The sequence below is a fragment of the Nonomuraea basaltis genome, assembly GCF_005893125.1.
GTDB classification, from domain to species: Bacteria; Actinomycetota; Actinomycetes; order Streptosporangiales; family Streptosporangiaceae; genus Nonomuraea; species Nonomuraea basaltis.
Map to the genome: position 1 here is coordinate 1 of NZ_VCJS01000108.1, position 41,840 is coordinate 41,840.

Annotated in this window: 40 protein-coding genes and 1 pseudogene; 22 read left to right on the top strand and 19 right to left on the bottom strand. The window is 69.6% G+C overall.

Annotated elements, in window-relative coordinates:
* A pseudogene (locus tag EJK15_RS38575) lies at positions 1 to 441 on the top strand (peptide chain release factor 3); the annotation flags it as partial.
* 69 nt (positions 442 to 510) lie between these two features.
* Here EJK15_RS38575 and EJK15_RS38580 read toward each other — a convergent pair.
* The 4 genes from EJK15_RS38580 to EJK15_RS38595 all read right to left on the bottom strand — a co-directional run bounded on the left by EJK15_RS38580 (position 511) and on the right by EJK15_RS38595 (position 4,885).
* Positions 511 to 1,488: a sugar-binding transcriptional regulator gene (locus EJK15_RS38580; RefSeq protein ID WP_240777478.1), complete on the bottom strand. Its 978-nt coding sequence runs from the start codon at positions 1,486 to 1,488 to the stop codon at positions 511 to 513.
* A gap of 109 nt (positions 1,489 to 1,597) precedes the next feature.
* A complete protein-coding gene (locus EJK15_RS38585; RefSeq protein ID WP_138715420.1) occupies positions 1,598 to 3,055 on the bottom strand; it encodes an FGGY-family carbohydrate kinase in 1,458 nt (485 codons plus the stop codon).
* Complete coding sequence (locus tag EJK15_RS38590; protein WP_138715421.1) at positions 3,048 to 4,001, bottom strand: transketolase family protein; 954 nt, start codon at positions 3,999 to 4,001, stop codon at positions 3,048 to 3,050. Before EJK15_RS38590 ends, EJK15_RS38585 begins: the two co-directional genes overlap by 8 nt.
* The gene (locus EJK15_RS38595; RefSeq protein WP_138715422.1) at positions 3,998 to 4,885 is read right to left on the bottom strand and encodes a transketolase; all 888 of its coding nucleotides are present in this window, start codon (positions 4,883 to 4,885) and stop codon (positions 3,998 to 4,000) included. The genes EJK15_RS38590 and EJK15_RS38595 overlap by 4 nt, the downstream gene beginning before the upstream one ends.
* A gap of 281 nt (positions 4,886 to 5,166) precedes the next feature.
* On the opposite strand from EJK15_RS38595, the gene EJK15_RS38600 reads away from it, so the two are divergent.
* Complete coding sequence (locus EJK15_RS38600; RefSeq protein WP_138715423.1) at positions 5,167 to 6,168, top strand: sugar phosphate isomerase/epimerase family protein; 1,002 nt, start codon at positions 5,167 to 5,169, stop codon at positions 6,166 to 6,168.
* A 284-nt stretch (positions 6,169 to 6,452) separates the two neighbouring features.
* A complete protein-coding gene (locus EJK15_RS38605; RefSeq protein ID WP_138715424.1) occupies positions 6,453 to 7,304 on the top strand; it encodes a PaaX family transcriptional regulator in 852 nt (283 codons plus the stop codon).
* A gap of 15 nt (positions 7,305 to 7,319) precedes the next feature.
* Here EJK15_RS38605 and EJK15_RS38610 read toward each other — a convergent pair whose 3' ends face one another.
* Both EJK15_RS38610 and EJK15_RS38615 read right to left on the bottom strand, forming a co-directional pair.
* Positions 7,320 to 8,489: an FAD-dependent monooxygenase gene (locus EJK15_RS38610; protein WP_138715425.1), complete on the bottom strand. Its 1,170-nt coding sequence runs from the start codon at positions 8,487 to 8,489 to the stop codon at positions 7,320 to 7,322.
* A complete protein-coding gene (locus tag EJK15_RS38615; RefSeq protein ID WP_138715426.1) occupies positions 8,489 to 9,064 on the bottom strand; it encodes a TetR/AcrR family transcriptional regulator in 576 nt (191 codons plus the stop codon). The genes EJK15_RS38610 and EJK15_RS38615 overlap by 1 nt, the downstream gene beginning before the upstream one ends.
* Before the next feature lie 321 nt (positions 9,065 to 9,385).
* On the opposite strand from EJK15_RS38615, the gene EJK15_RS38620 reads away from it, so the two are divergent.
* Together EJK15_RS38620 and EJK15_RS38625 are read left to right on the top strand one after the other, a co-directional pair.
* The gene (locus EJK15_RS38620) at positions 9,386 to 9,757 is read left to right on the top strand and encodes an STAS domain-containing protein (protein ID WP_171074769.1); all 372 of its coding nucleotides are present in this window, start codon (positions 9,386 to 9,388) and stop codon (positions 9,755 to 9,757) included.
* A 56-nt stretch (positions 9,758 to 9,813) separates the two neighbouring features.
* Complete coding sequence (locus EJK15_RS38625) at positions 9,814 to 10,314, top strand: MarR family winged helix-turn-helix transcriptional regulator (protein WP_138715428.1); 501 nt, start codon at positions 9,814 to 9,816, stop codon at positions 10,312 to 10,314.
* Between the two features lie 13 nt (positions 10,315 to 10,327).
* Here EJK15_RS38625 and EJK15_RS38630 read toward each other — a convergent pair whose 3' ends face one another.
* Positions 10,328 to 11,626, bottom strand: coding sequence for a KamA family radical SAM protein (locus EJK15_RS38630; protein WP_138715429.1), 1,299 nt, complete (start codon positions 11,624 to 11,626; stop codon positions 10,328 to 10,330).
* Positions 11,627 to 11,842: 216 nt separating this feature from the next.
* On the opposite strand from EJK15_RS38630, the gene EJK15_RS38635 reads away from it, so the two are divergent.
* Positions 11,843 to 12,568, top strand: a complete 726-nt coding sequence (locus EJK15_RS38635; protein WP_138715430.1) for a tyrosine-protein phosphatase — start codon at positions 11,843 to 11,845, stop codon at positions 12,566 to 12,568.
* Positions 12,569 to 12,662: 94 nt separating this feature from the next.
* A complete protein-coding gene (locus EJK15_RS38640; RefSeq protein ID WP_138715431.1) occupies positions 12,663 to 13,040 on the top strand; it encodes a hypothetical protein in 378 nt (125 codons plus the stop codon).
* Between the two features lie 157 nt (positions 13,041 to 13,197).
* Here the strand turns inward: EJK15_RS38640 and EJK15_RS38645 are convergent, their stop codons facing one another.
* Entirely contained in the window at positions 13,198 to 14,055 is an 858-nt protein-coding gene (locus tag EJK15_RS38645; protein ID WP_138715432.1) for an aldo/keto reductase, read from the bottom strand.
* A 746-nt stretch (positions 14,056 to 14,801) separates the two neighbouring features.
* On the opposite strand from EJK15_RS38645, the gene EJK15_RS38650 reads away from it, so the two are divergent.
* Positions 14,802 to 15,362, top strand: coding sequence for a TOPRIM nucleotidyl transferase/hydrolase domain-containing protein (locus EJK15_RS38650; protein ID WP_138715433.1), 561 nt, complete (start codon positions 14,802 to 14,804; stop codon positions 15,360 to 15,362).
* Between the two features lie 557 nt (positions 15,363 to 15,919).
* Here EJK15_RS38650 and EJK15_RS38655 read toward each other — a convergent pair.
* On the bottom strand, positions 15,920 to 16,786 hold the full coding sequence (locus tag EJK15_RS38655) for a TetR/AcrR family transcriptional regulator (RefSeq protein WP_206061367.1): 867 nt from the start codon (positions 16,784 to 16,786) through the stop codon (positions 15,920 to 15,922).
* 356 nt (positions 16,787 to 17,142) lie between these two features.
* Between EJK15_RS38655 and EJK15_RS38660 the strand changes: the two genes are divergently transcribed.
* The 8 genes from EJK15_RS38660 (at position 17,143) to EJK15_RS38695 (ending at position 28,347) form a co-directional block, all read left to right on the top strand.
* Positions 17,143 to 18,903 carry an ABC transporter ATP-binding protein gene (locus tag EJK15_RS38660; RefSeq protein WP_138715434.1) on the top strand — a complete coding sequence of 587 codons (1,761 nt, stop codon included), beginning with the start codon at positions 17,143 to 17,145 and terminating at the stop codon, positions 18,901 to 18,903.
* 5 nt (positions 18,904 to 18,908) lie between these two features.
* Positions 18,909 to 20,615 (top strand): ABC transporter ATP-binding protein, encoded by a 1,707-nt coding sequence (locus EJK15_RS38665; protein WP_240777479.1) that lies wholly within the window; start codon positions 18,909 to 18,911, stop codon positions 20,613 to 20,615.
* Between the two features lie 274 nt (positions 20,616 to 20,889).
* Positions 20,890 to 21,951 carry a methyltransferase gene (locus EJK15_RS38670; protein ID WP_138715436.1) on the top strand — a complete coding sequence of 354 codons (1,062 nt, stop codon included), beginning with the start codon at positions 20,890 to 20,892 and terminating at the stop codon, positions 21,949 to 21,951.
* 475 nt (positions 21,952 to 22,426) lie between these two features.
* Positions 22,427 to 24,049: an ABC transporter substrate-binding protein gene (locus EJK15_RS38675; RefSeq protein ID WP_138715437.1), complete on the top strand. Its 1,623-nt coding sequence runs from the start codon at positions 22,427 to 22,429 to the stop codon at positions 24,047 to 24,049.
* Positions 24,046 to 25,017: an ABC transporter permease gene (locus EJK15_RS38680; protein WP_138715438.1), complete on the top strand. Its 972-nt coding sequence runs from the start codon at positions 24,046 to 24,048 to the stop codon at positions 25,015 to 25,017. Before EJK15_RS38675 ends, EJK15_RS38680 begins: the two co-directional genes overlap by 4 nt.
* Positions 25,014 to 25,865, top strand: a complete 852-nt coding sequence (locus EJK15_RS38685) for an ABC transporter permease (protein WP_138715439.1) — start codon at positions 25,014 to 25,016, stop codon at positions 25,863 to 25,865. Before EJK15_RS38680 ends, EJK15_RS38685 begins: the two co-directional genes overlap by 4 nt.
* On the top strand, positions 25,862 to 27,571 hold the full coding sequence (locus EJK15_RS38690; protein WP_138715440.1) for an ABC transporter ATP-binding protein: 1,710 nt from the start codon (positions 25,862 to 25,864) through the stop codon (positions 27,569 to 27,571). The genes EJK15_RS38685 and EJK15_RS38690 overlap by 4 nt, the downstream gene beginning before the upstream one ends.
* A 20-nt stretch (positions 27,572 to 27,591) precedes the next feature.
* Positions 27,592 to 28,347 carry a (2Fe-2S)-binding protein gene (locus EJK15_RS38695; protein WP_138715441.1) on the top strand — a complete coding sequence of 252 codons (756 nt, stop codon included), beginning with the start codon at positions 27,592 to 27,594 and terminating at the stop codon, positions 28,345 to 28,347.
* Between the two features lie 122 nt (positions 28,348 to 28,469).
* Here the strand turns inward: EJK15_RS38695 and EJK15_RS38700 are convergent, their stop codons facing one another.
* The 9 genes from EJK15_RS38700 to EJK15_RS38740 form a co-directional block, all read right to left on the bottom strand.
* Positions 28,470 to 29,846: an NADH-quinone oxidoreductase subunit N gene (locus EJK15_RS38700; RefSeq protein ID WP_206061369.1), complete on the bottom strand. Its 1,377-nt coding sequence runs from the start codon at positions 29,844 to 29,846 to the stop codon at positions 28,470 to 28,472.
* Positions 29,847 to 29,851: 5 nt separating this feature from the next.
* Positions 29,852 to 31,315, bottom strand: coding sequence for a complex I subunit 4 family protein (locus EJK15_RS38705; RefSeq protein ID WP_240777480.1), 1,464 nt, complete (start codon positions 31,313 to 31,315; stop codon positions 29,852 to 29,854).
* The gene (locus EJK15_RS38710) at positions 31,312 to 33,123 is read right to left on the bottom strand and encodes an NADH-quinone oxidoreductase subunit 5 family protein (protein WP_138715443.1); all 1,812 of its coding nucleotides are present in this window, start codon (positions 33,121 to 33,123) and stop codon (positions 31,312 to 31,314) included. Before EJK15_RS38710 ends, EJK15_RS38705 begins: the two co-directional genes overlap by 4 nt.
* Positions 33,120 to 33,425 carry an NADH-quinone oxidoreductase subunit NuoK gene (nuoK, locus tag EJK15_RS38715; RefSeq protein WP_138715444.1) on the bottom strand — a complete coding sequence of 102 codons (306 nt, stop codon included), beginning with the start codon at positions 33,423 to 33,425 and terminating at the stop codon, positions 33,120 to 33,122. The genes EJK15_RS38710 and nuoK overlap by 4 nt, the downstream gene beginning before the upstream one ends.
* Positions 33,422 to 34,060 (bottom strand): NADH-quinone oxidoreductase subunit J, encoded by a 639-nt coding sequence (locus EJK15_RS38720; RefSeq protein ID WP_138715445.1) that lies wholly within the window; start codon positions 34,058 to 34,060, stop codon positions 33,422 to 33,424. Before EJK15_RS38720 ends, nuoK begins: the two co-directional genes overlap by 4 nt.
* A complete protein-coding gene (locus EJK15_RS38725; RefSeq protein WP_240777481.1) occupies positions 34,060 to 34,905 on the bottom strand; it encodes a complex I subunit 1 family protein in 846 nt (281 codons plus the stop codon). Before EJK15_RS38725 ends, EJK15_RS38720 begins: the two co-directional genes overlap by 1 nt.
* 31 nt (positions 34,906 to 34,936) lie before the next feature.
* Positions 34,937 to 35,605: a hypothetical protein gene (locus tag EJK15_RS75105; protein WP_240777482.1), complete on the bottom strand. Its 669-nt coding sequence runs from the start codon at positions 35,603 to 35,605 to the stop codon at positions 34,937 to 34,939.
* A 470-nt stretch (positions 35,606 to 36,075) separates the two neighbouring features.
* Entirely contained in the window at positions 36,076 to 36,423 is a 348-nt protein-coding gene (locus tag EJK15_RS38735; protein ID WP_138715448.1) for an NADH-quinone oxidoreductase subunit A, read from the bottom strand.
* Positions 36,424 to 36,645: 222 nt separating this feature from the next.
* Entirely contained in the window at positions 36,646 to 37,251 is a 606-nt protein-coding gene (locus EJK15_RS38740) for a DUF305 domain-containing protein (RefSeq protein ID WP_138715449.1), read from the bottom strand.
* A gap of 335 nt (positions 37,252 to 37,586) precedes the next feature.
* Between EJK15_RS38740 and EJK15_RS71185 the strand changes: the two genes are divergently transcribed.
* The gene (locus EJK15_RS71185) at positions 37,587 to 37,790 is read left to right on the top strand and encodes a hypothetical protein (protein ID WP_171074770.1); all 204 of its coding nucleotides are present in this window, start codon (positions 37,587 to 37,589) and stop codon (positions 37,788 to 37,790) included.
* A 118-nt stretch (positions 37,791 to 37,908) separates the two neighbouring features.
* Here the strand turns inward: EJK15_RS71185 and EJK15_RS38750 are convergent, their stop codons facing one another.
* On the bottom strand, positions 37,909 to 38,118 hold the full coding sequence (locus EJK15_RS38750) for a heavy-metal-associated domain-containing protein (RefSeq protein ID WP_138715451.1): 210 nt from the start codon (positions 38,116 to 38,118) through the stop codon (positions 37,909 to 37,911).
* A 151-nt stretch (positions 38,119 to 38,269) separates the two neighbouring features.
* Between EJK15_RS38750 and EJK15_RS38755 the strand changes: the two genes are divergently transcribed.
* The 5 genes from EJK15_RS38755 to EJK15_RS38770 all read left to right on the top strand — a co-directional run bounded on the left by EJK15_RS38755 (position 38,270) and on the right by EJK15_RS38770 (position 41,596).
* On the top strand, positions 38,270 to 39,448 hold the full coding sequence (locus EJK15_RS38755; RefSeq protein ID WP_138715452.1) for an NAD(P)/FAD-dependent oxidoreductase: 1,179 nt from the start codon (positions 38,270 to 38,272) through the stop codon (positions 39,446 to 39,448).
* A gap of 74 nt (positions 39,449 to 39,522) precedes the next feature.
* Entirely contained in the window at positions 39,523 to 39,897 is a 375-nt protein-coding gene (locus EJK15_RS38760) for a BlaI/MecI/CopY family transcriptional regulator (RefSeq protein ID WP_138715453.1), read from the top strand.
* On the top strand, positions 39,894 to 40,526 hold the full coding sequence (locus tag EJK15_RS38765; RefSeq protein WP_138715454.1) for a M48 family metalloprotease: 633 nt from the start codon (positions 39,894 to 39,896) through the stop codon (positions 40,524 to 40,526). Before EJK15_RS38760 ends, EJK15_RS38765 begins: the two co-directional genes overlap by 4 nt.
* On the top strand, positions 40,520 to 40,675 hold the full coding sequence (locus EJK15_RS71190) for a hypothetical protein (protein WP_171074771.1): 156 nt from the start codon (positions 40,520 to 40,522) through the stop codon (positions 40,673 to 40,675). The genes EJK15_RS38765 and EJK15_RS71190 overlap by 7 nt, the downstream gene beginning before the upstream one ends.
* 42 nt (positions 40,676 to 40,717) lie before the next feature.
* Entirely contained in the window at positions 40,718 to 41,596 is an 879-nt protein-coding gene (locus tag EJK15_RS38770) for a F510_1955 family glycosylhydrolase (protein ID WP_138715455.1), read from the top strand.
* Positions 41,597 to 41,840 lie beyond the last annotated feature (244 nt).

The window sequence follows — 41,840 nt, forward strand, 5'->3', positions numbered from 1 at the left end:
ATCCCCAGCTTCGCCCCCGAGCACTTCGCCGTCGCCCGTGCCCGCAGCAGCGGCAAGTCCAAGCAGTTCCGCCGGGGCATCGACCAGCTGGACGCCGAGGGCGTCATCCAGGTGCTCCGCTCCGAGCTGCGCGGCGACCAGGCGCCGGTGCTGGCCGCGGTCGGGCCGATGCAGTTCGAGGTGGTCCAGCACCGCATGACCACCGAATTCGGCGCCGAGATCGGGCTGGACCGGCTCGACTACACCCTGGCCCGCCGCACCGACCCGGCCTCCGCACCCGCCCTCGACCGCCAGCGCGGCTGCGAGGTCCTCATCCGCGGCCGCGACGACGCCCTGCTGGCCCTGTTCACCGACCGCTGGCGCATGCGCTCCATCCAGACCGACCATCCCGGCGTGACCCTCGAACCGCTGATCGCCGACGCCGGCCAGGAGGCACGGTGATTTCCCTCGCCTGACCTGATCCGGCGGCGTTTCGCCCGCGACCGATGAGGCTCTGCTGCGCCGAGCCGCTCACTCAGAGCAGAGGAGGCGGGCGACGCGTAGGTCGGTGACGAGGATGTTCACCCAGCCGCCCTCGATGGCGGCCTTGATCGCGGAGTACTTGCGCATCCCTCCGGCGACGCCCACCCGGCGTTCGACGGCGCGGAACGTTTGCGCGTCGATGCCGATGACGCGCTGGTCGAATCCCGAGTCGATGGGCTTTCCCGTGGAGTCGAAGAAGTGCAGGCAGACGTCGCCGACCGCGCCGAGAGCCCGTAGTTCTTCCTGGTCGGCCTCGCTGACCGCGTTGCCGCTGCTGAGCAACAGGGGCGAGGGCTCCAGGCTGCCGATGCCGACCAGCACCACCGTCAGATCCCGCCACTGGGCCTGGACGTCGGCCACGCTGGGATCCTGCAGCAGCGCGTCGCGGATCGCGGTGGTCGCGACCACGCCGGGCAAGGGCACGAAGACGGGCCGGGCGTAGGTGAGGTTGGCCAGGCGGGCCACGAGCCGGGTGGCGTGCACCTGGGCCTCCGGGCTGCCGACACCGCCGACGAGCTGGATCACGCGGTCGGCGACCTGGATGTTCTTCTGCGGCATGCGTTCCACCATGGCCAGGAGCGTTTCACTCCAGGAGGAGATGCCGATCACGTCGCCGCCGGTGAAGGTGACGCCCAGGTAGGCGGCGGCCGCCGAGGCGAGTGGCGGGATCACGTCGTCCTGGAACTCCTCGACGTCCACCACGACGGCGTCGCGCAGCCCGTAGCGGCGCTGCAGCTCCTCCTCCAGCTCGGTGTGCACCCCTTCCGGCAGGGTGACCACCGTGCGGACGAGGCCGCGGGTGACCGCCTCCTTGAGCAGGCGGGACACGCGCGGCTGGGAGATGTTGAGCGTGGCGGCGATCTCCGGCTGGCGCATGTTCTGCTCGTGGTACATGCGAGCCACCCGGGCCAGGAGTCGCAGGTGATCCTTGGTCGTGTCGCGCCTCCGTTCCGCGTTAGGGACCACCGCGCACCGCCTTTCCTCGCCGCCGACTTTCTATTCACACCTTGATGGTTGATTCAGCCTATTGTCTGAGCCGCCGCGTCAGCGACGCGCCGGGGTCGTTTCCCGGGCGTCATCGGCTCGGGCGGGACCTGCGCACAGCCTCGTGCCAGGCGGCCTTCCTGGCCGCGCGATCCGCCCCGTCCGAGGCCGGCTTGAACTCGTCGGCGGGCCGCGGCCGGCTTTCCAGATCTTCGAGCGTCCACATTCCGGCCGTGAGCCCGGCGGCGTCGGCCACGCCGAGGCACGACAGGTCGTGCTCGCCGGAGCGGGCGACGGTGCGGCCGCTGAGGTCGGCCTGCAGCCGCATCAGCCGGGCGCTGCGGGTGAGACCGCCGTCGGCCATGAGCACCCGTACCTCGCCGACGGCCTGCTCGATCGCCGCCACGACGTCTTCGACCTGGAACGCCACGGCCTCCAGAGCTGCGGCGACGAGCTGCCCCCGCCTGGTGCCCAGCGACAGGCCGGTCACCACGGGAGTGGCGTCCGGCTCCCACCAGGGGGCGCCGAGTCCGCCGAAGGCGGGCACGAAATGCACGCCGTCCGGTTCGGTGTCCTCGGCCTCCGCCAGGAGGGCGTCGGCGCGCACGCCGAACAGCTCGCTCAGCCAGCCGATCGTACGGCCGGTCGCGCGGATGTTGCCCTCGACGCCGAGCACCGGCCCGTCTCCCATGTCCCAGGCGATGCTGCGGCACAGCCCGGGAGCCTGGCCGCCGTCGCCGATGGCCATCACCGACGAGCCGGTGCCGTACGTGGCCTTCACCACGCCGGGACGCCAACCGGCGTGGGCGAACATGGCGGCGTGCGAGTCCCCCATGACCGCCAGGACCGGCACCCCGTCCGGCAGCGGCGCCAGGTCGTGGACGGCGGGGAAGGGGCCGCGGGAGGCGACCACCCGGGGCAGCACCTCGGGCGGCACCGCGAACAACTCCAGCAGCCGCGGGTCCCAATCCCGGGTCTCGATGTCGAGCAGCTGGGTGCGCGAGGCGTTGCCGGCCTCGATGACGTGCTCTCCGCCCAGGCGGCTGAGCAGCCAGGAGTCGACGGTGCCCAGGCACAGCTCGCCGGCGCGGCCGCGGCGCCGGTCCGGGTCGTACGCGTCCAGCAGCCAGCGCGCCTTCAACGCGGAGAACATCGGGTCCAGCGGCATCCCGCTCACCGACCGCACCAGCCCGGCGGCTCCGGTGGCGGCCAGCTCGCGGCACTGGGCGGCGGTGCGCCGGTCCTGCCAGCTGATCAGCGGGCCGGCGGGCTCGCCGGTACGGCGTTCCCACAGCACCAGCGACTCGCGCTGGTTGCTGAAGCCCACGCCGGCGACCCGATCGGCGTTGGCGGGATCGACGCAGTCCCGGACCGCCTGCCGCACGCTGTGCCACAGCTCGCCGGCGGACTGCTCCACCCACCCGGGGCGCGGCTGGGTCTCGGCGACCGGGGCGACCGCGCGGGAGACGATGCGGCCCGCCTCGTCGACGAGGAGCGCCTTGGTGGAGCTCGTGCCCTGGTCGATCGCCAGGATGAGGGGACTAGCCATGGCGCAGCAGATCCTTCACCGCCGAGACGATGCCGCCGGCGGACAGGCCGAAGTGGTCGAGCAGGAAGGCGGTGTCGCCGGTGGGGGCGAACACGCCGGGGACGCCGAGGATCCGCATCGGGACGGGGTGGCGGGTGACGACGACGGCGGCGACGGCCGCGCCGAGCCCGCCGCTGATCGTGGCCTCCTCCGCGGTGACGATGCCGCGGGTCTCCCGTGCGGCCGCGACGACGGCGTCCTCGTCGAGCGGGTCGAGGAAGGGCATGTTCAGAACGCGCGGGTGGATGCCCTCCTCGCGGAGCCGGGCCGCCGCCTGCAGCGCGCGGGAGGTCAGCGAGCCGATGGCGATCACCGTGACGTCGTCGCCGTCCTGGAGCAGGACCGCCCGGCGCGGCTCGAAGGGCGCGTCCTCGGGCGTGACCACGGGCACTTTGAAGCGCGGGATGCGTACGTACGAGGGCCTGCCGGAGCCGGCCGCCCAGCGTACGGCGGCGCGCGTCTGCACGGGATCGGCCGGGACGATCACGTCGAGCCCGGCGACCGCCCGCATCCACGACAGGTCCTCGATCGAGTGGTGCGTCGGGCCCAGCTCGCCGTATGCCATGCCGGGGCTCTGCCCGCAGAGCACCACGTGCGCCTCGCTGTAGGCGACGTCCACCTTGATCTGCTCCAGGGCGCGGCCGGTGAGGAACGGCGCCGCCGCGCACACGAACGGGATCTTGCCCGCGTTCGCGAGGCCCGCGGCCACCCCGACGAGGTCCTGCTCGGCGATGCCGACGTTGACGAGCCGGTGCGGGAACCGCTCCCGGAACCCGGCGAGGTTGCTGGAGCCCACCGAGTCGTTGCACACGGCCACGATCCGCTCGTCCCGCTCGGCCAGGGAGAGGAGCTCCTCGGCGAAGTCCCGCCGGCAGTCGAACGCCGCCTGCTGCTCGGTCAGGGTCATCGCGCCAGCTCCGCGAGCGCCGCTTCGACCTGGTCGGGACTGGGCACCTTGTGGTGCCACTCCACCCGGTCCTCCATGAACGACACGCCCTTTCCCTTGATCGTGTTGGCGATGACGGCGACGGGCCTGCCGGTGGACGAGCCGCTCATCGCCTGGAGGAGCGCGAGATGATCGTGGCCGTCGATTTCGCGGACCTCCCAGCCGAAGCTGCGCCACTTGTCGTCGAGCGCGCCCAGGGCGTTGGTGTCCTCCGTCCTGGCGCCCTGCTGCAGCCGGTTGCGGTCGACGACCGCGGTCAGCGACGACAGGCCGTGGTGGGCGGCGGCCATGGCCGCCTCCCAGTTGCTGCCCTCCTGCAGCTCGCCGTCACCCAGGACCACGAACGTACGCCAGCTCGCGCCGTCGAGTCCGGCGGCCAGCGCACATCCCGTGGCCACCGGCAGCCCGTGCCCGAGGGCACCGGTGTTGGTCTCGACGCCCGGGACCTTGATCCGGTTGGGGTGGCCGTTGAGCGCGGACAGCGGCGCCATGAACGTGTCCAGCTCCGCCGCGGGGAAGAAGCCGCAGCGGGCGAGGGTGGCGTACAGGGCGGCCGCGCAGTGCCCCTTGCTCAGGACGAACCGGTCGCGCCCGGCCCAGCGCGGGCGTTCGGGGTCGACGGACAGGACCCCGTAGAAGCAGGCGACCAGGATGTCGGTGACGGAGAGGTCGCCGCCGATGTGCCCCATGCGGGCACGGTCGATCATGCGGATGACGCTCCGGCGGACCTCGGTGGCCAGGCGGGCGAGCTCCGCCGCGGCCGTCTGCTGATCGGCCTGGCGGATCCGGGCGGCCGCCTGACGGTAGGCGGCCGCCCGCGCCGGATCGGCGGGCAGCAGGGACATCACCGCTCCGCCACAATGAGGTGAATATCTATTCGGCGCTGATTAGGCATATTTCGACGCTACGGCCAGCCTGTGTCTCGTGTCAATGAGGCACGGGAGCGCCACAAGGGGCCAGCTCTTGACGGCCGCATGTCGCCGACGTTACATTCCGCTCGAATAAGTAGGCGTAGCTGAATAGATATTCAAATGAGTGGCGAGGACGCGCTCAGCGGTCCCGTCACGCAGAGCGCCCTTGCCGGCGCCATCAAGGGGTAGCCACTCCATGGGAAGGCAGGTTTCACATGACAGCAGAACCGCTCTACGGCGCTGGACTCTGGCACTTCGGGCAGTTCCGCGACCGTTACGCCACCGACGGATACGGTCCGCCCGTCTCCACGCTGGAGGCGATCGACCGCGCGGGCCAGGTCGGCAGCCTGTCCGTCGTCGACATCAACTACCCGTTCAACCCCGCCGACGTCGACGTGGACCTGCTTGAGGAGCGGCTGAAGGCCAACGGGCTGCGCGCCATCGCCCTGACGCCCGAGATCTACACCAGGAGGTTCAGCCGCGGCGGCTTCACCAATCCCGACCCCGGCATCCGGCGCGAGGCGATCGAGCTGGTCAGCGAGGCCGCCGACCTGGCGCGCCGGCTCGGCTGCGACTACGTCAAGCTGTGGCCGGGACAGGACGGGTGGGACTATCCGTTCCAGGCCGACTACAAGGCCCTGTGGCAGATGTCCGTCGACGCCGTGCGCGAGCTCGCCCAGCGGCATCCGGACCTGCGCTTCGCCATCGAGTACAAGCCCCGCGAGCCGCGCAACCGCATGACCTTCTCCTCGGCCGCCCGCACGCTGCTGGCCATCGAGAAGATGGATGTGCCCAACGTCGGCATCCTGCTCGACTTCGGTCACTCCCTCTACGGGCTCGAATCCCCCGCCGACGCCGCGCAACTGATCCTCGACCACGACCGCCTGTACGCCATCGACGTCAACGACAACTTCCGCGGCTGGGACGACGACATGGTCGTCGGCTCGGTCCACCTCGTGGAGACGTTCGAGTTCTTCCACACCCTGCGCCAGGCGAACTGGCAGGGCGTCTGGCAGCTCGACCAGTTCCCCTTCCGCGAGGACTCCGTCGATGCCGCCCGCGCCGGCGTCGAGGTCATGCGCATGATCTGGCGGGCGCTGCAGGTGCTCGACGTCGACGCGCTCGCCGGGGCCCAGGCCCGGCAGGACGCCCTGGCCGCGCAACGCATCGCACGCAAGGCGCTGCTCAGCGCCCAGCACGACACCTTGGAGCTCTAGACCGCATGGGCGACATCGCACGCGCCGGCGGCGCCTGGCGCGAGGTTGGGGATCACGCTCACCGCCTCGGCCGGCATCCCGGACGCCTGCACCGCCATCGACGTGAACCCCCGCACGGGAATGAGCTGGGCGAAGCGCGGCCATTCGACACTGTGTTGATGTAGCGTCAATAGTCTGTAGCCTTTCCTGTGTGCTCGTTCCTCGTTGGGGGCGAGCTGCGCGAGAGCCTGTCCGGGCTGGCAGAATGCGCGTCGCGAGGGGTGTCGAACGACAGGAGTGCAGACGTGACGGCCGAGTCCTCAGAACGCCAGCGGGAGAAGGCGTCCTCCGCAAGCGCGCGGTCGATCCTGCTGACCGTCCTGGGCGAGTTCGTGCTCCCCCGCCGGGGTGAGGTCTGGACGGGCACCCTGGTGGAGGCGCTCGGCGCGCTCGGCATCGAGGAGAAATCCGCCCGCCAGGCCCTGGCCCGCACCGCCGCCGAGGGCCTGCTCGACTCCACCCGGCACGGCCGCCGCGTGCGCTGGACCCTCACCGACGCCGCCGACCGGCTGCTTCGCGAAGGCACCGAACGCATCTACGCCTTCATGCGCCGCCCCCACGATTGGGACGGCCGCTGGCTCGTCCTCACCGCCGGCGTCCCCGAAACCCAACGCCGGCTCCGCCACCGGCTCCGCACCAAACTCACCTGGCTCGGACTCGGCTCCCCCGCCCCCGGCCTCTGGATCGTCCCTGACGCCTCGAAGGAGAGCGCCGTCCGCGACGTCATCCGCGAACTCGACCTCGGCGACCGGGCCTATGCCTGGACCGGCCCTGCGGCGGGCATCGGCGACACCGCCAAGCTCATCACCGCCGCCTGGGACCTCGACGACGTGGAAAAGCGCTACCTCGGCTTCATCGAACGCTTCGACGGCGTCACGGTCGCCTCGGACCGAGAGGCGTTCGTCCAGCAGGTGCTGCTCATCCAGGAATGGCGGCGCTTCCCGTTCCTCGACCCCGACCTGCCCTCCGAGCTGCTCGGCCACGACTGGCCCGGACCCCGGGCGGCGACCCTCTTCCACGACCTGCGCAGCCGCTGGCACCGGCGCGCCCAGGCCGAGTGGGACCACATGGGCGACGAGGCCGCCGCCCGGAACTGATGGGCGGCCATGCGGTTACCGGGTGAGCTGTTCGGTCCGGCTGGTGATGAGGTCGTGACCGCCGGGGGTGAGGGAGTTGAGTAACAGGCGGTCGGCGCCGGGCAGGGAGGCCAGGCGGAGCATCCAGTCGCGGGCGGCGATGCGCAGGCGACTGGAGGGGGCCATCCACTCGATGAAGCGGCGGCCGAACGCCTGCACGTCCACGATGGTGAGGCGCATGCGCTCCTCGTAACGCGTCAGGGCCGCCGGGAGGTCGCCGTCGCCGGTGGTCAGCTCGTCGGCCAGGACCCAGGCGGCGGCCATGGCCATGGAGGCGCCGTGTCCGGCGAACAGCGACACCGCCTGGCAGGCGTCGCCCAGCAGCGCCACCCGGCCGCGGCTCCAGGAGTCCATCTCGACCTGGGTGACCTGGTCGTAGTAGAGGTCGGCGGGCAGCCGGGGCAGGGCCTCCGGCAGGATCCAGCCGAGGTCGCCGTAGTGGCGGCGTAGCGTCCCGGCCGGGTCGGCGGGCAGCGCGGGGTCGGGCTCCCGGTGCAGGAACAGCATGGCCAGCCGGTCGTGGCGCAGCGCGTAGGCGCCGGCCATCAGGCCCGGCACGGTGAGCATCCGGTAGCGCACGCCGACCCGCTCACTGAGCTCGCGGTCGGTGATGACGCAGGCGGCGACGTGGTGGCCCAGGTAGCGCACGTAGCGGTCCTCGGGACCGCCGAAGGCGAGCTCGCGCACCCGTGAGTGCGCGCCGTCCGCGCCGACCAGCAGGTCCACCTGGTGGCGGGTGCCGTCGCTCAGGCCGACGGTGACGGCGCCGGGACCGTCCTGGTGGACGGTCTCGACGGTGGTGGCGTAGCGGACGGGTGCGGCGGTGGCCTCGGCGATGGTACGGGCCAGGTCGCCGCGGAGCAGGCTGACCACCTGATCGAAGCCGGACAGCTTGAACCGGCTGGTCTGGCGGCCGTCGCGGTCGACGTAGCCGAGCTCGGTGACCGGGTAGCGCAGCTGTCTCAGGCGGGCGGTCAGGCCCATGCGCTCGGCCACCTCGTAGCCCGCTCCGTAGAAGTCGATCATGTAGCCGCCCTCCCGGAACGCCCCGGCCCGCTCGACGAGCTCGACCTGCCAGCCCGCCCGTTCGAGATGCCAGGCCAGCGTCAGGCCCGCGATCCCGGCTCCGCTGATGAGCGCTTTCATCACTTTTGCTCCCTTCGCAGCATCGCCCGTACCGGACCGGCCAGAGCGGCGACGTCCAGGCCGGGGTCGAGGTGGTGGTGCAGCACCAGGCCGTCGATCACGGCGCCCAGCAGCGCGGCCACCGCCTCGACGTCGGCGGTGCAGCCGCGTTCGGCCAGCCAGCCGGCCAGGGTCCGGCGCAGGTCGAGGACCAGCGCGGCGAGCTCGTCACGCAGGTGCGGGATCCGGGTGGAGGCCAGGTACATCTCCAGCATCACCAGCGAGGCGGGATCGTGGCCGCTGTATCCGGCCGTCTCCGCCAGCAGCCAGTCGATGCCGCCGTCGAGGTCCGGCTGCTCGGCCAACTGCTCGCCCAGCCGGCCGGCCAGCTCGCGGGCGAACCCGATCGAGGCGGCGATCAGCAGGTCGGTCACCGAGCTGAAGTGGTAGTGCACCACGCCCGGCGCCACCTGGGCCCGTTCGGCCACCATGCGCGTGGTCACGGCGTTCCAGCCGGCCTCCCCCACCAGTTGCACGGCCGCCTCCAGCAGCCGCTGCCGGGTCGCCTGACCCCGCACCACCGCGGCCTCCGCCATACCGCCACCCCTTCCGGACGTATGCCTTGTACGATCGCCTTGGACATTTGCCCAAAAGCGTAGCCGCACATCACAGCGATCCGCAAACCATGCGCACTGCGCCGCCGGGAAGAGCGCCGGCCGGGGACGTGGCGGCAGCCGCGGGTTCCCGCTCATCGCCGCGGAAACTTGCACTGACAACGATTGGCGTGTGCAAGTGGTCTGCTAAGGTCCTCGCAGGAGCGCCGGGAAGACGGGTCGGCACGTGCGACCGCATACCCGGAAGGCAGGCATGTCCCACCTCCTCACCACCTCCCATCGCGAGGCGCGGAGGCTTCGACCGTGAGCGAGCGGCTGGACGTCACCGAGTTCCTCGTCGATTGCCGTGTCGTCGTGGTGACCGTCCGCGGCGTTCTGGACCTGGATTCCTGCCCGGTTCTGCAGGTCAGGCTCGCCCACGCGGTCGCCCTGCGGCAGCCGCCGCGGCTCGCGATCGACCTCAGCGGGCTGACGTCCGCGGACTCGTTCGGCCTGACCGTCCTGCTCGCCACGGAGCGGCATGTCCGGTCGGCGGGCGGGCGGCTGGTGGTGTGCGAGCCCGGAGACCTCCTCTGGAGGACCTTCCGCGACCGGGGCCTCGACCGCGTACTGGACACCCGCCAGACGCTCGCGGCGGCGGTCCGGGATCTGCAGGACGGCCGTCGGGCCGGGTAGGGGTCACCTCCCCCTGCCGTACACCACCACCGTCGCGACCGTGTACAACAGTCACCATGGAAGCGCGCCCCTCGGGCCCGGTGAACGCCGAAGACCTCGGCGCGGTCATCTCGGCGGTCCTCACCGGATCACGGCTGCTGGTCGCGATCACCGCCCGTTCCCTGGCCGCCGTCCAGGACCAGGTGACGATCCCCCAGCTCCGCATGCTCGTCGTGCTGTCCACGTACGGCGAGACCAAGCTCGTCACGATGGCCGAGCAGCTCGACGTCAACAGCTCCACCGCCATGCGGATGGCCGACCGGCTGGTCACCGCCGGACTGATCGTCCGCGAGGTCAACCCGCACAACCGCCGCGAGAGCCTGATGCGGCTCACCCCCGAGGGACGACACCTCGTCGACGAGGTGACCACCCGCCGCCGCGAGGAGATCGCCACCATCGTCTCCCGCATGACGCCCGAGCAGTGCCAGGCCCTGGTCTCCGCGATGACGGCCTTCAACCAGGCAGGCGGCGAACCGCCCGTGAACCTGCGCTATCCCCTCGGCTGGCCGGACCCATAGGCCCGGCGCGGCCTCACGTCTCGAACGGGAACCTGTCGGCGAAGGCGGGCCTGAGGTCTGACAGCCACAGTGCCTTGGGGTCGTAGTCGGCGAAGAACGGCCTGCCGACCAGCGCGGGGTCGCGGGCCTGGATGAGGTGCAGGACGAACACCCGGCGACCGCCGATCTCGGCCACACCGTCGACGCAGACCTTGCCGGGGGTGGCCGACATGGACGGTCCCCGTACCGTGCGGCACAGCCCCGACACCGACGTGTAGGCGTCCCTGAAGACGTCGAACGCCCTGGCCAGCGGAACGGCGAAGTAGTCCTGGGGCCCGGTGTCCCGCTCGACGAACATGTAGTACGGCACCATGCCCATCACGTGCTGGCGGCGCCACATGGCCGCCCACGTGGCCGCGTCGTCGTTGATCCCCCGGATCAGCGGCGCCTGCGTGCGGATGACCGCTCCGGTGGCCCTGATGCGCTCGACGGCGCGGCCCACCAGCTCCGGCTCCAGCTCGCGGGGGTGCGAGAAGTGGGCCTGGAAGGCCACCGTCTTGCCGGCCGCGATCACGCGCTCGAACAGCCGCAGCGTCTCATCGGCGTCCGGATCGGTGACGAAGCGCTGCGGCCAGTAGGCCAGGGACTTGGTGCCGATCCGTACCGACTCGATCTGCTCCAGATCGAGAAGCGGCTCGACGTAGCGGCGCAGCACCGGCTCACCCATGATCATGGGGTCTCCGCCGGTCAGCAGCACGCTGGTGATCTGGGGATGCGCGCGGATGTAGGCCACGATCTGATCGACCTCGCCGGAGGCCATCTTCAGGTCCGGCTCCCCCACGAACTGCGCCCAGCGGAAGCAGTAGGTGCAGTACGCGTGGCAGGTCTGCCCCTGCTTGGGGAACACCAGCACGGTCTCGGGATACTTGTGCTGCACGCCGCTGACCTGCTCCTCGTCCAGCGTCGGCACGTTGAGCTGGAGCTGCCCGGCCGGGTGCGGGTTGAGCCGGGCGCGTACCTCGCGTACCACCGCCTGCAATTCGGCCTGCGGCGCCTGGCGTTTGAGCAGATCGGCCAGGCGGGCCACGTCCTGCGGCGGGAGCATGTCCGCCTGGGGGAAAACCAGGCGGTAGATCGGGTCGTCGGGCGCCGCCGCCCAGTCGACCAGCTCGTCGACGACGTAGGCGTTGACCCTGAAGGGCAGCACCGTGGCCACGGCGCGCACCGCGAGGCGTTCTTCCTCGCCCAGACCAGCCCGCTTGACGAGCTCGTCGAGGTGCTTGGTGGTGTACGCGCGAAAACGGCGGGTGGTGCCCGTGGAAGTGCTTGTCACAAGTGCCCTTCGGGTCGAATGAACTTGGACATTGCCGACCAGACTTCCCGGCTTTCCGCGCACACCATACCAGCCCAATTCCCAGCAAAGCCGGTGTTGAGCAAGCCCCAGGAGCACACCACGCCACTGAGGGACAGCGTTACCTCAGCTCCCCCTTCCCGACCACCTCGAGGGTGGCCGCCAGCTCGGATGATCATTGCCATTAGGGTTGTCCGGGTGAGGAGACATATCGCCTTCGATCGCCTGCGCAACTTCCGGGACCTCGGCGGCTATGCCGCGCACCGCGGCCGCGCGGTGCGGTGGGACCGGTTGTTCCGATCCGACTCCCTGGCCAAGCTCGAGGGAGCGGACTGGGATCGGTTTCTCGCCCTCGGCATCCGTACGGTGATCGACCTGCGGTATCCCTGGGAGATCGAGGCGAAGGGCCGAGCGCCGGAGCACGAGCGGGTGACGTGGTTCAACTTCAGCGTCGAGCACCGTCCCTACGATCAGGCCGAGATCGACCCCGGCGTCGATCCCTGGCGCCACCTCGCCGACCGGTACGCCGAGGTCGCTCTCGACGGGGCCAAGGAACTGCGGCAGGTCCTCGGGGTGATCGCCGCCGGCAGCGGGCCGCTGGTGTTCCACTGCGCGTCGGGCAAGGACCGGACCGGCCTGGTGGCCGCGCTCGTCCTCGCCCTGCTAGGCGTCTCGGAAGACGACATCGTCGAAGACTTCGCGCTGACCGAGCTCGCCACCGACCGGCTGATCGCCGACTGGCGGGCCGCCAACCCGGGACGGGAGCTGAGGTGGCCCGGCTACGGCCGGGCCCCCGCCCAGGTCATGCGGCTGTTCCTGGCCGACCTCAATGCCGCGCACGGGTCGATCCAGGCGTACGCCACCGACCGGCTCGGGATCGACGACGACGTGATCGCGGAACTCCGCAGTCGCCTCCTCATCTGAGCGGGGTCACGAATCCCGCTCTGGATGGACCTGCGCCTGGCTCGCATACTGAACGCGATGGCTCGAATCCGTCGCCGGCGAGAAGGAGATAGGCATGCGCAAGTCGTACAGAATCGCCCTGCCCGCTGTCCTGGCGGCCGGCCTGCTGACGTCCCCGGCCGCACTCGCCTCCCCTGCGTCGGCCGCGACGGCCGGTTCTGCGGCCTTGCCGGCCCTGACCCTGGACGAGGGCAGCTGCGAGCGGCTCGCACGGCGCTTCCTCTGCTCGGTCTCCTACAGCGGCGCGGTCGCGCCGATCACCATCCGCTGGTACGTCAATGGCAGTCACATCGCGACGTACGACAACAGGAGCTTCGTGGGGATCGGCTGCCAGCCCCCTGCGCAGTACGACATCCGAGCGGTGATATCGGACGCCGCCGGCGCGTCCGTCGAATACCGCACCTCCCCGGTCTGCCGCTCGGGCAACCCCTGACCCGAGGCGTTGCGGAGTCGTCGGGCTCGGTCCCGCCGACGCACCAGACCGGCGGAATCTGGATCATCACGGCCAGGGACCCGGGGCAGCAGGGTGGCGAGGTCGCCGCTGACGAGACGAGCGCGCAGGCCCGGTGGAAGAGCGCTTCCCATCGGGGTCAGCCGAGGCGGGCGAGTTCCTCCTTCGTGAGCTCCAGGGTGGCGGCGCCGATGGAGTCGAGGATGCTCTCCGGGCGGCTGGCGCCGGGGATGGGGATGACCACGGGGCTGCGGGCCAGCTCCCACGCGAGGCACACCTGCTGCGGGGAGACGCCGCGCGCCTCGGCGATCTCGGTGAAGGCGGCGTTCTGCCGGCCCAGCTCCCCGGTGCGGCTGATGCCGCCGAGCGGGGACCAGGGGAGGAAGGCCAGACCGAGCTCGGCGCAGACGTCGATCTCGGGCTCGCTGGAGCGAAAGCGCGGAGAGTACTGGTTCTGGACGCTCACCAGGCGGTCGCCGAGGATGCCGTGGGCGAGCCTGATCTGCTCCGGGTCTGCGTTCGAGATGCCCGCCATCTGGATCTTGCCGGCGTCGTGCAGGTCCTTCAGCGCCCCCATGGTCTCCTCGTACGGCACCTGCGGATCAGGGCGGTGGTGCTGGTAGAGGCCGATGCTCTCGACACCGAGGGCCTTCAGGGAGCGGTCGCAGGCCTGCTTGAGGTACGACGGGCTGCCGTCGGCGGCCCAGCCGCCGCCGGGCGTGCGGGTGTGCCCGCCCTTGGTCGCGACCAGGACGGCGCCGGCGTCGCCTGCCCACAGGGACAGAGCGCGGGCGACCAGGCGTTCGTTGTGGCCGACGTCGTCGTGCGAAGGCGTGTAGGCATCAGCCGAGTCGATCAGGGTGACGCCGGCGTCCAGGGCCGCGAGAAGGGTACGGATCGACTGGCCCTCGTCGGGCATGTGCCCGGCCACCGACATGGGCATGGCCCCGAGCCCGATGACCCCGACGTGGCGGCTTCCGATGGCGCGTGTTCTCATGGCGTTGTGCATGGGTCCAGCCTGTCTGCTGGAGTTCACTCCAGGTCAAGCTGGGTGGGTTCACGACGTGATGCAGCTCGCCGATCCACGGCGACGGCGGCTTCCACGTCTCCGCGCTCCTCCAGAAGGTCGGCCAGACGATAGGCCGCCCCTTGGGTCGCGCCCCACCATTCGGCATCGACACCCGACACTTGATCACGGATAAGCAGGCGAGCGCTTCGGATCCGCGCGGCCTCTACGCCGGGCCGGTGGTCAACGCCCTGGTCTACACCGCCGACCCGCACAGCGGCGGACAAGACGTGGTCTTCGGCACCGACATCGCCCAGCTGGGTTCACGGACCGCGACACGCTCGGAGACTGGGAGGACGCCCTGGCCGCCAGGCAGGCGCGCCTGTCGAAGCGGGCGTCCCCGGACGCCGAGCTGGACAGGAAACGGCTGTTCGCGCTGGTCTTGGGCGCCGTTCTGGTGGCCCTGGCCGCGCTGCTGCTGCTTTCCATCATGTTCAGATGAACGTGACAGGGCGCCCGCGGGTCAGTCGGGCTGACCATCACCGCCAGTAGCCGGCCTGTGCGACGTCGATGCCATGTGTGGCTCCTCGATTTGCAGTGCGACCGTCAGGCCGACCCGGCACCGACGCCGAACCCCCGCAGCAGCTAGTACGGTCGGAGATCGTGATCTGCGGCTGGTGACCTTCCAACGCGTAAAAGGGGTCGAACCTCTCCAGGTTCGGTGCAAGGCTGGGCTCGTGAGCGACACGCAAACCGTGGTCCTGGTCGAGGGAACCAGTGATAAGTCGGCCATCGAAGCGTTGGCCGAGCGCCGTGGCCGGAACCTGGTGGCCGAAGGCATCTCCCTTGTGGCGATGGGCGGTGCCACGAATATCGGGACGTATCTCGGCAGGTTTGGCCCTCCCGGTCGCAATCTCCGGCTGGCCGGTCTGTGCGACGTCGGGGAGGAAGGCGACTTCCGGAGGAGTCTCGAGCGCGCTGGCCTTGGATCCAATCTCAGCCGAAGCGATCTGGAGGCGCTCGGATTCTTCGTGTGCGTCGCTGACCTGGAAGACGAGCTGATCCGCGCCCTCGGCACCGCCATGGTTGAGCGCGTTGTCGATGCCGAGGGCGAGCTCAGCTCATTTCGCACGCTCCAGAAGCAACCCGCATGGCGCGGGAGCACCACTCACGACCAGCTGCGCCGGTTCATGGGATCAGGCAGTGGCCGCAAGATCCGCTACTCTGGCCCGCTCGTCGCGGCACTCGATCTCGATCGCGTGCCGCGACCGCTGGACATGCTGCTGGCCCACCTATGAGGCAGCCGGAGATGGTGATTTTGTCATCGCCGGGTGAGGCGGATTCGTTGGTGGAACCAGCGGGCGCGGGCTTGGCGGCGGTGAGGGTGATGCGGGTCGATGTGGCGATGCCCAGCACGTACCCGGTGTCGACCTCGCTGCTCTCCAGCCAAGCCCGCAGGCGCGGGTCACGGCCGTATACCTCGTCACCGGTGACCCAGCCGGGCAGCCTGGCCCTCGGCGTGCAGGTCGGCCAGGATCTGCCGGCCCGGCTCCGTCTTGGCCGCGAACTCCACCTCTTTGGGCACCCCGGCGGCCTGGCGCCGGTCGGCGTCAGTGGCCCACTCAGCGGGTACTGTCCGGACTCATCCAGGATCGCCACCGCATCACCATCGTTGAGCCGCTCATAGACGAAAGCGGACGGCGGCCATCGCGGCCATGGTGTCCCATTTCGCCCGTTCCAGCAGGTGCTGCATCATGCCGGGCGTCGCATCACCAGCCCGAGATCCTTCTTGTGTCACGACTCGAAGATCACTGGGCGGCTGCCCTACATTACGGAAAGTCGCCGCCCGCCAAGATCACGATCTCCGACTGCCGTACTGGGAAGTTTTCGAAGTGGCTTGGGTGAGCAATCCGTCGACGAAGACCCGGAGCACCTGCGGATAGATGTCGATGGAGGCCCGCGCCGGCCATTGGTCGCCGATTGCGGCCAGATGCGGATACCGGGAAGGGTCGAGGTTACGGAGGCTGAATTCGCGGTCGGCGGCGCCGACGCCGGCCCCCCGGCGGTCGGTGTGGGCGCGGACGAGGATTTCGCCGACGGTGTAGTACCAGATGCTGCGGAAGACGTCGACGGCTTGTAGGGGTGTGCATCCGTAGTCGACTGCTCCGGCCACGATGGTCTCGACAAACCACAGGGCCGAATCGCCGAGGCGCGCGAGGAAGCCGTCGGCCGTGAGGACCTCTGCCCCCCATGGCCAGGCCGCGAGGGCATCATGGATCGTGGCCCACGCGACGATGATCCGGTCCCGTGGGTCGTCGGGCAGATCGGGGCGCGCGACCTGGTCGACGTGCTCGTTGACGAGGTGGACCACCAGGTCGTCCTTGTCCCGTACGTGGTGGTACAGGGTTGTCGCCCCGATGCCGATCTCGGCGGCCAGCCGGCGAATGGTCAGACTCTCCCAGCCGTCCCGATCGATGAGCCGGCGGGCGGCCGCCAGGATCTGAGCGCGGGAGGTCGCCGGTGGCCGGCCGGTGCGGCCGGGCGATGCGGTCGGTAGCCGTTCACGATCTCGTTGTCCTGGCACCGTCCCATCATGCTGCCCCGGGGCCCCCTTCTGTGAAATCGGCGCACTCACTGACAGTCGTCTTCTTTGGCGATCGGGCTCACTGGTGTACTTTAGGAACATGTTCCGAAAGTCGCCGTCACAGGAGGGGTCGTTCATGAAGGGGGCCGAGCTGTGGTGACAAGCCGGGAATCAGCAAGCGGGACGTCTCGGCACCGCGGCCCACCACCGCACCGGACAGACGGTAGCGCCCGAGGCCCTCAGCGACGGGTATGCGTTCGGCCTGATGCTGTGCGCAGCGCTCCTCGTGGCAGCCGTTCTGATCGCCCTCACCGTCCTGCGCCGCACGGGAACACCGCAACCAGCAGGGCAGGACTTGACCTCCGAACCACGCCAGCCGCGCTCGGCGGATGCAGCTGGCTCGAAGGGAGTGAGCGATGACTATCGCTGACCTTGACGGAGCGAGTGAGCCGTCCCTGCAACGACCGGATGTGGACTCGGCGGCGGGGCAGAGCATGGCAGGGCTGCTGCGCCCTCATCTCTGGAGTTTCGCCGCCGTTGTGATTCTGCAGGTGATCGGCGCTGTCGCGGGTCTGGCGCCACTGCTGGCGGTCGTCGAACTGGGTCGTACGCTGTTGTCGCCCGGCCCGATCGATCAGGGTCATGTCTGGATCGTCGTGCTCGCGGGTGCGGTCGGCTTGTTCGTCCGGCTGCTGTTCACGGCCGCGTCGTCCGGGCTCGGGCATCTTGTCGACGGCCAGGTGCAACTGTCGTTTCGCCGGCAACTGGCCGCGCGGCTGGGGCGCGTACCGATCGGCTGGTTCTCCCGGCGCCGGACCGGCGAGCTGGCCAAGGTGGTGGGGCAGGACGTGAGTGCCGTGCACCCGTTCATCGCCCACACCCCCGGCGAGCTCGTCTCCGCATTCGTGGTGCCGCTGGTGTCGCTGATCTACCTGTTCACCATCGACTGGCGGCTCACGCTGATCACGCTGATCCCGGTGGTGCTGGCCGTGGCGCTGGTCCCGCTGATGATGACCCCGAGCCGGCTGCGCGAGCAGAAGGAGTTCGATGCGGCCATGGGACGGATTGCGAGTTCCGTCGTCGAGTTCGTGCAGGGGATCTCGGTGGTCAAGGCGTTCGGCGGAGGCGAGCGCGCCCACCGTAGATTCCTCACGGCCGCGGACGATTTCGTCAGCATCTTCTTCCGGTGGGTGCGTGGTATGTCCGCGATCGCCGCTGGGATGCAGCTGGCGCTGTCGCCGCCGTTCGTGCTGCTGGTCGTGCTGATCGGCGGAACGGCTCTGATCTCGTCCGGTGGCCTGGCCTCGGCCGACCTGCTGCCCTTCCTGCTGCTCGGACTGGGCCTGACCGCTCCGGTGGCGGCCCTCGGCCACGGCTTCGACGACATGCAGGCCGCCGGCCGCGCGGTCGGCCGGATCAAGGAAGTGCTCGAGGTGCAGCCGCTACCCGAGCCCGCGCGCCCGGTCGCACCACAAGGGCACCGGGTGGAGCTGCGTGACGTTCGATTCGGTTACGAAGCCGACCACGAGGTGCTGCGCGGGATCGACCTGGTGCTCGAGCCCGGGACGGTCACCGCGATCGTGGGGCCGTCGGGAAGCGGGAAGTCCACACTGGTTCAGCTGTTGCCGCGGTTCTTCGACCCGAGTCACGGTTCGGTCGTCCTGGGTGGTGTCGATCTGCGCGAGATCGGCAGCCGGCAGCTCTACCGGATGGTCTCCTTCGTCTTCCAGGACGTTCGCCTGCTGCGCGCGTCGGTCGCGGACAATATCGCGCTGGCGGCACCGCATGCCGGCCGCGATGACGTGATTCGCGCCGCCCGGCTGGCGAATATTCATGATCGAATTCTTCAGCTGCCGCGCGGATACGAGTCGGTGATCGGCGTGGACGCCGGACTGTCGGGTGGCGAGGCACAGCGGATCTCGCTCGCCCGCGCACTCCTCGCCGCCACGCCCGTTCTGGTGCTCGACGAGGCGACCTCCTTCGCCGACCCGCAGACCGAACAGGCGGTGCGCCGGGCCCTGGCGACGCTGGAGGGCGATCGGACGATCCTGGTCATCGCCCATCGCCTGGAGACGGTCGCCGACGCCGACACCGTCGTGGTGCTGGAGAACGGGTCGATCGTCGAGCGCGGCAGGCCCGCCGAACTGCTGGAACAGAACGGAAAATTCGCTGCGTTCTGGCAGTCCCACCCATCGGCGATCGCCGATGAGGCCGAGACCCACGCCGGCGTACTGCAAGGAGACGAGCCCCGATGATTCGAATGCTGCTGCGCGTGCTCGGACACGAGTACGCCCACGCCATGCGTCGCACCGTGGCCCTGATGACGATAACCGCGATAGCCGAGGGTTTGTCCTACGCACTGCTGGTTCCGGTGCTGCGGGCGCTGCTCGGGAGCACGCCCGCAGCTGCGAGGCCGTGGCTGATCGCGTTCGGGGCCGCGGTCGCGCTCTATGCCGTGCTGCGCTACATCAGCGATCTGTCCGGTATGCGGGTCGGGACCACGATGTTGCGTGGCATGTATCACCGGCTCGGCGATCATCTGGCCCGATTGCCCATCGGCTGGTACAGCGCCGGCCGGGTCGGCGAGGTGTCCGTCATGGCCAGCCGGGGCCTCCTGGAGGCGATGGGTGTGGCGGCGCATCTGCTGGCACCGTTCATCTCGGCCCTGGTGACTCCCCTGACGATCGTGGTCGTGATGCTCGCCTTCAATTGGCAGATGGGGCTGGCCGCGTTGGTCGCCGCACCGATCGTGGCGGCGATCCAGATCTGGACGGCACGCTCGATGGCCGCCACCGATGCGGAGCGCCACGAACGCGACAAGGAGGCCACCGGGCGAGTCATCGAATACCTCCAGGCCCAGCCGGTGCTGCGAGCCGGCGGCCGGACCGCCGAACGCTTCCGGTTGCTCGACGACTCGCTGCATGAAGTCCAGCGCGCGTCCCGGCGTACTGTGCTGGCGACGCTGCCCGGCGCGGTGGGCTTGACGCTCACGGTGCAGGCGATCTTCACCGTGGTGCTGGTCCTGGGCACCTACCTCGCGCTCGGCGGCAGCATCGGCGCGGCAGAGGTATTGGCGATCCTGGTGCTCGCCGCCCGCTGCGCCGATCCGCTGCTGTCGCTGGCCGATATCGGCGGCAAACTGCGCGGCGCACGTTCCGAGCTGGCCAGACTCGACACGGTGTTGCGTACCGAGCCGCTGCCGCAAGCTCGCGAGCCGATCCAGCCGGTAGGCCATGACCTGGAGTTCGACTCCGCCGCCTTCCGGCATGGCGACCGCACGGTGATCGACGACGTGTCGTTGTCCGTGCCACAGGGGCAGCGGCTCGCCGTTGTCGGGCCGTCGGGTGCGGGCAAGAGCACCCTGCTGCAGCTGCTCGCGCGGTTCTACGACGTGGACGCGGGCGCGGTGCGCGTGGGGGGCGTGGACGTGCGCGCGATCAGCTCTGAGGTGTTGATGGCGCAGATCGCCATCGTCTTCCAGGAGGTCTATCTCTTCGACGGCACGATCGAGGAGAACGTGCGTCTGGGCCGTCCCGACGCCGGCGAAGCCGAGGTACGGGCGGCAGCGACCGCGGCGCGACTGGACGAAGTGATCAGGCGACTGCCCGGCGGATGGGCGACCAATGTCGGCGAGGGCGGCGCACTGCTGTCGGGTGGTGAGCGCCAGCGTGTCTCGATCGCGCGAGCGCTGCTGAAGAACGCGCCTATCGTGCTGCTGGACGAGGTGACCTCCGCCCTGGACCCGGTCAACGAGGCGGCCGTCCACGAGGGTGTCGAGCGCCTGATGGCGGGCCGGACGGTGGTGATGGTGGCGCACCGGATGCGGACCGTCCGGCGCGCCGATCGCATCGTCTTCCTGGACGACGGCCGGATCGTGGAGGAAGGCAGCCACGACGAGCTGCTGCGCCGCGGCGGCCGCTACGCCGATTTCTGGGAGCTTTCCCTGACACCGGCGGCGAGTGAATGAGCTCCAGCCGGTCAGCGTGGTCAGCTGCCCGGGCCGGTTCGGAAAGGGCGGTGCCGTCGTCGTCGCGCTGGATCGTGATGATCTGCCCGGTCCGTTCCATCCGCTGAGCGGGCAGCGTCTGCGTGTGCTGTTCGAGCGCAGACGGTCCCCGTGTGGAACGGGTGTAGATCCCGCCGCACCAGCAGCCGGACTCCCATTCGTCCAAGACCGAGCGGATCGGTCGCATGATAGCTTCCGGGCAAGCAATCCTTGATCCCGCGAGAGGGAGGGGGTCGTGGCCGTGACCAGCACCGAAGACGATCACGACGAGCAAGGCCGGCCATCGGCATGGGAAGCGGCATGGGAAGTACTGGCACCCGTAACGGACCTGATCACGCCGATGGCGGTGCGGGTCGCGGCCTCACTGAGGCTAACCGATCTGATGGCCGACGACGCGGTGCCCGTCGAGGAGCTGGCACGCCGGTCTGACACCAACGCGGACGCGCTCGGCCGGCTGCTGCGTCATTTGGTCTGCCGGGGCGTCTTCACCGAACGGGAGCCGGGCAGGTTTGCCGTCAACGAGCCCGCCGCGCTGCTGGCGTCCGACCATCCTTCCGGGATGCGGGTGCGGCTCGACCTGGGTGGCTTCGGCGGGCAGATGGACCTGGCATTCACCGGTCTGCTGCACACGGTCCGCACCGGGCAACCGGCGTGGGAGACGGTCTTCGGCGCTCCGTTCTGGCGCTATCTCGCCGCGAACCCAGAGATGAGCGTGTCGTTCGATGCGATGATGGCTGGCGGAGCGGACTACGTCGCCGATGCGGCCAGGGGGTACGACTGGTCCGGTGTGCGGCATGTGGTCGACGTCGGCGGTGGCACCGGCGCCCTGCTCGCCGAAGTGTTGCGTGCCAACCCCGATATGCGGGCCACGCTCGTAGATCTGCCGGACACAGTAGATCGAGGTCGGCAGTACCTGGCCGAGCGCGGGTTGGATACGCGGTGCGAGTTCATCGGCCAAAGTTTCTTCGATCCACTGCCCGCCGGGGGTGATGCGTACGTGCTCAGGCGTGTGGTGCACGACTGGGGCGACGAAGACGCCCTGCTGATCCTGCGTCGGTGCGCCGACGCGGCCGGGCAGCACGGACGGGTCATCGTGATCGAGTCACACGGCAGTTCCGGTGACCACCCGGCCATGTTCGCCGAGATGGACCTGCGCATGCTCGTGCTCAGCGGCGGCCGCGAGCGCACCGTCGAGGACTACATCGCCATCGCTGCCGAAGCCGGGCTCGACCTTGCCGACGTTCACAGCACCGCGCTCGGACACGTCATCCTCGACTGCACTCCGCTGGGCCCTTGACACAGATCAAGGACCTGGCCGCCGATCTACCGGCGCTCTGCGCCGACGCGTGGTCGGCGGCTTCGCCGGCCGCCTGCTCGTGCTCAGCGACGGACTCGGCGCCGGTTTTCCAGGGCACTCCCCCGCCGTTTCAGGAAACTCGGCAGGGTGGCCAGACGGAGACTCCGTCCGACCCCGATGCGCGGCCTGCCCGTCACGCCAGACGGCTTATCCCCCCGGTGATCCATAGTAGTCATGGTTTCACAGCGGTTACGGATGTCTGACGAGCACCAGTCAGACGCCCGGTCCAGCAACCCTCAAATCCGCATATACGCAGCTCACAGGCGCGCCGCGACCTCTCATCGGAGTCGAGCAGGGAATTTCGGAGTTTACATAATGAGCTCTTGTATCTACGGAATACCTCTATAGAGTCGCATGAAACGCCGCTCCCGCCGCTCGGGTGCGGTCTCTACCTCTTATACCCCCGGGAGGTTCCGTGTATCGGCAATCCAGGACGTTCATCGCGATGGCGGCCGCACTCTGGCTGGCTCTGACCGGATGCGGCGCGGGTACCGAGCCTCCACGGAGCCAGCAGACCACGGCGGCCGCGAAGAGCGTCACCATCGCGATCTCCTCGGACGAGGGCACCCTGACGCCGTTCACCAACCAGACCGGCTACCCGGGCAACAACCTGGTGAAGCTGATCTTCGACACCCTGGTGATCGTTCAGGGCGACGGGGTCGCGCCGCTGCTGGCCAAGCAGATCCAGACCACCGACAACAAGGTCTTCACGATGCCGCTCAGACCGGGCGTCACCTGGCACGACGGCAAGCCGCTGACCGCTGATGACGTGGTGTTCAGCATCGAGTTCTACAAGAAGAACATGGAGGGCGACTCCGCGATTGACGTGCGTCCGGTGGAGAGCGTGACCGCGAGCGGCGACACCGTGACCATGACCCTGAAGGCTCCCGATCCTGAGTTCCCGAGGCGCATCCTGGCCGACATGGCTGTTCTGCCCAAGCACGTGTGGTCGTCGGTGGAGAAGGTCAGCGAGGCAGGGACCGACAAGGCGGTCGGCACGGGGCCGTACAAGCTCACGCAGTACGACAACGCCCGCGGCTACACGCTGACCGCCAACGCGTCCTACGTCATGGGCAAGCCGAAGGTCGAGACCGTCAAGGTCGTGGTCATCCCCGAGGAGTCCACACAGTTCGCCGCCCTGCGCACGGGCGAGGTGCACCTGTCGACCCGCATCGTGCCCCCGCAGCAGCTCCAGGCGCTGGAGAACCAGCCGAACATCGGCGTGGTCAAGGGCACTGAGTTCGCCTCTACGCTGCTGGCCTTCAACACCACAAGGGCGCCGTTCGACAAGCCGGAGGTCCGTCGCGCCCTGGCCAAGGCGATCGACGTGACAGATCTGGTGAAGACCGCCCTGCTGGGCCAGGGCACCCCAGGAAACCCCGGTTTCATCCACGCGGACTCCCCCATCAAGCCCGACCAGCTCGCCCCCGTCTACGACGTCGAAGCGGCCAAACGGGAGCTCGACGCCCTGGGCGCCAAGCCGGGTCCGGACGGGATCCGGGTGCTGGACGGCAAGCCGATGTCGTACGAGCTGCTGGTCCAGAGCACCTCCACCGACCGGTTGCGCAGCGCCGAGCTGATCCGGAACATGCTCAAGGCGGTGGGCGTGGCAGTGAAGGTGACCTCGCTCGACCCCGACTCGCTGGATGCGAAGGTGTGGCCCGACTACGACGTGCGCAAGGGCCGCAACTACGACATGTCGATGTGGGGCTGGTCCGCTCCCGTCATGCTGAGCAGCGGCACCATCGCCCAGCTGCTCGCCTCCGACCCGGAGGACGGCTCGCTGAACGTCGTCGGGTTCAAGAACGACCAGGTGGACGCGATCGTGCGGACCCTGACCTCGGCCCCCACGATGGAGGCCAGGACAGCGGCGGCCAAGCAGCTCCAGGCGCAGATCGCCGAGCAGATGCCGTTCCTCACGCTCTACTACCGCAACGGCGCCTACGCCTTCCGCAAGGACGTCTACGGCGGCTGGAGCTGGCAGGACGGCTCGGCCGTGCTCAACAAGTTCTCCCTCGTCGACTTCAAGCTCGGATGACCTGGCGATACGCGGCGGGCCGGCTGGCGGAGTACGCCGCCGTGCTCGTGGTGGCGCTCACGCTGAACTTCGCGCTGCCCCGCGCCCTGCCGGGCGGCCCGCTGAAGTTGTTCGGCAGCCCGGAGGCGCTGGCCAGGCTCACCGCCGACGAGCGGGCGCAGATCGCCACCCAGTACGGCTTCGGCAAGCCGGTCCCCGAGCAGTTCCTCGACTACCTCGGCGGTGTCTTCACCCTTGATCTTGGCACCTCTCTGTCCGACGGGCGTCCGGTCACGCAGGCGCTCGGCGAGGCACTGCCGTGGACGTTGCTGCTCGTCGGCACGAGCATCGTGGCTACGGCGCTGGCAGGCGTCACGCTGGGGGTGCTGGGTGCGCTGCGCAGGCGCCGGGGCAAGGGCTCGGGGCTGCTCGGCACGGCCATCGTGCTCGACTCGTTCCCGCAGTTCTGGCTGGGGATGTTGCTCATCGTCCTGTTCGGTGTGCAACTCCAGGTACTGCCGACCTTCGGCGTGTCGGGTGTCGAGGGCGTGACGGTCTCCGGGGTACTGGTGCACCTGGTCCTGCCGGTGAGCACCATGACGCTGACCGGGATGGGCTACCTGTTCCTCTACACCCGATCGTCGCTGCTGACCGTGCTGACCAGCGAGCCGATCCAGCACGCGCACGCCAGAGGCGTCCCGTACGGGCGGCTCGTCAGGCGGCACGCGCTGCGGCCCGCTCTCCTGCCCGTGCACACGATCCTCATGCTGGAGATCGGCTTCCTCGCCGCGGGGTCGATCGTGGTCGAGACCGTCTTCGCCTACCCCGGGCTCGGCCGCCTGACCTTCGGCGCCATCGCGGCCCGCGACTATCCGCTGATGCAGGGCGCGTTCCTGGTGCTGACGCTGATGGTCGTCTTGATGAACGCGCTGGCCGACGCCACCTATCCCTTGCTCGATCCCCGCGCCAGAACGGGAGGCGGCCGATGATGTTCCTGCGCGCGCCCCGCCGCGACCTCCTCGGCGTCCAAGGGCTGATCGGCGTGGGGATCCTCGCGATCGTCATCGGGGTCGCCCTGTACGGCGTGGCGCTGCCCGACGACGCGGGCCGGGCCCGGGTGGGCGACCCCTACGCCCCTCCAGGCGAGGGACTGCCCCTCGGAGCCGACGATCTCGGCAGGAATCTGCTCGACCAGCTCATCGTCGGTGCCGGCAGCTCCCTGAGCCTGGCCTTCATCGTCGCCGCGTGCACCACCCTGCTCGCCGCGCTGGTGGGCGGGGCGGCGGGGATCGGGCCGCGCTGGCTGTCGGCCACGCTGATGCGCGGCACCGACGTCATGCTGGTGCTGCCCGAGCTGATCCTCTACATCCTCGCGGCGGCCTTCCTCGGCCAGTCCTTCGGCATGCGGGTGGCGATCCTGTCGCTGATCCTCTGGCCCGTCCCGGCCCGGGTGCTGCGCTCCGCCGTACTGACCGCCTGGTCCCGCGGTCATCTGGAGGTCGCCCGCGCCATGGGATCGCCGCGCTGGTGGCTGCTCCTTCGGCACGGCTCCTACCTGATCGGGCCGCTGCTCATCCCGGTGTTCGTCCGTACGGCGATGCGCGCCATCATCTACGACGCGACCCTGTCCTTCCTGGGCCTGGGCGACCCGACCGCGCCGAGCTGGGGCACCACGCTGTTCTGGGTGCAGACCAACGGCGTGTTCCTGTCAGAGGCGTGGCTGTGGTGGGCTCTGCCGCCGGGCGCCGCGATCACGCTCACCGTGCTCGCCCTCGCCCTCATCGGCATCGCCGTCGAAGAACGCCTCAACCCCGCACTCAGGGAGGCCGTCCGATGACGCTGTCCATGCGCGACCTCACGGTCAGCTATGACGGGCTGACCGCGGTGGACGGGATCAGCCTGGACGTCGCGGAGAGCGAGATCGTGGCGCTCGTCGGCGAGAGCGGCTGCGGCAAGACCTCGCTCGCCCGCGCCCTGCTCGGCCTGCTCCCCCGCACCGCGACCGTGACCGGCTCCGCACTGCTCGGCGAGGACGAGCTGGCCGGGCGTACCGACTGGAAGAACGTGCGCGGCAGCCGGATCGCCATCGTGCCGCAGGGCGCGATGACCGGCCTCAGCCCCGTGCACAGGGTCGGCGCGCAGATCACCGAGATGCTCACCCTGCACGGCGGCCAGGCGGAACCCGCCGAACTGCTCGAACGCGTCGGGCTCCAGCAGGGCATGCTGCGCTGCTATCCGCACGAGCTGTCCGGGGGACAACGCCAGCGGGTCGCGATCGCGCTGGCCCTGGCCGGTGAGCCCCGGCTGCTGGTCGCCGACGAGCCCACCACCGGACTGGACGCGATCACCCAGCGGCAGATCCTGGCGCTGCTGGCCGGTCTCGGCACCAGCATGCTCATCGTCTCGCACGACCTCTCCGGGCTGATGCCCTACGCCCACCGGGCCGCGGTCATGTACGCGGGACGCCTCGCCGAAGTGCGCCCCGCCCGCACGCTTTCCAGCAAACACGCCCACCCCTACACGGCAGGCCTGCTCACCGCCACGCCCGTCGCGGACCGGCAGGTGCCGTGGGGCAGCATCCCCGGCTCCGCGCCCGCCCTCGACCTGCTGCCGACCGGCTGCAGGTTCGCCCCGCGCTGCCCGCTCGCCACCGACCGATGCGCGGAGGAAGCGCCACCGCTTCTCCGGCACGGCGACGCGCAGGTGGCCTGCCACCACCACGACAAGCCAGACAAGCCGACCTACCCGGTGGTGCCACGGGCCGGCCACTCCCAGGGAGCATCGGTTGTCCATGTGACCGACGTCCGGCATCTCTACCGCGCCCGATCAAGGACCGTGGAAGCGCTGCGCGGTGTAGATCTCGACATCCACGCCGGTCAGATCGTCGGGCTCGTGGGCGAGAGCGGCTCCGGCAAGAGCACCCTGGCCAGAATCATCCTGGGCCTGCTCCGCCCGTCGAGTGGCCGGGTCGAGATCGCGGGAGAGGAGCTGACCGCCCGGCGCGGCCGCGCGCTCCGCCGCCTCCAGCAGCGGATCGGCTTCGTCCACCAGGACCCCTACGACGCCCTCCACCCCGGGATGCGCGTCGCGAGCCTGGTGGCCGAGCCCCTGCTGAGGACCGGCACGCCGCGGGAGCAGCGGGCCGCCCGGGTGCGGGACGCGGTGAGCGCCTCCGGGCTACCGGTCACGGACGAGTTCCTGCAGCGCTTCCCCGACCGGCTGTCGGGCGGCCAACGGCAACGCGTGTCCATCGCCCGGGCGCTCGCCGCCGATCCCATCCTCCTGGTCGCCGACGAGGCCACCTCGATGCTGGACGTCTCCACCCGCGCCGGCATCGCCACCACCCTGCGCACCCTGGCCATCGATCGCGGGCTGGCCGTGCTGTTCGTCACACACGACCTGGGCGAAGCCGTGCAGTCGTGCGACCGGATCGTGGTGCTCCGCAACGGCACGGTCGTCGAGCGCGGGCTCTCCGCGGACCTCGCCGGCGCTCCTTCCCACTCCTATACGGCACAGCTGCTCGACGCCGCTCGAAGCACGTGAAAGAAACAAGGACGGACAGAGTGACAGACGTCTTCGCACGCCTGGAATCCTTCGGTGACCGCTTCCGGCTCCAGCGCGGGCTCGCGCCGGGAGAAGACTGGATCGGCTGCGACCGCCTGCTGGATCCGTGGTCCGACGAGCTGGCTCAGGTACTCGACGCCGAGCGGCGGGCGAGCGGCCAGGTCTCCGACCACGCGACAGCGCTGACCGTGATGGCGGTCTACGCGGGCACCGTGACCGCAGCCGCGGTCCTGGCATGGGCCGTCGAGGGCGCGGTGATCGACATGCGCCCGCACAACGTCGCCATCCGGCTCTCGCCGCATCACGGCTTCGAGGCCGTCGGGCTCCGCGAGCCCACCGTCGCCAAGGCACCCGTGGAGACCCTGGTCGCATGGGTGCTGGACGACCATCTGCTGCCTCTCGCACAGGCCATGCGCATACGCACTCGGGCCGGCCTCCGGCAGCTCTACGGCGGGGTGGCCCACGGCTGCGCGGCCGCCTTCTGCATCGCGAGCCGGCGCGGCGGAGACGTCGACGAACTGGAGCGCGCCTACCGAACCTTCCTGGCCGCGGCGTCTGGCGGACTCGACCACCTGGGCACGGTGATCCGGCTCAGGGAACGCGACCGGGAGGGACTCTTCTACCTGCGTAACACCTGCTGCCTCTACTACACCTCGGCGGAGAAGGTGAAGTGCTCCAGTTGCTGCCTGGACACCGTCGACGATCGCGTGACGAACTACCGGCGGCTGCTGGCCGACGGCGTCGTCCCGCACTGACGGGGAGGGCGAAGCCACTGACAGACACTCCGCATCAGGCCTGCGATGGGCAATTCGCTGCACTTGGCGAGCCTGGCCTGGTCGATGCGGCGCGCCGCCTGCCCGGAGGAGCTGACGGATAACTACGAGGCATAGTAGGCAGTGGCGAAAACGACGCCGCTGCCCACGCCGAGGAGGAGCGAGATCGCAGCGGCGACGTAAGCGATCCGGGCCGGCCCGCGGGCCACGGTGACCGCGCCACCGGGTTGAAACGTGGGCCGAATCCAGCGCAGGTAGTAGAAGACGCTGGCCACGGTATTGATCGCCGCGACCACGGCCAGCCAGGCGTAGCCGCCGTCCCAGGCGGTGGTGAAGATGAGCACCTTTCCGATGAAGACCGCTGTGGGTGGAGTGCCGACCAGCCCGAGCAGGCAGACGATCAGGGCGAGGATCAGACCGGGCGAGGCGCGGGCCAGTCCGGCGTAGTCGGCCAGCAGGTCCCGGCCGGCGGCGAGGACCACCGCGAAGGCGCCGAGGTTCGTGATCGCATATGCGGCCACGTAAAAGAGCAGTGCCGGTTCGGCGAGCTCGCTCTGCCCGGCCACGGCGATCGGGACGAGCAGATAGCCGGCCTGGCTGATGGTCGAGTACGCCAGCAGGCGTCGCACGTTGTCCTGGTAGAAGGCGGCCAGATTGCCCAGCGTCATCGTGGCCGCAGCGACGATCGCGATCAGGGGCCGCCAGCCGGTGTCGAGGCCGGCGAAGACTTCGACGGCCAGACGGAGCAGGGCGACCAAGGCGCCGATCTTGGGGACGGTGGTGACGAAGGCCGCCACAGCCCGCGAAGCGCCCTCTGTCACGTCAGGAACCCAGAAATGCGCCGGCACTCCCCCGGCCTTGAACAACAATCCCCCGAGCAGGAGCACCACGGCGAGCCCGGCCGCGCCACCCCGAATCGGGCCGAACTCCTGGTAGGCCGTCGTCCCGGCGAGACCGTAGAGCAGGGTGACCCCGGCCAGCATGAGCACGCCGAGGAAGGCACCCATCAGGTAGTACTTGAGCGCGGCCTCGGTGCCTGCCGCGTCCTTGGCGAACCCGGCCAGCGCGTAGGCGGGGATGCTGGCCAGCAGGTATGCGGCGACGAGGACGAGCAGGTCGTCGGCGCCCGCCAGGATGACCGTGCCGAGCGCGGCGAGCATGATGAGCACGTAGACCTCGGCCTCGCGGCTGTTGTCCCGGGCCCATCCAGCGGCCAGGAAGAGGGCGAGCAGTGTTGCGACGATGACCGTGGCTCTGGCCACATGTGTCAGCAGGTCCACCGAGTAGGCCTCGAAGGCCATCAGGTCCGGCCGGAAGGCCGCGACCGAGGTGGCGGCCAGTGCCGCCACCAGCGCGATCCCGCAGATCCACCCCACCAGCCATTGCCGTCCGCGCGGCAGGAACAGCGCGGCGAGCAGCCCGATCACGGCTCCCGCCAGGATGAGCAGCTCGGGCAGGAGGTCGAGGGGATTCTCGTTCATGCCGGTCATCGGCTCACCCAGGTCACGAGTGCCGCCGAGAACGGTTCGATGAGGTCGAGCAGCCAGCGCGGCACGATGCCGATCACCAGGGACAGGGCGAGCAGCGGGGCGATCGACGTCACCTCGCGCGGCAGGGCTTCCGACACGCGGAGCTCTCCTGGAGGACCGAGGAACGCCTTCTGCAGAAACCGCAGGAACAGTGCTGCGGTGATCAGGATGCCGACGATACTCAGCCCACCGGCCACGACCGCGCCGGGTGTGCCGGTTCCTATCACGCCCGCGAAGATCTGGAATTCGGCGATGAAGCCGGACAGCCCGGGCAGGCCCAGTGAGGCGAAGGCGGCCACGGCCGTCATCAGGGTGAACGTCCGGGCGCTCGCCGCGATCCCACCGAACCGGTCGAGGTCGTAGCTGTGCGCACGGTCCCAGAGGATGCCGGTGAGCAGGAACAACGCACCGGTGATCAGGCCGTGGCTGACCATCTGGGTGACCGCGCCGGTGACCGCCAACTGCTTGGCCTGCACGTCGCCCGCCGCGAGCCCGGCGGCGCCCAGTGCGAGCACGATGTAGCCCATGTGGTTCACAGAGGTGTAGGCGATCAGCCGCTTGATGTTCTGCTGCGCCAGGGCGACCAGGGCGCCGTACAGGATGCTGACCACCCCGACGACGATGATCACCCATGCGTACTGCCGCCACGGGCCCGGGAGCATGGGCATGGCGATTCTGGCGAAGCCGTACGTGCCCATCTTGAGCAGGATTCCCGCCAGGATGGCCGACCCGGCGGCGGGGGCGTCGGTGTGAGCCGGAGGCAGCCACGTGTGGAAGGGCACGGTCGGCGTCTTGACCGCCAGCCCGACACCGACGGCCAGCAGCACCAGTGCTCCCGCCTGCGGCGGATTCGCGGTGAGCTCGACGATGTCGAAGGTCCGCGGATCGCCGCCGAGGTAGAGACCGATGAAACCCAGCAGGAGGGCGAGCGAGCCGAGGAAGGTGTAGAGGAAGAACTTCAGCGCGGAGCGGGCCCGGTCCCCGTGTCCCCAGCCGACGATCACGAAGTACATGCCCACGATCGACAGGTCGAAGAAGACGAAGAACAGAAGGAGGTCCAGGGCGGCGAACAGGCCCGTGGAAACCGTCTGCAGGAACAGGAAGAGCGCGGCGTACGACTTCGGCCGTTCTGTGGACTTCAGCGAATAGATCGCGCACGCGAGGAACAGCACCGCGGTGAGCGCGATCAGCGGCAGGGAGAGGCCGTCGACGCCGACGTGGTAGCCCGCGCCCACCGAAGGGATCCAGCGCAGCCGTTCCTCGTAGCCGATCCCTCCGCCGTACCCGAGCCACATGACCACGACCAGCACCAGGTCGGCGGCCGCGGCGGCCACCCAGATCCACCTGGCCGGCAGCCGGGGCACGGGCAGAAGCGCGGCGGCGAGCAGCGGCAGGAAGATGGTCAGCGAGAGCACGGTCACCTCACCAGCACGATCATGATCGCCAGAAGAGCGACGGCCACCGTCGCTTGGGCGAGGTAGGTGTGGACCTGGCCGGTCTGCGGCTTCCTGGCCATCACGCCCAGCCGCCCGACGATCGACGCCGCACCACCGACGACGCCGTCCACACCTGCCTCGAAGGGCGACCGGGCCAGCCTGGCGATCGCCATCCCGGCGCGCGGTACGGCACGCACCACACCATCGATCACTCCGTCGTCGAAACGTGCCAGCGCCTTGGCCAGCGCCATCAGGGGGTTCCAGACCAGCACGACCGCGAGCTGCTCCAGGCGCAACCAGCCGGCCAGGAGACTGCCGCCGTCGAATCCCGCCGGTCGGCGCAGCCGTACCCAGCTCACGAGCATCACCACGGCCAGCGCCAACAGGCCCGACACGGTCAGCTCGACCACCTCGGGCGCCGGTCCGGACGCGTTGAGCAGACGGGTCCAGCCGTCGAAGAAGACCGGGAGCCCGATGATGCCCAGCACCGTGGCGAGCAGGGCGAGCGGGGGGAGCGGCAGGCGTTCGAGCAGCCCGATCCGTTCTCCGTCACGCCGCTCTGGACCGGGCAGCCATACGGCGATCACCGCCTTGGCGGCGTACGCGGCGGCCAGCACGCCCGCGGCCAGCGCCACCGCGTGGAGGGCGGGATCGTCCACTGCGGCGAGCACCGCGTCCTTGGTCATCCACAGCGACAACGGCGGCAACCCGGCCAGTGCCAGGGCACCGATTCCGAAGGTGATCCCGACCAGGGGGTACCGCCGCGCGGCGCCCCGGAGCTCGGGCAGCTGTTGGCTGCCCAGTGCGGTCAGCCAAGCGCCGGCCCCCAGGAAGAGCAGGCTCTTGACCGCCGCGTGCGCGACCAGGTGAGCCGCTCCCCCTGCGACCGCCGAGACGCCTGCGGCCAGCACCATGAACCCGATCTGCGCGCACGTGGAGGCGGCCAGCAGTTGCTTGAGGTCACGTTGTGCGAAGGCGACCGCACCGAGCAGCAGCGCGGTCAGCGCACCGGCCCAGGCCACCAGGGTCGCCGCCCAGCCGGTCGCCGCCAGCACGGGTTGGGCACGCAGGAGCAGATAGGCGCCCGCGGCGACCATCGTGGCCGAGTGCAGCAGCGCCGAGACCGGGCTGGGGCCCGCCATCGCCCGAGACAGCCAGAAGGAGAAGGGCAGCTGGGCCGACTTCCCCAGCGCGGCCGCAACCAGACCGGCCGCCACGAGGTCCATCCATGGAGAGCTCGCGGCGGTCAAGCCGGCCAGGCTCAGTGCGCCGGTCCCCGCGATCGCGCAGCCGGCGGCCAGGTAAAGCCCCATGTCACCCGCGCGGGTGGTGACGAAGGCGATCGTCCCCGACCGCACCCGATCCCGATCCCGCCACCAGAAGCCGATCAGCGCGTAGGACATGGCGCCCATGACCTCCCACGCCATCAGCAGCAGGGCGAGGTCCGTGGCGGTGACGGTGACCAGCATCGCGCCCACGAAGATCAGCATCAGACCGAAGAACCGGCCCGTGGACTCGCGGATCTCGCCCGCCGCGAAGACGAGGACCGCCAGCGCGATCACCGACACGGTGACCACCATGACCGCCGACAACCCGTCGACCGCCAGCCCCGCCTCGAAACCGGCGAACAGCTCGACGGTCATGGCGGGGCGTTCGATCGCGGCCCAGATGGCCAGGAGCACGGTCACCAGGGCGACGAGCAGTCCGATCGCGGGCGCGGCCCGGCGTACGAGGATCAGCGCACCACCGGAAAGGATCGGGAGCGCCGGCAGCAGCAGGACGAGGAAGCTCATCCTTTCAAGTCCTTCGCCTCGTCGGTCATGTCCATCTGCCGCGCCCGGAAGAGCGCCGTGACGACGGCGAAGCCCATGGCCATCTCCAGGGCCATCACCGTGACCGCCACGAGGACGAGGACCTGACCGTCGGCGGTCTCGGGAGCCAGGAAGTACCAGAACGCCCCGCCGGCCACGATCAGCCCATTGATCATCAGCTCCAGGCCCATCATCAGCATCACGATCGACTGCTGGGACAGCGCGCCGTACAGCCCGACCGCGAACAGCGCGGCGGCCAGCAAGAGGAAGGATTCGAGCGTCATCTGGAGTCCTCGCGGGGATCGGGTGAACCGCACGAACCGTGTCCGGCGTGGTGCTCGGCAGCGGGCGGAACCGGGCCCTTCGCCACCTCGGAGCCCGGGCCCGGGTCGAGCGGACGACGGCGCTTCAGGTCCTCTCCGTAGCGGTCGTATCGGCCCCGATGAGTGGTGAGCACGACGGTGGAGATCATCGTCGCGAGGATGGCCACGCCGATGACCATCATGACGAGCATTTTCTGCCCCATGATCGCCAGCCCGAGCTCGTGGGTGGGATCGGCCGGGGGCTCGCCCCTGCGCCGCGGCCAGGACGTGAGGAGGATTCCGGCCGCCAGGAGGACGAAGACCGATCCTGAGATGATCAGGGCTCCCCGGTTGTTGTGGACCATCTTCATCGGCATGAGACCCGCCGGGTTCATCATGTACATGATCATGAAAACCGCCATGATCAGCATCTCCATGACCATCATCAGAATGATCAGGACACCGAGATACTCGAGATCGATGAGCAGGAACGCCACCCCGACCGCCAGCAGGGAGGCCAGCAGGGCGAACGTCGCCCGCGCCATCGAGTCCACGACGAACACCGCGACACCGGCGGCCACGGAGCCGACAGCCAGAATCCAGAAGGCGGCAGCCATCACACCACCACGATTCCGACGACGAGCAGCTGAACGAGCGACAGCGGAATCAGCACCAGCCAGGACACCTGGGTGAAGCGATCCATCCTGATGGCCGGCACGCGATGCCGTATCCAGACCAGCAGCCCGAGCACGGCCGTCGTTTTGATCAGCACCCACAGCCAGCTCGGCAGCACCGGTCCCGCGCCACCACCCAGGAACAGCGGTACGGCCGCCGCGGCGGCCACCACCAGAAGCGCATAGCGTCCCGCCTGGAACAGCAGACGATCAGGCCCCGACAACTCGGCACGCACGCCGCCCGCGAGATCATCGCTCACCGGCTGGCTCATCGGCCCCCAGAACGCCATCGCGAGCGCGGAGACCAGATAGATCAGGAAGGCGAGCGGCATCCACACCACGAACCAGAGTCCCTGCTGGGCCTGCACCGCATCGCTCATCCGCAGCGATCCCGCACCGAGCGCCACGGTGATCAGCGCGAACATGTGCGGCAATTCGTAGGCCAGCCCCTGAGCCACGAAGCGGTAGGCGCCGACCAGCGGATACACCGAGTTGACCGACCACCCGGTGAGCCAGAGCGACCCCCAGACGCATACCTCCATGGCGTTGAACCAGACGATGCCCACGGCCAGATCCGCCACGGGAGCATCGGCCAGCGGGATCACGATCCCTGCCAGCACCGGTGCCACGACCAGGCTGACGACGCCGATCCGCAGGAGGAGCGTGTCGGGCAGTAAGGTGCGCCGGCGCTGCTGGACAAGCAACCGGGCCACCTCTCCGAATGGGGCGCTTGCCCTGGCCCCGCCCAGGATGGCGTCGAGACAGGCGGCGGCGAGCCCGAGGGTCACGAGCGCCAGCGGAAGAGCGAGAAGTGTGGCGTCAAGCATGGGCGACCGCCGGGTCCGGATCGAGACTGGCGATGATCAGCCTCGCCGAGGCCAGCTCCACGCCGACGAGAAGCCCGGGATGCAGGACGTTCCTGGCCGGGGGTTCACCGTCGAGCGGCGTTTCGTCCTCAAGGGACTCAATCGCCGCCCGCGTCCAGGTCAGCCACCCCTCCAGCCTGGACACCGCGTCGCCGTCCTCGGTCGATCCGACGTCGCGCAACATCCAGCGCAGGGTTCTGGAACGACGTACCTGTCTTTCGAAACTCCTGTACGGCGCGGCGAGCGCGTCGCGCGGCACGTCAGCGAGCAGGCGATCCCTCAGCGTCCTGGCGCGCCTCGCGGCACCAGACCATCCGGAGACCGACAGCAACCGGCCAAGGCTGTCGAGGTGGGCGGCAGCCCGCCGTCGCCCGGCCTCGGCACGCGTCACCGGATGGCCGGCCGCCGCCCTGTCCCAGGGCTCGCTCCAGAACGACTCACCGCTCCTCATCCACCTGACCGTGGCCTCCTGGATCACATCGCCCTGCAGGACGCTCTCCACCACCAGTCCACACGGCCAGTCCGACAAGATCGGCCCCATGGGTACGCGCAGGCGATCCAGGCTCAGCCCGTCACGATCGGGGCCACGATCCGCCATGGGCAGGCCACCGGGATTGCCCATGTGGTGCTCATGGTGACCGCCCTCATGCTCGTCATGTTCCTGCCCGTGAGTCGCATGCGAACCATGTCCGTGACGGGGTGCGTCCGCGTCCGGCGAATGGCGCTCTTCACCAGGTGACCACGGCTTGCCCGCCCGAGCGGCGGCATCCCTCCACTGCGCGTCCTTGTCGGCCAGGTGCACGACTGCACGATCCAGAGACTGACCGATCGATCCTGACGAGGCATCGCCTGGAAGATCGACTCGTGCGCGCGGTCCTGGCATGTCGTCCCAGACCGTTCGGATGGCATCGTCGAACTCTTCACGTGGAGCGCCGCAGACGAGGAGCAGATTGGCCTCTCCCGCAGGCTCCGCGGGCCGCCACCGTCGCCGCGCGATCTCGGCCTCGCCGAGCAGCCGGGCCCGCGTACCGTGCTCAGCGGAGACGACGAATGGCCGCGGATGGCCGGCAGCACGTCTCAGCAGCCATTCCGTCACGCCCACCGGAAGGCCCCCTCCCGCCAGGCGTAGACCACGCCGACCATCAGGAGGCCGAGGAAGATGAACATCTCCACCACGGCCACCGTGCCCACTTCGGCGACGACGAGCGCCCAGGGGTACATGAAGACCATTTCCATGTCGAAGGCCAGGAAGACCAGGGTGACCGCGTACCAGCGCACGTGGTAACGGGAAAGGGCATGCTCGTGAGGCCGGGCTCCGGACAGGAACGGACCCGCGCCGAGCGTCCCGCGGGGACTGCTGGCCAAGGAGACCAGATAGATCGCGAGCACACCGAGAGCAAGCAGTGCCACCAGGCCGAGGACGGCCGCCCAGGGTGCCATTGATTCCCCCAAGGAGACTACTAAGATCCATAGTTCCCGCTATGGCTTCTGACAATCATCTCAGCGCGGGACGAAATTTGGGTCCCGGATTGCCGTCCGGTCCCGGCACCATCACGCCCCCGGACACGAACAGCCGGGGCTTGGTCGAACAGCGGTTCCGGCTGCCGTACGGACAAGCCATGACCCGCCCGGGCGCCGGTCACACCCGGGCGGGTCATGACCTCAGAGCCGATCCAGGATCTTCTGCAGCTGTTCCACCTCGGCTTGCTGTGTGGTCTCGATGGTCTTGGCCAGCTCCTTGGCCTGCGGGTTCGAACCGCTGGTCTGCTCGGTCTGGGCCATTCCGATCGCGCCGTTGTGGTGGGCGATCATTTGCTGGGCGAAGAGCTTGTCGAAGTTCTTGCCCTTGGCGGCTTCGAGCTTCTTCATGTCCTCCTCAGACATGACGCCCGGCATGGAGTGCCCCATGCCTCCCTCGGCGGGCTGGCGCCAGTCGGTCAGCCAGTCCTTCATGGTCTGGATCTCCGGGTCCTGAGCCGCCTTGATCTTCGCTGCGAGCTCCTTGATCTCCGGGTCGCTCGCGCGCGTGGACGCCAAGTCGGCCATCTCGACCGCCTGCTCGTGGTGCGGGATCATCATCTGCGCGAACATGACGTCCGCGCCGTTGAAGGCGGCTGACGGCTGCGCACTGCTCGTGGTGGCGGCAGGCGCGCTGCTGCTCATCCCCTCATGCCCGGCCATGGAGCCGCCGTCGCCCCCGCCACAGGCGGTCAGCAGAGCGAGCGCACCCGCGGCGACAACGAAGGAGATCTTGCGGTTGATACTCATGGTTGTTCGGTCTCTCGAATCGTCGGAACTGCCGGCCTGTTCGCGGACAGCCTCGGAGGCCCGTCCGCATGGGTATCGGCCTATATGCGCAATATCGAGAGACTTGCCAGCCTTAGGGACGTGGGCTTCGGCGGGGGCCGGGCGACCCGCCGGATGGGGGCCGACGCCCGACCGCCGCCGTCAGATCGTTGCCCCGCTCTTGTCCAGGCGGCGATCAGCAACACGACCACGAGCGAGGTCAGGATGGCCAGGCAAACGCTGGCCGGGTCGAATCCGGGCATCTCATGCCCGGGAACGAATGCCCGGAGTCCGGCCGGAACAGCGATGAGGGGCTCTTGAGCGACACCCATGCCGTGTGCATCCGGCGGAGAGCCACCATGCCGGCCGTCGGCATGCCCCAGGGTGTGCATGCCGTACACGCCCAAGGCGAGGACGACGAGCAGGAGGCCGCGCGCGACCCGCAACGCGAGGCGTCGCCGCACGACTCCCATCGCGCCTCCCTGCTGATCGGCATGTCACGAGGCCCATCAGTGTACTAAGGGGCCTCGTAGCACCCGGCCCCAGCCGACGGATGCCGCCACGTAGAGGTATGACCCCCGCTGGTGGCCGTTCATCAGGAAGCCGCCTTTGCCACGCCCTTCTCGCCGTGGCGTCCGGTCAAACGGCGGTCAGCTCGTACCCCGCCTCCTCGACGGCCTCGCGAACGAGCGCCTCGTCGACGGGCTCGTCCCCCGTCACGGTCACCTTGCCGGTGGCCAGGTCCACATCGACGTCCGTCACACCGGCGATCTTGCCGACTTCGGACTTCACGGTCCCCACGCAGTGCCCGCAGGTCATTCCGCTCACGGTGTACGTAGCGCTGGTCATCTCGACCCCCTCGTCATCAATACCCCCAACAGGTATCGGCCGCTTGCACCATACGCCAGAGAAGGGGACGCCGACAACCCTGACCCCCTAGGGGTATATGAGATCCATCTCACGTCGCCCATCTATACCCTCCAGGGGTATTGTGCTGCGCATGAGAGAGCTGAACTCAATCGCGGTCGTCGGAGCGTCGCTGGCCGGTCTCCGTGCCGTCCAGGCGCTGCGACGAGAAGGCTTCGACGGCACGATCACGCTGATCGGCGCGGAGCGGCATCTCCCCTACAACCGCCCGCCGCTGTCGAAGAGCATGCTGAAGGGGGACGACGAGGTCACGCTCCCCGGCGCGGAAGAGCTTGGCGACCAGTGGCTGAAGGGCCGGCACGCGGTACGGCTGAACGCAGCGGACCGGCGGCTCACCCTGGACGACGGCTCGGAGGTGGGCTACGACGGCCTCGTCATCGCCACCGGAGCCCGCCCGCGCCACCTGCCCGAACGTCCAGAAGGCGTGCATACCCTGCGCACGATCGAAGAATCCCTGGCCCTGCGCGCCGAGCTGGCCGCCGGACCCGGCGGCGTGGTGGTCATCGGCGGCGGCTTCATCGGGGGCGAGGTCGCCTCGACCGCTCGCTCCCTCGGCCTGCCGGTCACCCTCGTCGACGCGTCGCCGTACCCGATGAAGAGGGTCCTGGGCGCCGAAGCGGCGCGCTGGCTCGCGCGCCACCACCGGGACAACGGCGTCGAGCTGGTCAGCGAGACCCGCGTGACCGGATTCGACGGGACCGGCCGCGTGACGGGTGTACGGCTGAGCAACGGCCGCACGCTGCCCGCCGATCTGGTGATCGCCGGCATGGGCGTGGTGCCGAACACCGACTGGCTGGAGGGCAGCGGGCTGACGTTGAGCGACGGCGTGGTCTGCGACGAGCGCCTGTTCGCCGTGGGCGCGGCGGACGTGGTGGCCGCCGGCGACGTCGCACGCTGGCCGCACAGCCTGTACGGCGGCGCGCTCGTCCGGGTCGAGCACTGGTCGAACGCCAACGACCAGGGCGGCGTCGCCGCGCTCAACCTGCTGGCCGGGCCGGACAACGCCAAGCCGTTCGCCGACCTGCCCTCCTTCGCCACCCACGTGCACGGGGCCCGCATCCAGGTCGCCGGGGTGCCGCACCTGGCCGATACCAGCCGCGTCATCGCCGGATCGCCGGAGGAGGACCGCTTCGCCGTCGCCTTCGCCAGGGACGGGATGCTCGTCGGCGCGGTCGCGGTGAACTCCCCCAAGGACCTGATCCGCGTCAAGCGCGCCATCGTGGCCGGCGACCGCCTGGACGCCCTGGCGTGACATGAAGCCCCTCTGCCCGCGGGTCTACGACCGCCGGTAGCATTAAATGACTTGCGGGTAGAGGGGACCGGTAGATGGTTCGTGGATTGGGAGAGCTCGAGTCCGCGATCATGGATCGCATGTGGGCCACCAACGCGCCCGCCTCTGTCAGGGACGTCCTGGGGCATCTCACGAAGGAGCGCGTCCTCGCCTACACGACCGTGATGACCGTGATGGACAAGCTCCACACCAAGGGCCTGCTCAAGCGCAAGCCGGTCGGGCGGGCGTACATCTACGAGGCGGTGTCGTCGAAGGAGGCCTACACCGCCGACGTGATGCGCGAGTCCCTGGCCAGAAGCGGCAACAGGGCGGCCACGCTGGTGCATTTCCTCGAGCGGCTCACACCCGAGGAGGCCGGCGCCTTGGAGGCGGCACTCCAGGTATGCCCGCCAAGGGGACGCAGCTCGTGACGGTAGCGATCGTCCTCGCGGTGTACGGCGCCTTCGCTGCCCTGGTGCTGCCGAGGCTGCTGCGGCGGGCCGCGTGGACCGACCGAGCGCCCAGGCTGGCCATCGCCATGTGGCAGGCGGCGAGCGCGTCGGTGGTCGCCTCGGCGCTGCTGTCGGCGTTCGCCGTCGCCGTGCCCGCCTCCGTGGTGGGGCACGGCCTGGCCGGGCTGTTCGAGGCATGCGCCGCCCTGCTGGGCGATGAAGCGACCTTGAGCGCGATGAGCACCCGGATCAGCCTCGTCGTCGGTGGGCTTGTCCTGGCACGGCTGGCCTATACCGGTGGAGCCGTCCTGCTGGTCGCGCGCCGCGAGCGGCGGCGGCATGCCGAGGCGCTCGCCTTGTTGGGCGAACACGACGCCGATCTCGGCGCGCTCGTGGTCGACTACGAGGAGCGCCTGGCGTACTGCCTGCCCGGCCGGAAGGGGCACGCGGTCATCACCACCGGCGCTCTGCGCTCGCTGGCGCCGGAGCAGGTCGCCGCCGTGCTCGCCCATGAGCAGGCCCACCTGCGCGGGCGCCACCACCTGGTGCTGGCCGCCGCCGAGGCGCGGGCGGGGAAACGGCGATCACCCGCGTCCGCCGGATGCTGAACCCGCAGGCGCCGCTCGACCGGCGCGAACGCCTCGCGGGACTCTTGGCGGTGGCGGCGCTGCTCGCCGGTCCCACCGTCCTGGCCGCGGCCCCAGGCGTGGGCGCGTTTCTCGCCCACCACTGCCATTCCTTCCTCATCACTCTCTGATCTGCTACGAAGGGTGGTAGTAGGCGGTTGTAGACTCGCGCCATGAGGTATATAGGTCGCTGGCTGCGCACAGGCGCCGCAGGTGTCGTGCTGGGAGTGGCCCTGGCGGGCTGTGGCCAGGCATCGCCGGAGCACGGCGGAGCGGCTGAGCCCGATCTGGGAATAGGCCACGTTCACGGACTCGGCGTCGATCCCGCTGACGGCGCCCTCTACGTCGCGGGGCATTACGGGCTGTTCAAGGTAACGTCTCCGACGACCATGGCCCGGGTCGCCGACCGCAACCAGGATCACATGGGTTTCACGATCGTCGGCCCGAAGACGTTCCTGGCCAGCGGGCACCCCTCGGCCGAGGACGTCTCGCCGGAACGCCCGCCACACCTCGGCCTCATCAGGTCGGCGGACGCAGGGGTCACTTGGAAGACGGTATCGGCCGACGGCTCCGCCGACTTCCATTCCATCCAACCGGCCGGCGACAACCTGTACGCCTTCGACAGTCAGACCTCGAAGATCTGGCGAAGCTTGGACGGCGGCGCCACCTGGACCCAGGGCAGCGAGGGGCAGGCGATCGACCTCGGGGCCGGCGCCGAGCAGCCGTCGCGCGTCTACGCGACGACACCGGATGGGCTGAAGGTGAGCGAGGACGGCGGGGTGAGCTTCACCGGCGTGACGAAGGCACCCCTGCTCAGTCATGTGGACGTGCTCCCCGGAGAGATGCTGGTGGGGGCCGGAGCCGACGGGCAGATCCACACCAGTCCGGACGCCGGCAAGACCTGGACGGCCGCCGGCAAGCTCCCCGGCCAGGCGTCCGCGTTCACGGCCGTGGACCGGCAGCGCCTGCTGGCCGCCCTGGAGGACGGGACCGTCCTGGAGTCAAAGGACGGCGGGAAGACCTTCGCCACCGCCTTCCGCGCCGCAGGCTGAGCCCTCACCCGGCCAGGCGCCAGGCGGCCAGGGTCCGAGGCCTATGGCGCCCGTCTCCCCCGTCCCACGCGGATGGCTCCGAGTCGGTGTTCGCTCGGAGCCATCCCGAGTGGTTCTACTTGAAGCGGCGTAGCCGCAGGCTGTTGCTCACCACGAACACGCTGGAGAACGCCATCGCCGCGCCCGCGATCATCGGGTTGAGCAGGCCGAGCGCGGCCAGCGGCAGGGCGGCCACGTTGTAGGC

Bases quoted from the DNA above. Each gene is read 5' to 3' on its own strand.
- EJK15_RS38585 (WP_138715420.1), bottom strand. From the start codon at position 3,055: ATGGCTAGTCCCCTCATCCTGGCGATCGACCAGGGCACGAGCTCCACC.
- EJK15_RS38600 (WP_138715423.1), top strand. From the start codon at position 5,167: ATGACAGCAGAACCGCTCTACGGCGCTGGACTCTGGCACTTCGGGCAG.
- EJK15_RS38595 (WP_138715422.1), bottom strand. From the start codon at position 4,885: ATGTCCCTGCTGCCCGCCGATCCGGCGCGGGCGGCCGCCTACCGTCAG.
- EJK15_RS38685 (WP_138715439.1), top strand. From the start codon at position 25,014: ATGATGTTCCTGCGCGCGCCCCGCCGCGACCTCCTCGGCGTCCAAGGG.
- EJK15_RS38755 (WP_138715452.1), top strand. From the start codon at position 38,270: ATGAGAGAGCTGAACTCAATCGCGGTCGTCGGAGCGTCGCTGGCCGGT.
- EJK15_RS38660 (WP_138715434.1), top strand. From the start codon at position 17,143: ATGGCAGGGCTGCTGCGCCCTCATCTCTGGAGTTTCGCCGCCGTTGTG.
- EJK15_RS38655 (WP_206061367.1), bottom strand. From the start codon at position 16,786: ATGAACGACCCCTCCTGTGACGGCGACTTTCGGAACATGTTCCTAAAG.
- EJK15_RS38610 (WP_138715425.1), bottom strand. From the start codon at position 8,489: ATGAAAGCGCTCATCAGCGGAGCCGGGATCGCGGGCCTGACGCTGGCC.
- EJK15_RS38640 (WP_138715431.1), top strand. From the start codon at position 12,663: ATGCGCAAGTCGTACAGAATCGCCCTGCCCGCTGTCCTGGCGGCCGGC.
- EJK15_RS75105 (WP_240777482.1), bottom strand. From the start codon at position 35,605: ATGGGCAATCCCGGTGGCCTGCCCATGGCGGATCGTGGCCCCGATCGT.
- EJK15_RS71190 (WP_171074771.1), top strand. From the start codon at position 40,520: ATGCTGAACCCGCAGGCGCCGCTCGACCGGCGCGAACGCCTCGCGGGA.
- EJK15_RS38710 (WP_138715443.1), bottom strand. From the start codon at position 33,123: ATGAGCTTCCTCGTCCTGCTGCTGCCGGCGCTCCCGATCCTTTCCGGT.
- EJK15_RS38770 (WP_138715455.1), top strand. From the start codon at position 40,718: ATGAGGTATATAGGTCGCTGGCTGCGCACAGGCGCCGCAGGTGTCGTG.
- EJK15_RS38645 (WP_138715432.1), bottom strand. From the start codon at position 14,055: ATGAGAACACGCGCCATCGGAAGCCGCCACGTCGGGGTCATCGGGCTC.
- EJK15_RS38590 (WP_138715421.1), bottom strand. From the start codon at position 4,001: ATGACCCTGACCGAGCAGCAGGCGGCGTTCGACTGCCGGCGGGACTTC.
- EJK15_RS38615 (WP_138715426.1), bottom strand. From the start codon at position 9,064: ATGGCGGAGGCCGCGGTGGTGCGGGGTCAGGCGACCCGGCAGCGGCTG.
- EJK15_RS38750 (WP_138715451.1), bottom strand. From the start codon at position 38,118: ATGACCAGCGCTACGTACACCGTGAGCGGAATGACCTGCGGGCACTGC.
- EJK15_RS38700 (WP_206061369.1), bottom strand. From the start codon at position 29,846: ATGAACGAGAATCCCCTCGACCTCCTGCCCGAGCTGCTCATCCTGGCG.
- EJK15_RS38735 (WP_138715448.1), bottom strand. From the start codon at position 36,423: ATGGCACCCTGGGCGGCCGTCCTCGGCCTGGTGGCACTGCTTGCTCTC.
- nuoK (WP_138715444.1), bottom strand. From the start codon at position 33,425: ATGACGCTCGAATCCTTCCTCTTGCTGGCCGCCGCGCTGTTCGCGGTC.
- EJK15_RS38760 (WP_138715453.1), top strand. From the start codon at position 39,523: ATGGTTCGTGGATTGGGAGAGCTCGAGTCCGCGATCATGGATCGCATG.
- EJK15_RS38665 (WP_240777479.1), top strand. From the start codon at position 18,909: ATGCTGCTGCGCGTGCTCGGACACGAGTACGCCCACGCCATGCGTCGC.
- EJK15_RS38690 (WP_138715440.1), top strand. From the start codon at position 25,862: ATGACGCTGTCCATGCGCGACCTCACGGTCAGCTATGACGGGCTGACC.
- EJK15_RS38720 (WP_138715445.1), bottom strand. From the start codon at position 34,060: ATGGCTGCCGCCTTCTGGATTCTGGCTGTCGGCTCCGTGGCCGCCGGT.
- EJK15_RS38625 (WP_138715428.1), top strand. From the start codon at position 9,814: ATGGAAGCGCGCCCCTCGGGCCCGGTGAACGCCGAAGACCTCGGCGCG.
- EJK15_RS38680 (WP_138715438.1), top strand. From the start codon at position 24,046: ATGACCTGGCGATACGCGGCGGGCCGGCTGGCGGAGTACGCCGCCGTG.
- EJK15_RS38740 (WP_138715449.1), bottom strand. From the start codon at position 37,251: ATGAGTATCAACCGCAAGATCTCCTTCGTTGTCGCCGCGGGTGCGCTC.